This is a genomic window from Paracoccus sp. Z118 (genome assembly GCF_019061185.1).
GTDB lineage: Bacteria > Pseudomonadota > Alphaproteobacteria > Rhodobacterales > Rhodobacteraceae > Paracoccus.
On sequence record NZ_JAHQZU010000018.1, the window covers coordinates 1 to 47,159 of the forward strand.

Below are 47,159 nucleotides of genomic sequence, written 5' to 3' on the forward strand. Positions count from 1 at the left end.
AGCTGTCGTTTCCGGTCTCCAGGATGTGACAGCGGTGGGTGAGGCGATCGAGTAGCGCGGTGGTCATCTTGGCGTCGGCGAAGACCGAGGCCCATCACGACGCTGGTGCGCTCGTCGAGCTTGCTCAGGAGATGGAAGAGCAGCGCACCGCCAGAGGCGCTGAAGGGCAGGTACTCATTTTCCGGCATCCCTGTTGATCCTGTCGGACATTGTCGATTCAGCGCGGAACTCGCGCCGCCCTCCGCTCCCACAAAAGCGGAGCCCCGTCAGCGCACCCCTTCCAGATCGAAGGCGGCGGCGAATTCGGGGGGCATCGGGAATTCCTGCACCGCGCGGGCGCGGGCCTCGGGCGACATCTTCCGGGCGGTCTTCTGGACGATGACCAGCAGCGCCTGGGGTTCCTGGGTGGCCCCGAAATCGCCGAGATAGTGGCGGATGAAGGTGAAGCAGGCGACGTCCTCCAGCGCCTGCACCTGCGGGTCGCGCTTGATCCCCTCCTTGCGCAGCATCCGGCCGGCATGCTCCGCGTCAGCCTCGGGGTATCCGGCCTCGCGCATCAGCGCCATCACCCGGTCCGCGTGCCGGCGCCCCTGATCGCGGCGCCAGAGCAGATAGCCCTCGCGCCCCTCGGGATAGTCCTTCCGCGGCAGCAGCCAGCGCTCGATATGCTGGCCGCGGCAGGCGATGGCCAGCGCGTCCGGGGCATCGGGATGCAGGCGGCGCTGCTCCTCGGTCATGCGGCGGCCGTAGAGCAGTTCGACGGGCTGGCCGTCCTCCAGCCGCGGATCGGCGGCATTGGCGGCGTCGATGGCGGCGAAGACCCGTTCGCGTGGCGTCATGCGGTTTCCTCTGGCGCTGTGGCTTGGGCTTCGACGTGCCACGGCTCGGGGCGGAAAGCCAGCGCGAGAGGCGAAAACGAGGCGTTTCGCGGCCGAAGCGGGGTTCTGTCCGGCACCGCACCCTGTGCCGGCGAATTGCGCGGACCGAACGGGCGACCCGCGATCTGGTCATAGCGCAGCACTCGCCGCGAGACACCCGGCAGAACCGCCCGTAACCCCGCCGTGCCGGAAGCCGGTCAGCACGGCAACCGCCGCCACCGTCCCGCTGCGCGCATGACGCCATCGGCGGGGTTCTGCCGGTGGGCCGCTCACGGCCCCGCACGATCGCGCGGATCGGCGGCTTGCCGCTGTGCATGTCATTGCCGCGCGGCGGGCGTTGCCCTATCTGCCAAACTGCCCTTTGTCAGGACCAAGTCCGTGAAACGTCGCATCTTCGTAGGTTCTCTCGCCGCCGCGGTCGGAACGACCGCGCTCGTTCCCGCCCGGCTCCGGGCGCAGACGCCCGGCCCGCTTCCCGATCCCGCCACCCCGGTGCCCGAACCGGTGATCGCCCCGACCCCGTTCGGATTCGACGACGTGGTGACGCGGGCGGTCGAGCTGGCGCAGCGCGATCATGAACGGCTGACCTCGTCCCTGACGGCGCCGTTCGACGACCTCGGATACGACGCCTATCGCGGCATCCGCTTCCGCCGCGACGCCGACCCGTGGGGGCCGGTGCCGGGCTGGGGGCTGGACCTGTTGCCGCCGGGGATGCTGTATGAGGAGCCGGTCCGCGTCAACGTCATCCATAACGGCGTCGCCCAGCCGGTCCCGTTCGATCCGGGCGTCTTCAACTACGACGAAAACGCCTTCCCGCCGGACGCGCCGCAGATGCCGCCCGGCGACATGGGCTGGTCGGGCTTCCGCCTGCGCACCGCGCTGAACGCGCCCGACGTGCTGGACGAGCTGGCGGTCTTTCAGGGCGCGAGCTATTTCCGCGTGCTGGGCCGGGGCAGCCATTACGGCATCTCGGCCCGCGGGCTCGCGCTCGGCACCGGCAGCACGGCGGGAGAGGAGTTCCCCGTCTTCCGCGAGTTCTGGATCGAGACGCCCAACCTCGACGCAGGCAGCGTCACGATCCACGCGCTGCTCGACAGCCCCTCGGTCGCGGGCGCGTTCCAGTTCGTCATCACGCCGGGCCAGAACACGCGCGTGCGGAGCCGCGCCGCGCTGATCCCCCGGCGCGAGCTGACCGATGTCGGCATCGCGCCGCTGACCTCGATGTTCTGGTTCGGCCCCGGCGACGATTCCGGGCAGGACGATTATCGCCCCGCCGTCCATGACAGCGACGGCGTGCAGATGATCACCGGCGGCGGCGCGCGGCTGTGGCGGGCGCTCAGCAACCCGCCCTCGCTGCAGCTTTCCGCGTTCCTCGACAATGACCCGCAGGGCTTCGGCCTGATGCAGCGCGCCCGGCGGTTCGAGGATTTCCAGGACGCGGGCGCGGGCTATCACCTGCGGCCCTCGGCGTGGATCTCGCCGCATACCAACTGGGGCGCGGGATCGGTCACGCTGGTCGAGATCCCGGTGCAGAACGAATTCCACGACAACATCGTCTCGTTCTGGAAGCCGGCAGATCCGCTGGCCGTCGGCACCCGCACGGATTTCGGCTATGACCTGAGCTTCGGCTCCAACCCCGGCGACATCGGGCCGTTCGCCAAGGTGCGGCAGACCCGGTCGGGCGTTTCCATCAACACCCAGGGCGCGCGGACCTTCCTGGTCGATTTCGAGGACCACCTGTTCCGCGGCCGCCCCGCGCCGGAAGCGGTCGTGCGGGCCTCCGCCGGGCGGATCGAACACCCTTACGCGCTGCATGTGCCCGAGCAGGGGATCGTTCGCCTCGCCTTCGAGTTTCATCCCGACGGCGCCGATCTGTCAGACTTCTCGGCCCGGCTGGAAGGGGCCGAGGGGGCGCTGTCCGAGACGTGGATGTTCCGCTGGGTCAGGGACTGAGCGATGGACCATCAGGGGATGACAGCCAGCCCGCCCTTGCCGACGGGCGATCCTGCGACGGCGCCCGGCCATCGGGCCGCCGAGCCGCAGGACTGGCGCGCACATCCCTTTCCGCCCGAGGCGCCGCTGGCGATGCCGGTGCAGGATTTCCGCGCCGCCCCGCCGCCCGGACCGGCAGTCGAGCCGGCGCCCGCGCGGGTGATCCTGGCCCGCATCATCGCCTTCGGCGGCGGCGCGGCGATCACCGTGATCGGCGCGTGGCAGATGCTGCTTGTCCTCACCGGCAACCTGCAACTGCTGCAATACGCGCTGCTGGTCCTTTTCGCGATCACCTTCGGCTGGGTGGGGTTCAGCTTCTGCTCGGTCCTCTCCGGGCTTTGCGCCGCCACCCCGCGCACCCCGTCGGGCCGGGGCAGCGCCCGCGTCGCCATCGTGATGCCGGTCTATCACGAGGACCCGGCGGCGAGCCTGTCGCTGCTCGCCTCGCTCGCCGACGAGCTTGCGGCCGAGGGAATGGCGGACCGGGCCGAGATCTTCATCCTGTCCGACAGCCGCGAGCCGGATGCCTTCGTCGCCGAAACGCTGGCCGTCGCCGCGCTGCGCGAGACCTGCCCGATCCCGGTCTGGTATCGCCGCCGCACCGACAACGAGGGCCGCAAGGCCGGTAACGTGGCCGAGTTCGTGCGCCGCTGGGGCGGGTGCTATGACCAGATGGTGGTGCTTGACGCGGACTCGGTTGTCTCGGGCCGCGTCGTGGCCGAGATGAGCGCCCGGATGGCCGCCGACCCGGCGCTGGCGCTGATCCAGACGATCCCGGTCCTGACCGGCGCGCAGACGATCTATGCCCGCGTGATCCAGTTCGCGGGCCGGGTCTATGGCCCCGCGGTCGGCAAGGGCGTCGCCGCCTGGTCGGGCGACAACGGCAATTTCTGGGGCCACAACGCGATGATCCGCGTGCGGGCCTTCGCCGCGTGCTGCGGGCTGCCGGAACTGCCGGGCAGGCCCCCCTTCGGCGGCACCGTCATGTCGCACGACTTCGTGGAAGCCGCGCTGCTGCGGCGTGCCGGCTGGAAGGTCCGGCTCGACTGGGATCTGCGCGCCAGCTACGAGGGCGCGCCCCCGACCCTGCTGGACAACGCGGTGCGCGAGCGCCGCTGGGCGCAGGGCAACCTGCAACACCTGCGGGTGATCGGCGCGCGGGGCTTCACCTGGATCAGCCGGGCGCATTTCGTCATCGGCATCCTCGGCTTCGTGATGAGCCCGATCTGGCTGGGCATGATCATCGTCGGGCTGATCCTGACCGCCAACACGATCCTGTCCACGCCGCAATACTTCCCGCAGACCTACCAGATGTTCCCGACCTGGCCGACCTTCGATCCGGGGCGGATGATGTGGCTGTTCGCCGCCGCGATGGCGCTGCTGCTGCTGCCCAAGTTCTTCGCCGTCGTGCGGGGATGGAAACGCCCGCTCGCCGCCGCCGTCGGCGGACGCTCCAGCCTGCTGCTGAGCGCGCTGTTCGAGATCGTGATGTCGGCGCTGATCGCCCCGGTGGGGATGCTGATCCAGTCGCGCCAGATCCTCGAAATCCTCTGGGGACGCAATTCGGGCTGGGAAAGCCAGGTCCGCAAGGGCGCGATGCCGCCGTGGCGGGTGGTGCTGTCGCGGCACTGGGCGCATGTCGCCTGGGGCGCCGCGATCACGGCCGTCATCTGGTATCTTTCGCCCGGCCAGCTGATCTGGCTGTCGCCGATCCTGTTGGGGCTGATCCTGTCGCCCCTCGTCTCGCGGTGGAGCGCGTCGTCCGTGCTGGGCCGCTGGGCGCGGATGGCCGACCTGCTCGTCACCCCCGAAGAGCGGCGCCCGCCCGAAGTCATGACCGCCGCGCTCGCCCATGCCCGCCGCCTGCGCACCGCCGATGGCGGGGCCGAGCGGCTCGGTTGGGACGCAGAGGCCCGGCGCCGTCACGCGGCGCTGCTGCCCCCTGCCCGGCCCGCGCCCCCGGCCGCGCGGCTGCCGGTCATCACCGCCAGCGCCAAGCTGGACGTCGCCGCCAGCCAGGCCGAGGCGCTGGCCTTTCTCGACCGCGCCGAGCGGCAGGCGCTGTTCGCCGATCCCGGTCTGCTGACCCGCTGGGCCGGATTGCCGAGATGAACCGCATTCCCGCCCTCGACATGCTGCGCGGCTATGCGCTGGTCGCCATCATGCTCAACCACATGCCTGCGGGCGTGCTGCGGCAGTTCACGCTGACCAACTACACCATCTTCGACGCGGCAGAGCTGTTCGTGCTGCTGTCGGGTTTCCTCGTCGGGCTGGTCTGGCTCAAGACCCACGAAAGCGAGGGACTGGGCGCCGCGCAATGGCGCTTTGCCCGCCGCGCCGTGCAGGTCTGGCTGGCGCTGATCGCCGGGGCGGTGCTGATCGCCCTGCTGTCCGGGGCGCTGACGGCGCTGGACCTCAAGCACACGGCGGTCTGGACCGGCTATGGCGGCTGGCTGGCCGAAAATCCGCTCGGCTATCTGGGCGTCGTGGCGAGCCTCTGGATGCAGCCCAACCTCGTGGACGTGCTGGCGCTTTACGTGGTGCTGATGGCATCCGTCCCGCTGCTGGTCCCCTTGCTGGAGCGCCGCCCGCTGGTCTTCGCGCTGCTCTCGCTCGCCGTCTGGATGGCCGCCGTGCCGCTGAACGCGGCGCTTCCGAATGAACGGCACGGCGGCGGGCTGCTGTTCAACCCGTTCGGCTGGCAGGTGCTGTTCTATGCCGGGGTCGCGATGGGCCTGTTCCGCCGCAGCGCGATGCCGGTGCTGCGGCGCTGGTCCGGTGCGGTCACGGTCCTGGCCCTCGGCGTCGCCCTTTACGGAACCGCCATGGCGGTGCTGTGGCGCTTCGGACCCGAGGGCAAGCGCCTTGCCGACGTCCTGTGGCATGCGGTCGGGAAGGTGGACAAATGGTCGCTGGACGAGATGCGGCTTGCGGCCGTCCTCGCCTGGGCATGGCTGGTGGCCGTGCCGCTGGCCGCGCCGATGGCGTGGCTTTCGGGCACCGCGGCGGGCCGGGCGCTGGCGGTGGTCGGGCGCGGAGGACTCGTCACCTTCGTGGCCTGCGTCCTGCTGTCCATTCTCGGCGACGCGATGGCCACCAATCCGGCGGGCACGGATACCGCGTGGAAGGTGACGGTGGACCTGTTGGTGGTTGCCCTGCTGTGGCTGATCGGACTCGGCTGGCTGCATCGCGCGCGCATCGGCGCGGCGCTGGTGGCGAAGGTGCAGACGTCAGGCTGACGCCGCCCGGTTACGCTTACCGGCAGGACGCCAGCGCCGATCCGGCAGAGCGGATCAGCGCAGGATAGAACTCCGCCCCCGTGGCGAGGCCGGTTCCCAGCGGGTCCAGCACCGCCGTCCGCGCCTCCGCGCCGTCCAGCACGGTCGCCACCAGATCCGGGTCGAATTGCGGCTCGCTCAGCGCGCAATCGATCCCCAGCGCCGCGATCCGGTCCCGCAGTTCCGCGATGCGGGCCGGGCCGGAAGGCGCGGCGTCACTGATCGCGATCGCTCCCGCCGCCGGGAAATCGAAGCGGTTCTCGAAATACTGGTAGGCGTCGTGGAAGACGATGAAGCGCAGGCCCGGAACTGTGGCCAGCTCCGCCCGGACATCATCGGCGGCGGCGTCGATCTCCTCCGCGCCGGCTGAGGTATTCGCCGCATAGGCGGCCGCGTTCTCGGGGTCGAGCCGCGACAGTTCGGCGGCGATGGCGGCGAGCCATGCCTTGCCGTTCTCCGGGTCGAGCCAGGCGTGTGGGTCCGGTCCCTCATTCGCGTGATCGTGATCGTGGTCTGCGTGGTCGTGGCCGTGACCGTCATCACCGCCCCCGAACAGCGCCCTTTCCCGCACCGGCAGCGCCGTCGTGCCTGCCGCATGCAACAGCGGAACCCGGCTCGCCCCGGAGGCGAGCGACTCGAGCGGGCGGCCCAGCCACGGCGTCAGTTCGGCGCCGACCATGAACACCACATCGGCGCCCGACAGCGCCGCGGCCTCGGACGGCCTCATCGCATAGTGATGCGGCGAGGCGCCGGGCCGCATGAGCAGCACGGGCTCCCCCACCCCGGCCATCACGCGGGCGACGAGCCCATGGACCGGCGCGATGTCGGCAACCACCTGCGGCACCTCGGCAAAGGCAGGCGCGGCAAGAAGGGCGAAGGCGGCGGCGAGATGAAGGCGTGACACAGGCGCTCCGGCTATGTAATATCATCACATGAGCTACGTTATAACACATCGCCGGTCAACCGAGCCCTCGACGGAAATGCAGCGCCATGCATGACCACGCCGCCTGCATCGCCCGCGCCATGGCTCGGGCCGACGCCCGCTGCGGGGCCGAGGGGCTGCAACTGACCCCCGCCCGCCGCCGCGTGCTGGAGATTCTGCTGGAAGAGCACCGCGCGCTCGGCGCCTATGACATCCTCGACCGGCTGCGGGCCGAGGGGCTGGGCAGCCAGCCGCCCATCGTCTACCGGGCGCTCGACTTCCTGATGAAGCACGGCTTCGTCCACCGGATCGAGACGCTGAACGCCTTCGTCGCCTGCACCGAGCCGACGCCGGGCGACCGCGGCGATATCGCCCACATGCCCGCCTTCCTGATCTGCCGCACCTGCCGCCACGTGATCGAGACCGTGGCCGAACGCGGCCCCGGCAAGCTGGAAACCGCCGCCGACAGCGCGGGCTTCGCCATCGAACACGCCGTCCGCGAGGCCGAGGGCCTCTGCGCCGCCTGCCGGGCCGCCGCATGAGCGGGGGCGAGCCGCTGGTCACGCTGTCCGGCGTCAGCGTGGCGCTGGACGGGCTGCCGGTGCTGGACAGGATCGAACTGACGATCCACCGGGGCGAGATCGTGACCGTGGTCGGGCCGAACGGCTCGGGGAAATCGACGCTTGTGCGATCGATCGTCGGGTCCATCCCGACGACCGGGGGCAGCCTGCGCCGCGCCAGGGGGCTGCGGATCGGCTATGTCCCGCAGCGGCTGGCGATCGACCCGTCGATGCCGGTCACGGTCGAGCGGTTCATGAACCTGCCCCGCCGCCGCCCGGCGGGCGAGGTCGCGCGGGCGCTGGCCGAGGCGGGACTGCCGGGCGTCCAGCGCCAGCAGATCGCCGGGCTGTCCGGCGGGCAGTTGCAGCGGGTGCTGCTGGCGCGGGCGCTGCTCGATTCCCCGGACCTGCTGATCCTCGACGAGGCGACGGCGGGGCTGGACCAGCCGGCGGTTGCGGCCTTCTACGCGCGGATCGAAGCCGTGCGCGCCGCGCAGGGCTGCGCCGTGCTGATGGTCAGCCACGACCTGCAGATCGTGATGCGCGCCTCGGACCGCGTCGTCTGCCTCAACGGCCATGTCTGCTGCGAGGGCACGCCGGAAATCGTCTCCTCCTCGCCCGCCTATCACCGGCTGTTCGGGCGCGACACCGCCGAGACGCTGGCGCTTTACCGCCACCACCACACCCACAGCCACGACGGCCCCTGCGCCGATCACGCCCACGGCGAGGACGCAGCCTGATGCTGAACGACTTCATGATCCGCGCCGCGCTGGCCGGGATCGGGCTGGCGATCGCCTGCGCGCCGCTCGGCTGCTTCGTCGTCTGGCGGCGGATGGCCTATTTCGGGGACGCGACCGCCCATGCCGCGCTGCTGGGCGTGGCCCTGTCGCTGGCGCTGGCCGTGCCGCTGTTTCCTGCGGTGATCGTGGTCGCCCTGGCGATGGCGGCGGCGGTCGCCTCGCTGACCGGACGGGGCCATGCGTCCGACACGATCCTTGGGGTGCTGTCCCATGCGGCGCTCGCGGCGGGGCTGGTGGCGGTGTCGCTGGTGCCGGGGGTGCGGTCCGACCTCAACGCCTATCTGTTCGGCGACATCCTCGCCGTCACGCGCGGCGATCTGGTGACGATCTGGCTGGGCGCCGCCGCGGTGGTCGGGCTGCTGGCGTGGCGGTGGTCGGCGCTGCTGCTCTCCACCCTCTCGCCCGAGATGGCGGTCGCGGCCGGCATCCGCCCGCGCCTCGAACAATGGGCACTGAACATCGCCCTGGCGCTGGTCGTCGCGGCGGGCATCCGCATTGTCGGCGCGCTGCTCATCAGCGCCATGCTCATCATCCCCGCCGCCGCCGCCCGCCCCCTCAGCCGCACGCCCGAGGGGATGGCGGTCGCCACGGCGGCGCTCGGCATGGCGGGCGTCGTCGGCGGACTGGCCGCCGCCTGGACGCAGGACAGCCCCACCGGCCCGACGATCGTCTGCGCCGTGGCAGTGCTGTTCGTGCTGACGAACTTTGCCGCGAGCCTGAAGCCGCGCAGGAAGGGAACCAACATCCGTCTTTGAGCGTCTGGGTCTTTGAGTAACAAAGATCATGATGACATCCCGGACCGCACGGTTAGCGTTAACGCGATTGCAGGGACGGGTGTTAACAGAGGGGCGCAATGAGACGTACAGTCGTGGCGATTTCGGATTACTGCGACGGCGCTCCTCCTTCCCCAAGCCGCCATCACCTTCAGGATTTCCACCGGGCGTGGGGCCGCATCGACGTGGCACCGCCTGCCGGTGATGTGCAGGTGGATGTGCAGGTGGTCGGCGGCTATCTGGAACGGCTGCCGCTTGCGGCCGTCGCCGCCGGTCTGGCCGAACGCGCCGAGGTCTGGCAGTTCGCGGGAAGCGATGAGGCCGCCTTCGACAGCGCCGCCGCGCTTGGCGGGACTGCGCCCGACCTGCCCGCGCCCGCCGGTCTGACGCGGCGCGTCTTCCGCGCCGATGGTCACGCGGCGCCCTACGGATCGGCCGACGCGCTCGCCCATATCGCCCGGCACGGGGCGCCTGACATCCTCTGCGTCTGGGGCCTCGGCGTGACCGAGGAGCTGCTGGACGCCTGCGAGGACAGCATCCGCATCTACAACTCCATCGACGCGCCCGCGATCCGCATCCCGCCCGCGATCAGCCGCGACTTCGACATCTTCCTGACCGGCGCGGAATGGCAGTTGGCCGAGATCCGCGCCCGCCATCCCGGCGCGATCTGCGCGGTGCTGCCGATCGGGCCGGAATTCGCCTCGGACGTGACCTTCCATCCGACCGGCGCGGCCAAGGATTACGACGTCGTCTATGTCGCGGCGACGCAGGCCTACAAGCGCCACGACCTGCTGCTGGACGCGCTGGACCGCCTGCCGCGCAGCATCCGCGCGCTCTGCGTCGTGGGGTATGGCGAGATGACGGACAACCTGCGGGCCGAAGCCATCCGGCGCGGGCTGAACATCGACTGGGTCGGCCCGGTCAGCCATGACGAGGTGAACGCGCTCATCAACCGCGCGAAGGTCGGCGTGGTCTGCGGGGTGGACGACGGCGCCCCCGCGATCCTGACCGAATACATGCTGGCGGGCCTGCCGGTGCTGGCGAACGAGCGGCTGGTCTGCGGGCGGCAATATATCCGCCCGGACACCGGCCTGACCGCAGCCGAGGACCGCTTCCACCTCGCGCTCGCCCATCTGGTCGAGCGTCACGCGAGCTATGACCCCCGCGCCGTGGTCCAGGCGAACTGGACCTGGCCCCATTCCATCCGCCACCTCAGCGCATTGATTGAGATGGCACGCTCGCGGCGTGCCGGAAAGGTTTCAGCATGACCTTCGATCTTGGCCTCACCGACGCTTCCGCCGCCCTGCCCGCCGCTCAAGCACCGCTGATCTGCTTTTCCCACCTGCGCTGGGATTTCGTGCTGCAACGCCCGCAGCACCTGATCGGCCGCTTCGCCGAAACCCGCCGCGTGATCTTCTGGGAAGAAATGATCCCGGTCGATCACCACCTGCCCTTCCTCGAATTCCACGCCTTCGACGGCACTTCGGTGCAGGCCGTCCGCCCGCGCGTGCCGCGCCATTTCTCGCCCGAGGACACCGAGCGCGCGCTGGCCGGGCTGCTGGACCAGATGCTCCGCCTCACCGGCATCGCCGATCCGGTGCTGTGGTTCTACACCCCGCAGATGTGGCCGATCGCCCGGCACGTGAAGGCGAGCGCGGTGGTCTATGATTGCATGGACGAGTTGTCGAACTTCCGCTTCGCCCCGCCCGAACTGCGCCGGAACGAGGCCGATCTGATGGCCGCCGCCGATGTCGTCTTCACCGGCGGCCACAGCCTCTTCGAAGCCAAGCGCCTTCAGCACGACAACATCCACCCGTTCCCCTCCAGCGTCGATGCCCGACACTTCGCCGCCGCGCGGACGGGCCTGCCCGAGCCCGCCGATCAGACGAACATCCCGCATCCGCGCCTCGGCTATTACGGCGTGATCGACGAGCGGCTGGACCTGCAACTGATCCGCGACACGGCGGCCGCGCGGCCCGACTGGCAGATCGTCATGGTCGGCCCGGTCGCCAAGATCGCGGACGGCGACCTGCCCCGCGCCGCGAACATCCACTGGCTCGGCCAGAAGCAATATGCCGACCTGCCGGCCTATCTGTCGGGCTGGGACGCGGCGCTGATGCCGTTTGCCATCAACGAGGCGACGCGCTTCATCAGCCCCACCAAGACGCCCGAATATCTCGCCGGCGGGCGGCCTGTCGTCTCGACCCCGATCCACGACGTGGTCCGCCATTACGGCGAGGCGCAGGCGGTCCGCATCGCCCATGACACCCCCGCCTTCATCGCCGCCTGCGAGGACGCCTTGGCGATGAAGCGGCAGGGCGGTGCGTGGCGGGACGAGGCCGACCGGATGCTCGCGACGCTCAGCTGGGACACGACGTTCCGGCACATGAACCGCCTCGTGACCGAGGCGGCCGAGGCGAAGGCCACGCCGCGCGGCCCCGACCGCTTTCCCGCCCCCGGCATCCGCCGCGACTGTCCGCGCCCCTATGACGTGGTGATCGCCGGCGCGGGCTTTGCCGGATCGGTGCTGGCCGAGCGGCTGGCCGAGGGTTCGGGCCAGCGGGTGCTGGTCGTGGACAAGCGGGGCCACGTGGCGGGGAACGCCTACGACCATCTCGACGCCGCGGGGGTTCTGGTCCACCGCTACGGCCCGCATATCTTCCACACCAACAGCGACGACGTGGTCAGCTACCTGTCGCAGTTCACCGCATGGCGGCCCTATGAGCATCGCGTGCTGGCGCAAGTCGGCGACAAGCGCGTACCGATGCCGATCAACCGAACCACGGTCAACGCGCTCTACGGGCTGAACCTTGCGACCGACGCCGAGATGGCCGCCTTCCTCGCCGCGCAGGCCGAGCCGGTGGCGGACATCCGCAACAGCCGCGACGTGGTGGTGAACGCAGTCGGCACGAAGCTCTACGAGACGTTCTTCCAGGGCTACACCCGCAAGCAGTGGGGGCTGGACCCGTCGGAACTGGACAAGTCCGTGACCTCGCGCGTGCCGACGCGGACCAACGCCGACGACCGCTATTTCACCGACAGCTTCCAGGCGATGCCCCGCGACGGCTTCACCCGCATGTTCGAGCGGATGCTGGACCATCCGCTGATCGACCTCGCGCTGGGGACCGACTTCCACGACCTGCCCGAACGCGACCTCGCGCCGCTGACGATCTATACCGGCCCGATCGACGCCTTCTTCGGCCATCGCTTCGGTCACCTGCCTTATCGCAGCCTTCGCTTCCGGCACGAGACGCTGGACCAGCGCCGCCTGCAGGAGGTCGCGGTGGTGAACTACCCGGCCGAGGACGTGCCGTGGACGCGGGTGACGGAATACAAGCACCTGACCGGCCAGGTGCATCCGCAGACCTCCGTGACCTACGAATACCCCTCGGCCGAGGGCGATCCCTACTACCCGATCCCGCGCCCGGAAAATCAGGCGCTGTTCAAACGCTACGAGGCGCTGGCGCTGGAACGTCCAGGCGTGATCTTCGCCGGGCGGCTGGGAACCTACCGCTATTACAACATGGATCAGGTGGTCGGGCAGGCCCTGTCGATTCACCGCCGCCTCGCGCCGCGCCTGCCCGCCGGAGCGGTGCTGGCGGGGGAATAGCCATGACGCGGACGGTCGTGCTTGCGACGGACAGCCCCGCGCCGTCAGGTGTCGGGCGTCACATGCTGACGCTGGCCGCCGCCCTGCCGGATGGCTGGCGCGCCCGGCTGGCCTTTCCGCGCCACGTCGAGGGCCGGGCGCTGGCCGCCGAAGCAATGGCGCGCGGCCTCGAGGCGCTGACCGTCCCGGATGGCGACTGGCGCCCGGCCCTGTCGGACGCCGACCTGATCCACGTCCATGCCGGCATCGGCTGGGAGGGGCACGGGCTCGTCGCAATGGCCGGGGCGCCGGTGGTCCGCACCGAGCATCTGCCGTGGCTCATCACCTGTGCCCGCCAGCGCGCCGACTACGCCCGCATGGTGGCAAGGACGGACGCCGTCATCGCGGTCAGCCGCGCCTCGGCGGAAAGCTGGCGGCCGGTGCTCGCCACCATGCCCCGCCCGCGCCTGCCGCTGGCCTGCATCCCGAACGGCATCGCGGACCCGCTCGCCGCGCCCGCTCTTTCTCCTGTCAGAAATATCCTCCGGGGGTCCGGGGGTGGAAAACCCCCGGTCGCAGCGCCGCAAATCATCCTCTGCGTCGCACGGTTCACCCCGCAGAAGAACCACCGCACCCTGATCGCGGCGATGGCGCGGCTGAAGCACACCCATCCACAGGCCCGCCTGCAACTCGTCGGCACCGGCCCCGAGGAAGACCGCATCCGCGCCCGCGCCGCGCGGCACAGGCTGGCCGTCGAGTTCATGGGCATCCGCGACGACGTGCCAGCGCTGATGGCGGAGGCCGACCTGCTGGTCCTCCCCTCCGCGTTCGAGGGCCTGCCGCTCGTCGTGCTGGAAGCGATGGCGGCCCGGCTTCCGGTGATTGCCACGAATATCGGCGGCGTGACCGAGGCACTCGGGGACGACCATCCCTGGCTGGTGTCGCCGGGCGATGCGCGGGCGCTCGCCATAGCCCTCGGCCGCGCCCTTGACGCGCCCGATGCGCGTGCGAGCCTCGCCGCCACCCAGCGCGCCCGGTTCGAGGCGTTCCACACCGCAACCCGCATGGGCGAGGATACCGCCCGCATCTACGCCGCCGTGCTGCGCGGCCAGCAAAGGACGAACCTGAATGAGCAAGACCCGGCTTGGCTTCATCGGCGCGGGGGGCATCGCCCACCGGCATTTCGGCGTTCTGGAACAGATGCACGACGTCCAGATCGTCGCGATTGCCGACCCTGACGAGGGCCGGGCGCGCGAGGCCGCCCACCGCTTCGGCGCCCGCGCCTATCCGGGACACGGGCCGATGCTGGACGAGGTTGACCTCGACGCGGTGTATATCTGCGTCCCCCCTTTTGCGCATGGCGAGGCCGAACGCGCCTGCATCGCCCGGAACCTGCCCTTCTTCGTGGAAAAACCGCTGTCGCTGGACCTGAAGCTGGCCGAGGAGATCGCCGACGAAGTCGAGCGCGCCGGCCTCATCACCGCTGTCGGCTACCATTGGCGCTATCTCGACACCGTGGACGAGGCGCGCGCCCGCCTCGCCGACAATCCGGCGCAGCTGATGACCGGCTTCTGGCTGGACCAGACCCCGCCGCCGCAATGGTGGTGGCGCGAGGATTCCTCGGGCGGGCAGATCGTGGAACAGGCGACCCACGTCATCGATCTCGCCCGGTTCCTGTCGGGCGACGTGACCGAGGTGTTCGGCCTTGCCAGCCACCGCCCGCGGCAGGATTTCGAAGGGCTGACCGTCCCGACCGCGACCACCGCGACGCTGCGCTTCGCCTCGGGCACCATCGCCAGCCTTGCCGCGACGTGCCTTCTGCGCTGGAACCACCGCGTCGGGCTGCATGTCTTCGCCGACACGCTGGCGATGGAGATCACCGACCACGACATCATGATCGACGTGGGGCAAGGCCGCCCGGTGCGCCATGCCGAGGGCGATCCCGTCTGGCGCGAGGACCGCGACTTCATCGAGGCCGTGCAGGGCCGCGAGAACCGCATCCGCTGCCCCTATTCCGAGGCGTTGGAGACGCACCGCGTGGCACTGGCCGTGTCGAAATCGGCGGCTTCGGGCGAACTCGTGAAGATGGAGGTGCTGCGGGCCAACCCGCAGCCCTTTTTTCGTCAAGCCGCTGCGGCGGATTCCGGCCCTGCCGCATCAGCATAGGCATATCCGCAGCCTCGGGATCGAACGCCCCAACGAGCCGTATTTCTTCGGCTATGACGAGGGCCCGGCGGGCGACGGGCAGCTGCGGCTGGACCTGATGTTCACCGGCCTTTCGGCGGGAACCGAGCTGACCTTCATGAAGGGGACGAACCCCTATCTGCATTCCCGCTGGGACGACTGGCAGGGGGTGTTCATCCCCGGCGAGGCGTCCGCCCATTACCCGATCAACTTCATGGGCTACATGGAGGTCGGGCGCGTCATCGACAGCCGCGCCCACGGCTTCGGGCGCGGCGACGTGATCGCGACGACCTTTGGCCACAAGACCGGCCACACCGCGGACCCCGCGCGCGATCTGCTGCTGAAGATGCCCGACGGGATCGACCCCATGCTGGGCATCTTCGCCGCGCAGATGGGCCCGATCGCCGCCAACGGCATCCTGCACGCCGATGCCGACCAGTTCGGCGCTAACGTGCCGTATCTGGGCGCCGGCGTCGAAGGCCGCCCGGTTCTGGTCTGGGGCGGCGGCACCGTCGGCCTCTTCTGCGCGCTGTTCGCGCGGCAGGGCGGCGCGTCTGAAATCGTCGTCGTGGACCCCTCGCCCTTCCGGCAGGACCTCGCCCGGCGCATGGGCTTCGATGCGATGGGCGAGGACGAGGCGTGGCGGCACGCCAAGTCCGCCTGGCACCACAAGGTCGCGGGACGCGGGGCCGAGATCGTGTTCCAGACCCGCGCCCGGTCGGACAGCCTGAACCTCGCCCTGCGCGCGCTGCGGCCGCAGGGAACGGTGATCGACCTCGCCTTCTATCAGGGCGGCCTAGACGGCACCCGGCTGGGCGAGGAATTCCACCACAACGGCCTTGCGATCCGCTGCGCGCAGATCAACCGGATGCCGCGGCAGGTGGCGCATAGCTGGGACCAGCGGCGGCTGGCGCAGGAGACGCTGCACGTGCTCGCGGATCAGGGCGACCTGATCCGCCAGCACATGATCACCCATGTCGTGCCCTACGACGACGCGCCGGGCTTCCTGCGCCATCTCGTCACCGACCGCCCCGAGTTCCTGCAGATCGTGTTCGCCCATGAATGACCATCATCCGATGACCGAGGCCGAGGCGGCCGAGGTGACGCCCCCGCCCGCGGCCAGCGTCCCCCCGCGCGAGCGGACCGAGCGCGAGCACGAGGAAGCCCGCGCGATCGAGGCGCTGAGGGGTCCGATCCCGCAGCCGCACCCGGATGCCGGCAAGATCCGCATCCTGTGGGTGTTCGCCTGGCTGGTGGTGGGGGGCGAGGAGACCGAGGTGCGGCTGCTGGCCCGCACGCTGGACCGCTCGCGCTACAGGATCGACGTGATCCCCTGCTTCCGCCGCGAGGGGATGCCGGACCAGAGCCACGACCAGCTGCGAGAGCTTGGCGTGCATGTGGACACGGCCGCCTATGATCTCGGCTTCGAGGACACGGTGGACTATCTGCGCCGCAAGCTGAGCGGCGCGGACATCGTGATCTCGTCGCAGGACGTGGCCGACATCTATCCGGCGCTGGAGCGGCTGGCGATCCGCCCGCCGCTGATCGAGCATGGCGGGCTGGTGCGCGAGGCGCTGTCGGGGCCCAAGCACTTCACCTATCGCTATGTCGGGGTGTGCGATTCCATCCGCGAGGCGGCGGCGTCGAAGATGCCTGACCGGCGGCACCATGCGGTGGAAATCCCGTCGATGGTGGACCTGACGGAGTTCCATCCCGAGGCGCGGGGGCCGGTGCGGGCATCGCTGGGAATCGCGGACGATCAGGTGCTCATCGGCTGGGTCGGGCGGCTGGACCGCAAGAAGCGGATCGAGGACTTCATCCGCGCCGCCGCGCTGGTGGCGGAACGCGAACCGCAGGCGCGCTTCGTCGTGGTCGGCGGGCCGGACGCCTTCATGCCCGAATACCGGGACGAACTGCACCGGTTGGCAAGCGACCTCGGGCTGGACGGCCGCCTGCAATTCACCGGCGACCGCAGGGACGTGCCGGGCCTGCTGGCGGCGATGGACGTGTTCTGCTGGCTGTCGCGCGGCGAGGGGATGCCGCATGTGATCGCCGAGGCGGGCGCGGCTGCCCTGCCCGTCATCGCAACCCCGGACAACGGCGCGCTGCAACAGATATGCGACGGCGAGACGGGCATCTTCGTGCCGCATGAAGACCCGCAGGCGGTAGCCGAAGCGATGACCGGGCTGATCCGCGACCCGGCCCTGCGCCGCCGGCTGGGCGACGGCCTGCGCGCCCATGTGGTAGCCAGCTATTCGGCCGAGGTCGTCGTGCCACAATGGGAACGGCTGTTCGCCGAGGTGCTGGCCGAGCGTCCCGGCGCGCCGAAGCCCTCGACCTTCGACAGCTTCATCCTCGGCGGCTGGGAAAGCTCCACCCACCGGCTGCATCACGGGCGGCGGCTGGATGTGCTGGCCGCGACCGGGCACGATACCCATGCCGTGCAGGACTACCGCCAGCTTCAGTCGCTCGGCGTCCGCGCCTGCCGCGACGCCGCCCGCTGGCACCTGATCGAGCGTGAGCCGGGGCGCTACGACTTCTCCAGCCTCACGCCGATGATCGAGGCGGCGCGGGATACCGGAACGCAGGTCGTCTGGGACCTGCTGCATTACGGCTGGCCGGACGATCTGGACATCTGGTCGCCTGCTTTCGTGGACCGCTTCGTCCGCTTCGCGCGGGCGGTCGCGGAACACCACCGCGATCTGACCGGCGCGGTTCCGTTCTGGTGCCCCGTCAACGAGATCAGCTTCTTCGCCTGGGCCGGGGGCGATGCCCGCTATCTCAACCCCTTCGCCGCCGGTCGCGGCTATGAGCTGAAGGTGCAGCTTGCCCGCGCCTATCTCGACGCCGTAACGGAGTTGCGGGCCGTCGATCCGCGCGCCCGCTTCATCCTGGCCGAGCCGCTGATCGCCATCCACCACGCCCATTGGACCGGGCGGCCTGTGTGGGAGGCGCAGGGCTGGCACGACGCGCAGTTCCAGGCGTTCGAGCTGGTCAGCGGCCGGATGTGGCCGCAGATCGGGGGCGATTACTCGTTCCTCGATATCGTCGGGGTGAACTACTACTTCAACAACCAGTGGATCCACGGCGGCAAGCCGGTTGATGTGGACGACGTGATCTACCGCCCGCTGTCGGACCTGCTGGTCGAGGTCGGCGCGCGCTACGCCCGCCCGGTGATGCTGGCCGAGACGGGCATCGAAGGGCACCGCCGCGCCGCTTGGCTGGCCTATGTCGCGGACGAGGTCGCGCGGGCGCGCGCACGCGGCGTTCCGGTCGAGGGGATCTGCCTTTATCCGATCGCCAACCACCCCGGCTGGGACGACGACCGGCTGTGCCCCAACGGGCTGCTGGGGCACGCGCCCGGCCCGGACGGGCGTGCGGTTCACGCGCCGCTTGCCGATGAGTTGCGGCGGCAGGCCGCACGGTTCGCCTGAAGGGCGGGCCCGCGGATCGCCCCCGCTGACGCAAGTGAAACTCAGCCCAGCGAATAGCCCGTGCCACGCACGGTACGCACCGGGTTCTCGCCGCCATGCGCCATCAGCGCCTTGCGGAGCCGGCCGACATGCACGTCGATGGTGCGCGTGTCCACGTAGATGTCTCGGCCCCAGACGCGGTCCAGAAGCTGCTCGCGCGTCCAGACGCGGCCGGGCTTTTCCATCAGCGTGGACAGCAGCCGGAACTCGGTCGGGCCGAGATGCAGCGGTTGCCCATCGCGGAAGACGCGATGCTCGCCGGCGTCGAGGATGATGTCCTCGTAGGACAGGCGCTCGCCCATCGTCGCCGGGCGGGTGCGGCGAAGCTGGGTCCGCAGGCGGGCCATCAGCTCGACCACGGAATAGGGCTTCACCACATAGTCGTCGGCCCCGGTTTCCAGCCCGCGCACCCGGTCGCCCTCCTCGGAGCGGGCGGACAGCATGATGATCGGGATCGGCCGGGTTTCGGGGTCTGCCTTGACGCGGCGGCAGACCTCGATCCCCGACACGTTCGGCAGCATCCAGTCGAGCACGATCAGGTCGGGATTTTCCTCCTGGACCAGCAGCATGGCCTCGTCGCCGTTCTCGGCCATGACGACGTGGAAGCCTTCGGCCTCGAGGTTGTATTTCAGGACTTCGCGCTGCGCGCCTTCGTCCTCGACGACCAGCACGCAGGGCTGTTGCCGGGCAGCAGTCATGCCTTACTCCTCGTTCCGGGGCAGCCCCGCCGCGCTGACGCTGTCACGCTTGGGCCGGGCCTCCTCGGGCAGCGATCCCGACACCAGATAGATCACCTGCTCGGCGATGGTGGTGGCGTGGTCGCCCATCCGTTCGACGTTCTTGGCGATGAAATGCAGATGCATGCACGCGGTGATGTTGCGCGGGTCTTCCATCATGTGGGTCAGGAATTCGCGGAACAGCGCGTTGTACATCTGGTCCACTTCCAGATCGCGGGCGCGGACATCGGCTGCCAGATCGGCGTCGCGGTGGACATAGCTGTCCAGCGCGTCCTTGAGCATCTTTTCCACGGTTGCGGCCATCCGGCGCAGGGCCATGCCGGCACCCTCGATCACCGGCATATGAGCCAGGACATTGCTGCGCTTGGCCATGTTCTTGGCGTAGTCGCCCACCCGCTCAAGGCTGCCGGCGATCTTGATGACGGTCAGCACCAGCCGCAGGTCGGTCGCGGTGGGCGATCGCAGGGCGATCAGCCGGGCCGATTCCTCGTTGATCTGCGCTTCCAGCAGATCGATTGCGCGGTCGCGGCGGCGGACATCCTCGGCCAGCTCGTCGTCGCGGGTTTCCAGCGCAAGCGCCGCGTCGGCAAGCGCCTTCTCGACCAGGCCGCCCATCTTCACGACGAGCGCCTGCACCGTCTCCAGATCCCGGTCGAACGCGGAGGAAATATGGCGATCGCGGTTCATGTCGTCTCTCCCTGCCCGTGATGCGGCGCCGGCTTCAGCCGATCCTGCCGCTGATATAGCTTTCCGTCCGCGGATCGCGCGGCCGGGTGAAGATGTCGTCGGTGTCGGCGTATTCGACGAGGTTGCCGAGATGGAAGAACGCCGTCTTCTGGCTGACCCGCGCCGCCTGCTGCATCGAGTGGGTGACGATCACCACCGAATAATCCTGGCAAAGCTGGTCGATCAACTCCTCGACCTGCGCGGTGGCGATGGGGTCGAGCGCCGAGCAGGGCTCGTCCATCAGCAGCACCTCGGGCGAGGTGGCGACGGCGCGGGCGATGCACAGGCGCTGCTGCTGGCCGCCCGACAGGCCGGTGCCGGATTCGCCCAGCCGGTCCTTGACCTCGTTCCACAGCGCCGCGCCGCGCAGGGCCTTCTCGACGATCTCGTCGAGTTCCGCCTTGTTCCGCGACAGCCCGTGAATGCGCGGCCCGTAAGCCACGTTGTCATAGATCGACTTCGGGAACGGGTTCGGCTTCTGGAACACCATGCCCACGCGGGCGCGCAGCTGCACGGGGTCCACGCGGCGGTCATAGATGTCCTCGCCGTCCAGCAGCATCGCGCCCTCCACGCGGGCGATGTCGATGGTGTCGTTCATCCGGTTCAGGCAGCGCAGGAAGGTGGACTTGCCGCAGCCCGAGGGGCCGATGAAGGCCGTCACGGTCTTGTCCTGCAACTCGACGCTCACATCCTTGATGGCGTGCTTGTCGCCATAATAGACCTGCACGTCACGGCAGCTGAACTTGATGGGTTGTCCCTGGGTATCCACGCTTCGCTCCGACAGTCGCATGTCGTTCATGTCCTCAACTCCGGTTTACCAGCGCCGTTCGAAACGGCGGCGAAGGACGATGGCCAGCACGTTCATGGCGAACAGGAAGGCCAGCAGCACGATGATCGCCCCTGATGCGCGTTCGAAGAACGCAGAATCCGCGCGCTGGGTCCAGTTATATACCTGCACCGGCAGCGCCGAGGCAGCGTCGAAAAAGCCTTCCGGCGGGGCGGCGGGATAGGTGGTGACGAACGCCACCATCCCGATCAGCAGCAGCGGCGCGGTTTCCCCCAGCGCCTGCGCCAGCCCGATGATCGTGCCGGTCAGGATGCCGGGCATCGCCAGCGGCAGGACGTGGTGGAACACCGTCTGCATCTTCGAGGCCCCCACCCCCAGCGCCGCGTCGCGGATCGAGGGCGGCACCGCCTTCAGCGCCGCGCGGGTCGAGATGATGATCGTCGGCAGCGTCATCAGCGTCAGCACCAGCCCGCCGACGATCGGCGCCGAGCGCGGCAGCCCCATGAAGTTGATGAACGCCGCCAGCCCGAGGATGCCGAACACGATCGACGGCACCGCCGCGAGGTTCGAGATGTTGATCTCGATGAGGTCCGTCAGCCGGTTCTTCGGCGCGAACTCCTCCAGATAGATCGAGGTCGCGACCCCGATCGGCAGGGCCAGCACCAGCACGATCAGCATCATGTAGGCCGAGCCGAGGATCGCGACGCCCAGCCCCGCGGCCTCGGGCCGGTTGTCCGAAGCGTCGGGCCTGGTGATGAAGTCCCAGTTGAACCGGGTCGCCAGCGCCCCGCGGTCCCGCATGGCCTCGGCCAGATCGTATTGCGCGACCGAGGTGCGGTTGTCGATGGCGGCGGATTCGCGCGTCACGCGGCCCTTGAACATCCCGTCGATGCGCGAGGCGGCCAGCGCGGGCGTCTCGACCGTCTGCCCGACCAGTTCGGGGTTCGCCAGAACCCGGTTGCGCAGGTCGGCCCGCGCCTGGGCCGAGAAGAAGCTGGCGAGGTCCGCCTCGGTCAGCCCCTCGATCCGGATGTCGTTCTGCTCGACCCAGTTGGTCAGCGACTGTTCCAGCAGCGCGCCGTAGCTCATCGTCAGGGTGCCCGCCATCTCGGCCGGATCGCGGTTGCCCTTGGGGTCCACGACCGAAGCCTCGATGGTCACGGGGATGCTGATGAAGGTCTGGCGGAACGCGCCGCTGCCGTCGCGGATGATGGTGAACAGCAGGAACACCAGCGCTAGCAGCGCGACCAGGATCGCAAGGATGCCATAGACCTTGAACCGCGATTCGGCGGCGTTGCGACGCTTCGTGCGGGTGTCCGGCGTCAGCAGCGACTTCCGGGCCGGGGCGCCGACGCGCTTGGGCAGATCCGAGGGAACGTCGGTCATTCGTACTGCTCCCGATATTTGCGCACGACATAGAGCGCGAGGACGTTGAGGGCGAGCGTCATCACGAACAGCGTCAGCCCCAGCGCGAAGGCGACCAGCGTTTCAGGGCTGGAGAAGTCGTTGTCGCCGGTCAGCTGGCCCACGATCTTGACGGTGATGGTGGTCATCGCCTCGAACGGATCGAGGCTGAACCGCGCCATGGCGCCCGCGCCAAGCACCACGATCATCGTCTCGCCGATGGCGCGCGAGGCGGCCAGCAGCACCGCGCCGACGATCCCCGGCAGCGCGGCGGGCAGCACCACCTGGCGGATCGTCTCGGACGGGGTGGACCCCAAGGCGAGGCTGCCGTCGCGCAGCGATTGCGGCACGGCGTTGATGATGTCGTCCGACAGCGAGGACACGAACGGGATCAGCATGATCCCCATGACCAGCCCCGCCGTCATCACCGACGAGCCGGAATTGCCGAAGCCAAGCGGCGCCGCGAGCCAGTCGCGCAGCAGCGGCCCGACCGTCACCAGCGCGAAGAGGCCGTAAACGATGGTCGGGATGCCGGCCAGCACCTCGATCAGCGGCTTGGCGACGCTGCGGACGCGGGGCGTCGCGTATTCCGACATGTAGATCGCCGCGAACAGCCCGATCGGGACCGAGACCAGCAGCGCGATGAACGAGATATACAGCGTGCCCCACAGCAGCGGCAGCATCCCGAGTTCCGAGCCGCCGCCGAAGCTGGGCGTCCATTCGGTGCCGAAGAAGAAGGCCTGCCACGGGTAGAGCTGGAAGAAATGGATCGATTCGAACACCAGCGACAGGACGATCCCGACCGTGGTCGCGATGGCGATCAGCGAGCAGCCGATCAGCGCGACCTTGATCGCCCGCTCGACCATGGCGCGGGCCCGGTATTGCGGCGTCGTCCGCGCCAGCGCCAAAGCGAGCCCGACGGCGGCGACCAGCAGCGCAGCGCCCCCCGGCAGCCACGATGCGCCCGGCCCTGCCTCCCCCGCCAGCAGCGGCAGGGCCAGCATCAGGACGAGCAGCACAAGCAGCGCCGGAGCGGCCGTCGCGATGGCGGCGTTCCAGCCGTAATAGACGGGGCGCGAATGCAGCCGGCGGATGTCGCCGCCCACCGCCCCGCGCGCACGCGCGGCGCCGAGAAAGTAACCCAGCACCGCCAGCGCCAGGACAGTCATCATGATCCAGAAGGGCGACATCAGAACCTCATGGCCGGGCGGGCTGGGTCAGGGGCGGAAAGAACAGGCACAATAATGGCGGTTGGCAAGGATTTGGTGCGGAATGCAAGGGGATTGAAGGGACGGGCCGCCCGGCCCGCCCCCGTGACGTGGCGGCGATCAGTTCGCCGGCATGATGGTTTCGGCCTCGACGGCGGCCTGGGTCGCGGCCAGTTCCGGGTCGGGAACCAGGCCGTAGGCGGCCAGCGGGCCGCCCGGTCCGGCCAGCGCGTCCGCGACGAAGAACGCCGCGTATTCCTTGAGGCCGGGGACGTCCTCGAAATGCTGCGCCTTCACGTAGAAGAACAGCGGGCGCGACACCGGGTATTCGCCCGAAGCGACGCTCTCGACCGAGGGGGCGATGCCGTCGATGGTGGCGACCTTCAGCTTGTCGGTGTTGTTTTCGTAGAACGACAGCCCGAACACGCCCACCGCCTGCGGGCTGGAGCCGAGGCGGGCCAGCGTCTCGGTGTAGTCGCCGTCGATATCGACCGAGCGGCCGTCCGTGCGCAGCGTCATGCAGGCGGTCTCGCCCTCATCCTCGCCCAGCGCGGCGGTGAAGGCTTCGGCAGCGCCCGAGGTTTCGCAGCCGGCGGCCATGACCTTTTCCTCGAACACTTCGCGGGTGCCGTGCTTGGTGCCCGGAACGAAGACCAGGATTTCCTGCTCGGGCAAGTCGGGGTTCACCTGGTTCCAGGTGGTGTTCGGGTTGGCGACCGATTCGCCGTCCACGACGACGTTCTGCGCCAGCGCCAGGAACACGTCCTGCGGGGTCAGCGTGAAGTCGGGGCCGTTGATGTCCGACGCGAAGACGATGCCGTCATAGCCGAAGCGGACTTCCATGATGTCGGTGACGCCGTTCTCGGCGCAGGCCGCGGCCTCGTTCTCGCGGATGGGGCGCGAGGCGTTGGCGACGTCGATGGTGTTCCCGCCCACGCCCTGACAGAACTGCGACAGACCGCCGCCTGTGCCGCCGCCCTCGACGACCGGGGCCGGGAAGTCGGTGTTCTCGGCAAAGGCCTCGGCCACGATGGTGGCATAGGGCAGCACGGTCGAGGAACCGGCGACCTTGACAGCCTGGGCGCCGGCGGCGGTGGCCGACACGGCGGCCACGGCGAGGGCCGATGCGGTGATCTTCAGCTTGTTCATTCTCAGGCTCCTGATTGGGAGAGAAGGTTTCGGGCCGCGCTCCTGTTAGGTCAGGGACATGTCATTCATGTGACAGACAGATCACATTCTGACGGCGGCCGGAACGCCTTGTCCGCCAAGGGCGCCCGATCTCACCCGTCCGGCAGCAACCGGCCGAGCAGTTGCCTGGCAGCGCCCGCGACGACGCCGCCGCCGTCCTGCTCTCCCCAACACAAGGGCCGCGGCGAAGGCCCGCGGCTGTTCGCCGTGATATGCGGCGGCAGTTCCGATCGCCCAGGACCTCCAGCACGAAGGGCCGGCCGGCGGCCAGCGCCCCGTCTCACGGGGGGCCGATGGCGTCCGGTGGCCCGAGCCGGCCGGCTTGGCTCACCCAGAGGGCGGCACCGGCGCGGAACGGTAAAACCTGCAACAAAGGACACGTTGTAGTCATTGCAGTTTCGGGTCAGGTTTCCTCAGTCACTGACAGGGAGCCTGACATGTTCACCAAACGGATCGCCGGCCTTGCCGCCGCAACGCTGATCGCACTGAGCGGGGTCGCCTCGGCCCAGGAAATGACCTTCTTCCGCATCGGCACGGGCGGCACCGCCGGCACCTACTACCCGATCGGCGGCCTGCTGGCGAACGCCATCTCGGCCCCGCCCGGCTCGCGCGCCTGCGAGGAAGGCGGCGCCTGCGGCGTTCCGGGGCTGGTCGCCTCGGCCGTGGCCGCGAACGGCTCGGTCGCCAACGTCAACGCCATCATGGGCGGGGCGCTGGAATCGGGCTTCGCACAGGGCGACGTCGCCGCATGGGCCTATACCGGCACCGGCATCTGGGAAGGTCAGCCCGCGGCCGAGAAGCTGCGCGCCATCGCCAACCTCTATCCCGAATCGATCCACCTGATCGCCTCGGCCGATTCCGGCATCGAATCGGTCGCAGACCTCGCCGGCAAGCGCGTCTCGCTGGACGAGCCGGGCTCGGGCACGCTGGTCGATGCGCAGCTGATCCTCGCCGCCGCGGGGCTGTCGGAATCCGACATCACCCCCGAATATCTCAAGCCCGACCAGGCCGCCGACCGGATGCGCGACGGCGCGATGGACGCGTTCTTCTTCGTCGGCGGCTATCCGGCCGGCGCGATCGCCGAACTCGCCAGCCAGCAAGCGGTGAAGGTCGTCCCGATCGACGGCGAGATCGCCACGGCCGTGCTGGAAAACGAGTTCTTCGCCACCGACACCATCCCCGCCGGCACCTACGAGAATCAGGACACGGACGTTCAGACCATCGCCGTGGGCGCGCAGTGGGTGACCTCGGCAGACCAGCCGGAAGAGCTGATCTATGGCATCACCAAGGCGCTGTGGAACGACGCGACGCGCGTCCAACTGGATGCCGGCCACGCCAAGGGCAAGCAGATCGTGCCCGAGAACGCGACCGCCGGTCTTGGCCTGCCGCTGCATCCGGGCGCCGAGCGGTTCTACCGCGAAGCCGGTCTGCTGGAATAAGCGGCGACTCGACAACAAGGCCGCAGGCGCGCAAGTGCCTGCGGCGCGGCGCTCCCCGCAACGCGCAGGCGACAGGATGCAGACACGATGACCGATCCCAGACCGCAGCACTACGATGAGCCGGACCTGCTGACCCCCGACCAGCTGGCCGAACTCGAGGAAAAATACGATCCCGAGTTGCGGTTCCGCACCCTGGTGAAGCCGGTGGCGGTGCTGACCGGCGCGATCCTGTTCCTGCTGAGCTGCTATCACTACTACACCGCCGGCTTCGGCATCCCGCAGGCCACGGTGCATCGCGGGCTGCACATGGGGGTGACGGTATTTCTCGTCTTCATGTCGTTTTCCGCCTTCGGCCGGTCCGAGCCGGCGCGGGGCCCGCTTGCGCTGCTGGGACTTCCGCTCGCCGACTGGATCATGGCCATCGCCGGCGCGGTCGCTTCGCTTTACGTGCCGTGGATCTACAGCGAACTGGCGTTCCGGGTCGGCAACCCCACCACGCTCGACACCACCATGGGCACGATCCTGATCGTCGTGCTGCTGGAGGCCGTGCGCCGCTCGATGGGCTGGCCGCTGCCGGTGATCGCCATGTTGTTCATGGCCTATGCCTATTACGGCCAGCACATGCCCGGCATTCTCGTCCATCCGGGGGCAAGCTGGTCCAATATCGTCAACCACCTGTATCTGACGAGCCAGGGGATCTACGGCACCGCGCTGGGGGTCATCGCGACCTATGTGTTCCACTTCGTCCTGTTCGGGGTGATGGCGACGCGGATCGGGCTGGGGCAGCTTTTCATCGATGTCGCCTCAGCCGCAGCGGGCCGTTTCGCGGGCGGACCGGCGAAGGTGTCGGTGCTGTCCTCGGCGCTGCTCGGCTCGATCTCCGGCTCGTCGATCGCCAACACCGTGACCACCGGGGCGCTGACCATCCCGGCCATGATCCGCGTGGGCTATCCCCGCCACTTCGCCGCCGCGGTCGAGGCCGCCGCCTCCACCGGCGGGCAGATCACGCCGCCGGTCATGGGGGCGGTCGCCTTCCTGATGATCGAATATCTGGGCCTGCCGCTGACCACGATCCTGCTGGCGGCCATCGTTCCCGCCTTCATGCATTTCTTCGGCGTGCTGGTGCAGGTCCATCTCGAGGCCAAGCGCCTCGGCCTGCGCGGCCTGCATCCGTCCGAGCTGCCGAACGCCTGGAAGGTGCTGAGGGCTGGCTGGCTGACGGTCGTGCCGCTGATCGTGCTGGTCGGCGTGCTGCTGTCGGGCCGCACCCCGTTTGCCGCGGCCTTCTGGTCGATCACCGCCTGTGTCGTCGTGCTGCTGTGGCAGGAGCTTCGCGCCGGCGGCCCGGTCCAGGCGCTGAAGGGCACCGCCCACGGCATCTATGAGGGCTTCGTGCTGGGCGCCAAGCAGTCCCTCGCCGTCACCGCCGCCGCCGCTCTGGTCGGCGTGGTGATCGGCGTCGTGACGCTGACCGGCGTCGGTTTCAGGATCGCCTATCTCGTCACCAGCGTCGCGGCCGACTGGGCGCAGGATGTGACGGGCTGGCTCGCATTCCTGCCGTTCGAGATCATGGGCGTGGGCACGCTGACGCTGCTGTTCACGCTGATCCTGACTGCCATCGTCTGCGTGCTGATGGGCTGCGGCATCCCGACCACCGCGAACTACATCATCATGGTCGCGGTCGCCGCGCCGGTTCTGGGCCTGCTGAACGTGGAGCCGATCGTCGCCCATTTCTTCGTCTTCTATTACGGGGTGCTGGCCGACGTGACGCCCCCCGTGGCGATGGCGGCCTATGCGGGCGCCGGGATCGCCGGGGCCAACGCCTTCAAGGCGGGCAACACCGCCTTCCGCCTGTCGATGGGCAAGGCGCTGGTGCCGTTCGTCTTCGTCTTCCAGCCGGCGTTGCTGATCGTGACCACGGGCTTCACCTGGGCGAACTTCCTGCTCGCCTTCGGCGGGGCGGTGCTGGGCATCTGGGCGCTGTCCGCGGCGATCACCGGCTGGATGTTCGCGCGACTGTCTGGGGTCGAGCGTGGGGCGCTGGCCTTCGCCTCGCTGCTGCTGGTCGCCCCGAACTGGACCGCGACGATCATCGGGCTGGTTCTGCTGGTCCCGATCGCGCTGCGACAGCTTGCCGTGGCGCGGAGGACGCCGCAGCCGGCGTGAGCCGGCGCAGCATCGTGCCTCTGACTGAAACGGCCCGCCCTTTCCGGGGCGGGCCGTTTCGCCTGTGAGGGGAGGATCTCAGGCATCCTGACGCCGATGACGGCGCCTCGGTCACCAGGCGGGGATAACCGCGCCTTCGTATTCCGTCTCGATGAACGCCTTCACCTCGGCCGAGTGATAGGCATCGACCAGCGTCTTGACCCAAGGCTCGTTCTCGTCCCCGCGGCGGACCACGATCACGTTGGCATAGGGGCTGTCGGCCTTTTCCATTGCGATCGAATCGCCCTTGGGGCTGAGCCCGCCCGCCAGCGCGTAGTTGGTGTTGATGACCGCCGCGTCGGCGTCTTCCAGCGCGCGCGGCAGCTGGGCGGCGTCGAGTTCGCGGAACTTCAGGTTCTTCGGGTTCTCGGTGATGTCGAGCGGGGTCGGCACCAGCCCGGCCTCGGGGTTCACCGCGATCACGCCCTGATCGGCCAGCACCAGCAGCGCCCGGCCGCCGTTGGTCGGATCGTTCGGGATCGCGACGGTTCCGCCCTCGGGCAGGTCGTCCAGCGACTCGATGCGGCTGGAATAGACGCCCATCGGGGTGGTGATGGTCTTGCCGACGACCACCAGATCGAAGCCGCGGTCCTTGATCTGGTTGTCCAGATAGGGAACGTGCTGGAAGCTGTTGGCGTCCAGATCGCCGTCGGCCAGCGCGGCGTTCGGCACGACATAGTCCGAGAACTCGATGATATCGAGCGTCAGGCCGTTCGCCTCGGCGATGGGGGCGACCTGTTCCAGGATCTCGCCATGCTCGCCGGGGCTGACGCCGATCCTGATTTCCTCGGCCGCGGCCATGCCCGCGCTCAGCGCGAGGACGGAAACGAATGTTCTCAGCATTGCAGTCTTCCTTTCCAGTTGAACTAGAGACCCCGGTCCTTGGCGGCGCGGTGGTCGAGGCGGCGGGCGATGGCCTCGCCCAGCGACTGCACGCCCTGCACGAGGACGATCAGGATGACGACCACCGCCAGCATGACATCGGGCATGAAGCGCTGATAGCCGTAGCGGATGCCGAGATCGCCGAGGCCCTCGCCGCCCACCGCGCCGACCATCGCGGAATAGCCGATCAGGCTGACCATCGCGAGCGTCAGGCCAAGGGCGATGCCCGGCAGCGCCTCGGGCAGCAGCACCTTGCGGATGATCTGATGCGGGGTGGCGCCCATCGCGCGGGCGGCCTCGATCAGCCCGCCATCGACCTCGCGGATCGCGGTTTCCACGATCCGGGCGATGAACGGCGCGGCGGCCAGCGTCAGCGGCACGATCGCGGCGGTGGTGCCGATCGAGGTGCCGGCGATCAGCCGGGTGAAGGGGATAATCGCCACGACGAGGATGATGAACGGGATTGAGCGGGTGGCGTTCACGATCAGGCCCAGCACCGCGTTGACGGCGGGCGCCGACAGCAGCTCGCCCCGCTTCGAGGTGGCGAGGAACACGCCCAGCGGCAGGCCGATCACCGTGCCGAGCAGCCCCGAGACGGCGACCATGTAGAGGGTCTGCAGCGTCGCTTCCCAGAGCAGGGCGATGAGGTTAGCCGACATGGCCCAGCACCTCCGTCCGCAGGTTCTGCGCGTGCAGGAAGGCCTGCACCCGGTCCAGCGTCCCGGCCGGAAGCTCGACCGTCAGGTTGCCGAAGGGGCGGCCGTCGATCTCCTCGATGGTGCCGCTGAGGATGCTGGTCTCGACGCCGAGCTCCGAGCCGATGCGCGACAGCACCGGATCGGTCGCCCGCTCGCCCGCGAAGGTGATGCGCAGGATCGCGGGGCCAGTGCCGTCCGGCACGATCCGGCGGGCGATGAAGCCCGGCAGCGCCGTGCCGGTCACGCCCGACAGGAAGGATTTTGTGACCGCATGCTGCGGGTTGGCGAAGATGCCGTAGGTCTCGCCCGCCTCGACGATGCGCCCCGCCTCGATCACGGCGACGTGCTGGCAGATGTCGCGCACGACCGCCATTTCATGGGTGATGAGCAGGATGGTCAACCCAAGCTCGCGGTTGATGTCGCGCAGCAGCGCCAGAACGGCCTGCGTGGTTTCCGGGTCGAGCGCGCTCGTCGCCTCGTCCGACAGCAGCACTTTCGGCTCGGTCGCCAGCGCGCGGGCGATGCCGACGCGCTGCTTCTGCCCGCCCGAAAGCTGCGCCGGATAGCGGTCCGCGAGCGGCGTCAGCCCCACCAGGTCGATCAGCCGGTCCACGCGCGGGCCGATCCGGGAACGCGGCGTGCCCGCGATCTCCAGCGGCAGGGCGATGTTGGCGCGGACGGTGCGGTTGGCCAAGAGGTTGAAATGCTGGAAGATCATCCCGGCATCGCGGCGCAAGGCGCGCAGGTCGCGCCCCCGCGCGGCGGTCGCGTCGCGGCCCAGCACCTCGACCCGGCCCGAGGTCACACGCTCCAGCCCGTTGACCAGCCGCAGCAGCGTGGACTTGCCCGCGCCCGAGCGGCCGATCACGCCCGTGATCCCGCCCGCCGGCACATTCAGGCTCACACGGTCCAGCGCCTTCGCGCCGCCGGAAGAGTTGGGCCAGACCTTGACCACGTCGTCGAAGACGATGGCCGGTTGTTCTGGGGCTGTCTTGGGGCTTCCGTTGGTCATGCGGGCTGACCTACCGCCCCGCAGGCCCGCCTTCAATGGGAGCGGCCCGGCCTGCCGCTCAAAAGGACGCCCGTCGCAGCGAGGGCGGCGCAGGCGGACGGATGCGGAGGAAATCCGCCGGAAACCGGGCTTCTTTCCCTGCCATAGCCACTGAGCGGAAGCTATTTCCCTCTACTCCGCGCCAAAGCTCCCTCGTCGGAACGATCATCCCGCCGCCGCGACCCGCAGCGGCGCCCTTGCCGCCCCCCCCATCGCTTCCTATAACCGCCGCCATGCTTCACGCGGCCCGGATATTCCGAATTAGCCGCCCGGCGGCGTGAGGTTTCGCGCTGCCGGGACGACGCCTGCCCAGCATCTTCAAGGACTCCGCCCGATGAGCGCCACCGACACCCTGCCCGACTATCGCAACACCGTCTTCCTGCCCGAAACCACCTTTCCCATGCGCGCCGGCCTGCCGCAGCGCGAGCCGGACTGGCTGGCCCGGTGGGAGCGGCTCGGCATCTATGACCGCCTGCGGGCGAATGCCGAAGGCCGCAAGCCGTTCATCCTGCATGACGGCCCCCCCTATGCGAACGGCAACCTGCATATCGGCCACGCACTGAACAAGCTGCTCAAGGACTTCATCGTCCGCAGCCAGCAGATGATGGGGCGCGATGCGCGTTATGTCCCCGGCTGGGACTGCCACGGTCTGCCGATCGAGTGGAAGATCGAGGAGCAATACCGCCAGAAGGGCCTCGACAAGGACGCGGTGGACACGGTCGAGTTCCGGCAGGAATGCCGCCGCTTCGCCGAGCACTGGGTGGATGTGCAGCGCGAGGAGTTCAAGCGCCTCGGCGTCACCGGCAAGTGGGACGATCCCTACCTGACCATGGATTACCACGCCGAGGCGGTGATCGCGGCCGAGTTCATGAAGCTGGTGATGAACGGCAGCCTCTATCAGGGCAGCAAGCCGGTGATGTGGTCGCCGGTCGAAAAGACCGCCCTGGCCGAGGCTGAGGTGGAATATCACGACCACACCAGCCATCAGGTCTGGGTACGCTTCCCCGTCGCCTCGCAGCGCGACTTCGCGCCGCTGGATGGCTGCATGCGGACCGACCTGCTGGACGCGTCGGTGGTGATCTGGACCACGACGCCGTGGACCATCCCGCAGAACCGCGCGGTGGCCTTCGGACCGGACTTCGCCTACGGTCTCTACCGCGTTGACGAGCTTGGCGAAAACTCCACCGCGCGCGTGGGCGAAACGCTGGTGCTGGCGGACACGCTGGCGGCCGGGGTGCTGACCTCCGCCCGCGTGGAACGGCACGAGCGGCTGCGCGACGTGCCGGCGGGCGAACTGGCCGCGCTGGTGCTGGCCCATCCCTATCGCGGCATCGAAGGCGGCGCGGGCGAGTGGGACCAGGACATCCCCCTGTTGCCCGGCGATCACGTCACCGAGGACGCCGGCACCGGCTTCGTCCACACCGCCCCCAGCCACGGCGAGGACGACTATCAGCTTGGCCTGAAATACGGCCTCAAGATGACCTACAACGTCGAGCCGGACGGCAGCTACCGCGCCGACCTGCCGGTCTTCGGCGGGCAGGCGATTATCCAGCCCGACGGCAAGGAAGGCCCCGCCAATGTCAGCAACATCAGGGCGTTGCACGGCGCGGGTGCGTTGCTGGCCAAGGGCAAGCTGAAGCACAGCTATCCGCATAGCTGGCGGTCCAAGGCGCCGGTGATCTATCGCAACACGCCGCAATGGTTCGCCGCCATCGACAAGCCGCTGCATGACGGCATGGGCGCCTACGGCGACACGATCCGCCAGCGGGCGCTGACCTCGATCGACGAGCTGGTGACATGGACGCCGCCCTCGGGGCGCAACCGCATCTTCTCGATGGTGCAGAACCGCCCCGACTGGGTGCTGAGCCGTCAACGCGCCTGGGGCGTGCCGCTGACCTGCTTCGTGCGCAAGGGCGCGAAGCCCGACGATCCATCCTTCCTGCTGCGCGATCCGAAGGTCAACCAGCGCATCCTCGACGCGTTCGAGGAGCATGGCGCGGATGTGTGGTATCAGGACGGCTTCAAGGAGCGGATGCTGGACGGCATCGTCTATCCGGGCGACTACGATCAGGTCATGGACGTGCTGGACGTGTGGTTCGACAGCGGCTCGACCCACGCCTTCGTGCTGCGCGACCGTGCGGACGGCTCGCCCGACGGGATCGCCGACCTCTATCTGGAAGGCACCGACCAGCATCGCGGCTGGTTCCAGTCCTCGCTGCTGCAGGCCAGCGCAACGAAGGGCCGGGCGCCCTATCGCGGCGTGCTGACCCACGGCTTCACGCTGGACGAGAAGGGCATGAAGATGTCCAAGTCGCTCGGCAACACCATCGTTCCGGCCGAGGTCATCAAGCAATACGGGGCCGACATCCTGCGGCTCTGGGTGGCGCAGGTGGATTACTCCGCCGACAGCCGCATCGGGCCCGAGATCCTCAAGGGCACCGCCGACAGCTATCGTCGCCTGCGCAACACGCTGCGTTTCCTGCTGGGGGCGCTGGACGGTTTCACAGATGCCGAGCGGGTGGAGCCCGCCGAGATGCCCGAACTGGAACGCTGGGTGCTGCACCGGCTGGCCGAACTCGATGGCAGGGTCCGCGCCGGCTACGACGCCTACGACTTCCAGGGCGTATTCCAGGCGCTGTTCAACTTCGCCACGCTGGACCTCTCGGCCTTCTGGTTCGACATCCGCAAGGACGCGCTCTACTGCGACGCCCCGGACAGCCTGCGCCGCCGCGCGGTCCGCACGGTGATGGACGCGGTGTTCCACCGACTGACGCTGTGGCTCGCCCCGCTGCTGCCCTTCACGATGGAGGATGTGTGGCTCTCGCGCTTCTCCTCCGATGAGGACAGCGTGCATCTGCACGATTTCCCCGCGACGCCGCCCGCCTGGCGCAGCGACACGCTCGCCGCCAAGTGGGACGGCATCCGCCGCGCCCGCCGCGCGGTGACGGCGGCGCTGGAGGTCAAGCGCGCCGACAAGACCATCGGCGCCAGCCTCGAAGCCGCGCCGGTCGTTCATGTCGAGGATGCGGCGCTGCTGGCCACCCTGCGCTCGGTCGATTTCGCGGATGTCTGTATCGTGTCGTCGCTGGAACTGACCGCCGATCCCGCCCCGGCCGAGGCGTTCCGCCTGCCCGAGGTGCCCGGCGTCGGCGTGGTGTTCGAGACGGCGACGGGCGAGAAATGCCAGCGCTGCTGGAAGATCCTGCCCGATGTCGGCACCCACGACCATCCGGCGACCTGCGCCCGCTGCGACACGGTGCTGGACGCCGCCGAGTGACTGGACGAGCGACAAGCCGGGGCGGCAAGACCGCCGCCCCGCCCAGCCCCGAGGGGAAACCGCCATGCTCCACACGCTGCTGATCGTCCTGACGCTGGGTCACGCGGACGGCCCGCACCTGGCCATCACCGAAGCCGGCGACATGGCCGCCTGTGCGGCACGGGCCAAGGCCGTGTCTGCCGTGCTGACCGACGCCGGTTACCCCGTCGCCGCGCATCGCTGCCTCCAGACCGAACAGCGCTTCACCCCCTACAGCCACGGCCCGGACGCCCCCGCCCCGACCCACGCCTACCGCGTGACCCTGCCCGCCGAAGGCGGCGCGCTGATCGAACCGGTTGCGACCCTCTCGGGCTGCACCCCCTCGCCCGAGGCCGTCCCCCCGGTCTTCTGCGCCCTTTCGACCCAGACGCCGCTGCCCCGCCCCTGATCGGGCGGCTTCTTCTTCGCCCAAATATCCTGGGGTCCGGGGTGAAACCCCGGCTTGGGGCGCGGCGAAAAACCACTCCGACGACCGATCACGCCGCCCCTTGGGTCGAGGTGAGCACGGAACCCTCATGCCTCCGCGGGGTTCGCAAAGGGACCCCACCCCTTTCGTGACGCGCCGCCCAAAGCTGCGCGGCGCGCCGTTGCCGAAGGAGCATCCATGCCCCGCGCCCCGTCCGATCACGCCCCCGTCCATTCCCGCGCGGCCCATGTCATCTATTTGATACTGACGACCGTGTCGGGCTTGATCGGTGCGGCGACGGTCTGGTTCGGGGCGCAGATCACGTGGCTCGGGGGGACGTGGTACTACCTGCTGCTGGGTCTGGCCCTTTCGGTGGCGGCGGCCCTCGCCTGGCTTGGCCGGCACCGGGCCGCGCTCGGACTGTTCACCGCCGCATTCGTCGCAACGATCCTGTGGTCGCTCGTCGAGATCGCGGGCAAGGGCTGGATGCCCGCCTGGGGCTTCGACTTCGCCGCCCGCAGCGGGATCATCGCGCTGCTCTTCGCGCTGACGGTCATCGCCTTCGCCTTCCGCAGCACCCCGCCGCGCTCGACCCCGCGCCGGGCGGTGCTGGGTCTCTTCGGGGGCGGCGTCGTTGCGGCTCTGGCGCTGGTCGGCGTCTTCTGGGAGCGCACCACCGAGCCGGCAGGCGCGGCCCTCGCAGGCGCGCCGCCGGCCAGCCCGGCGGCATCCGGCGCGGACTGGACGGCGTTCGGCGGTACGACCCGTGGTCAGCGCTATTCGGCGCTGGACCGGATCACCACTACCAACGTAGCCGATCTTCAGGAAGCGTGGCGCTTCAACACCGGGGATTCGACCCCGCGCGAGGGGCGCATCTTCTATTCCGCCCAGAACACGCCGTTGAAGGTGGGCGACCTGCTCTATACCTGCTCGCCCAGCAGCCAGGTCTTTGCGCTGGACCCGGCGACGGGCGCCGAGGTCTGGAGCTTCGATCCGCAGAACTCGCCCGACGCGATGGAATCGACTTTCAGCGTCGCCTGCCGCGCCGTGGGCCATGCCGAGATCGGTCCCGCCGGCGCACAATGCGCGGCCCGCATCTACGTCACCACCGAGGATGGACGGCTGATCGCCCGCGACGCGCTCGACGGCTCGGACTGCGCGGCGTTCGGCACGGACGGCACCGTCGATCTGACCGAGGGCATGGGCGAGCGGCAGCCCGGATTCTTCTCGAACAACTCGGGTCCGACGGTCGCAGGCGGGGTGGTGATCGTGGGCCAGCAGGTCAGCGACAATCAGCGCCGCGATTCCCCTTCGGGCGTGGTCCGCGCCTATGATGCGGCGAGCGGAGAGCTTCGCTGGGCGTGGGACGTGCTGCGCCCGGATCCGCAGGCGCCGCTGGCCGAGGGCGAGATCTATCCGCGCGGCACGCCGAACGTCTGGAACGTCATCTCCGCCGACGAGGAGTTGGGGCTGGCCTTCCTCGGCACCGGCAACCCCGGCGCAGACCAGTGGGGCGGCGACCGCACGCCCGAGGAGGAGGAGGTCACAGCCGCTGTCGTCGCCGTCGATCTGGAGACCGGCGAGGAACGCTGGTCCTATGCGACCGTGCGCCTCGACCGCTGGGATTACGACATCGGCGCCCAGCCCATGCTGGTCGATGTCGAGATCGACGGCGCGCCGCGCCGGGCCGTGATGCAGGGCACCAAGACGGGGCGGCTGTTCCTGCTGGATGCCCTGACGGGCGAGCCGCTGCGCCCGGTCGAGGAAGTCCCGGTCCCGCAGGGCGGGCGGCCAAGCGACGATCTGTCGCCGGTCCAGCCCTTCCCGGCCCATTATCCCCTTTTCGCCGGAATGCCGGGCAGCGAGCCCGAGACGCTGGAACCCCGCGACACCTGGGGCATCACGCCGATCGACGCCGCCATGTGCCGCCTGACCTTCCATCAGGCCCGATACGAAGGAATGTTCACGCCCCTGGCCGAGCCGGGAACCCCGATGCTGATGATGCCGGGGATCATGGGCGGCATGAACTGGGGCGGGATGGGCTTCGATCCCGCGCAGCGGCTGCTGATCTCGAACTATTCGCGGATGCCGAACATTGTCACGCTGATCGCCCGCGAGAATGTCGAGGATGTCCCCGTCGGCGATGGCGGCGCGCGCCCCGATCAGGAGGTCGCGCCGCAGGCCGGCACGCCCTATGGCGTGGACCGCCCGACCTGGCTTTCGGTGCTGAACATCCCCTGCATCGCCCCGCCATGGGGGATCATGGCCGCGACCCATATCGACACGGGCGAGCTGGTCTGGTCGCAGCCGTTCGGCACCGGCTTCGACAGCGGCCCGCTGGGCATTCCTTCGCGGCTGAAGATCGTGATGGGCACGGCCAATCAGGGCGGGCCGCTGGTGACGGCGGGCGGGCTGACCTTCATCGGCGCCGCGCAGGACGATTACCTGCGCGCCTTCGAAACGGCGACCGGACGGTTGCTATGGCAGGCGCGGCTCGACGCCGGACCGCAGGCCGGTCCGATGACCTACGAGCATGAGGGCCGCCAGTATGTCGCCATCGTCAATGCGGGCCACGCCCGGCTGGAGACGAACATGGGCGACGCGCTGACCGTCTTTGCGCTGCCGGAGTGAGCGCGGGGCCGGTCACGCCCTGAGCCCGGCAAAGGTCATCGGATCGAGGCTGGTCTGCGCGAAGGTCTCGCCCTCGGTCAGCAGGCTCACCGCGTCATGCGAGTGCAGCGATTCCTGATGGCTGGCGATGACGCGGAAATCGCCGATCCGCGGCTCGTCCTCAAGCTGCTGGGCGAAGGCCCGCACCGCATCCTCGACGAAGATGGGGTTCGCGGCGTTGAGTTCGGCGAAGGCCTGCTCGTCCTCGCGCTTCACCATCACCTGCGTTTCGGTGGCGACGGCGCGGCGGCACAGGGCCACCATGTCCTCGAACCACAGCTTCTCCTCGCCCTGCATCACGACCGAGATGCGGGCGATCGAGCGTTGGGAATGGGGCGTAGCCAACTGGGCGCGGCTCTCGCGAGCATGTTCGGACAGTTCCAGCGAGCAGGGGCAGGTCGAGGAATAGACATAGTCGAAATGCATGACCTTGAGCCGCTGCCCGCCCTGATCGATCAGCTCCATCGCGATGTCGTAATACTGCCAGCCCTCCAGCCCCGAGCGCAGCGATAGCGCGCGCATCGGATAGCTCAGCCGCATCTGCAAGCGCGCGTCGAAACTGTCCAGATGGTCCTTGTAGTCGCTGACCGCCGCCGCCAGCACGCCCAGCGAGAACTGCTTTTCCGCATGTGCATAGAAGGACCGCATGATCCGGCTCATGTTGATGCCCTTGCGCTCGGCATCCAGGCTGACGGTGCCGGTGACGCTGGTTTCCAGCATGATCTCTCCCCCGTCTTTCCGGCGGTAGCGGATCGGCAGGCGGAAGTTGGAAATGCCGACATGCTGGATCAGCTTGCGGGCGCCGACGATCAGGCTGGCGGGGCCGTTCTGAAGGTCCGGCAGGCTGGCGCGGTATTGCTCGTCCACCGTGAAATCGGCGGGATAGCTGCGGCTGAGCGCCGGATAGACCGGGGTCAGGGGGCGGTTCTGGGTCATGTGATGCTCCTCCCGCGGATGCGCGCGGCTCTCGGCCTGAATCCGATGCCCTATATGGGAAGGCCGCGCGGGGAAGTGAAGCCGGGGAACGACCGCGCGGTCAGCCGAGCGACTGCATCAGGTCGGCCAGCAGGTCGGCCGGGTGCTCCAGCCCGATGGACAGGCGCAGCGTGCCGTCGGTGATGCCCGCCTGCGCCCGCGTTTCCGGCGACAGGCGCTGGTGCGTGGTGGTGGCCGGATGGGTCACGATGGTCTTGGCGTCGCCGAGATTGTTCGAGATGCTGATGAGCCGCAGCCGGTTCATGCAGTCGAACGCCGCCTGCTTGGAGGCGAGTTGCAACGCGATCATCGTCCCGCCGGAGCCCATCTGCCGCATCGCAAGCTCGTGCTGCGGATGCGCGGGCAGCCCCGGATAGATCACCCGCACCCCTGCCCCGTCCAGCGCCTGCGCGATCTGCGCCGCGCTGTCCGCCATCGCCCGCACCCGCAGGTCCAGCGTCGTCAGGCCGTTCAGCATGATCCAGGCGTTGAACGGGCTGATCGCCCCGCCGGTGTGCTTGAGATAGGGCTCGGCCACCTCGCGCACGAAATGGCGGGTGCCGCAGATCACCCCGCCGAGCGCCCGCCCGCCGCCGTCAATATGCTTGGTGGTGGAATAAACGACGACATCCGCGCCCTGCTCGACCGCGCGGGAAAAGACCGGCGTCGTGAAGACGTTGTCCACCACGACCAGCGCGCCCGCCGCATGGGCGATTTCGGAAATACCGGCGATGTCCATGACTTCGAGGACCGGATTCGACACGCTTTCGAAGAACACGGCCTTCGTGCCGGGCGTCACCGCCTCGCGCCAGGCGGCAAGATTGGTGCCGTCCAGCAGCACGACCTCGACCCCGAAGCGGGCGAGGATGTCCAGCACGTAAAGGCACGATCCGAACAGCTGCCGCGCCGCCACCACGCGGTCGCCGGGCTTCACCATCGCCATCAGCGCGCCGTTGACGGCGGCCATGCCCGAGGCGGTGGCAAACGCGTCCTCGGTCCCTTCCAGCGAGGCCATCCGGTCCTCGAACATCCGAGAGGTCGGGTTGCCGTAGCGGGCATAGATGAACTCGTCCGGCCCGATTTTCTGGAACCGCGCCTCGGCCTGCTCGGCGCTGTCGTAGGCGAAGCCTTGCGTCAGGAACAGCGCCTCGGCCATCTCACCATACTGGCTGCGGCGGATGCCTGCGTGGACGGCGCGGGTGCGAGGGTGCTGGCTGTCGCTCATGAACCCGCGTTAGCCCCCTGCGACAAAAAGCGCAACTTCGACTTGAACCGGCGCGTTCGCCGCCTAAGTCGGGGCCGGGACCGGGCCCCTCTGGCGATCCGAGCGGATCGTGATGTCGGTCACATTTGACCGTAACCCAGAGGCATACATGGATCTCACAGCATTGATCATGGGACAGCCCGTTTGGATGTGGCTGACCTTCCTTTCGGCCGTCATCGTTCTGCTGGTGCTGGACCTCGGCGTCCTGAACCGCGGCGACAACGAGATCGGCGTGCGCCGCTCGCTCGTGATGTCGGCCTTCTACATCACCATCGGCCTCCTGTTCGGCGGCTTCGTCTGGTCGCAGTTGGGCCAGACCGCCGCGCTGGAATACTGGACCGGCTTCATCGTCGAGAAGTCGCTGGCGATGGACAACGTCTTCGTCATGGCGACGATCTTCGGCTTCTTCGCCGTGCCGCGTCATTTGCAGCACCGGGTGCTGTTCTGGGGCATTCTTGGCGTGATCGTCCTGCGGGCGATCATGATCGGCTTCGGCGCGGTGCTGGTGCAGCGCTACGAATGGGTGCTGCTGATCTTCGCGGCCTTCCTGATCTTCACCGGCGTCAGGATGCTGATGGCCGGGAAGGAGGAGGCCGACCCGTCCGAGAACAAGATGCTGGTCTGGCTCACCAGGCACATGCGGGTGACGAAAGGATTCGTCGGCAACAGGTTCTTCGTGCGGCAGGAAGGCCCGGCCGGCAAGACGCTGCTCTACGCGACGCCGCTGTTCGTGGCCCTGGTCGCGATCGAGATCGCGGACCTGATCTTCGCCGTCGATTCGGTGCCCGCGATCTTCGCGATCACCACCGATCCTTACCTCGTCTATACCTCGAACATCTTCGCCATCCTCGGCCTGCGGGCGCTGTATTTCGCGCTCGCTGCCATCCTGCACCGCTTCGAGTACCTGAAGCCCGCGCTGGCGATCCTGCTGATCTTCATCGGCGGCAAGGTCGTCGTGGCCGAGATGCTGGGGATCGAGAAGGTGCCGCCCGCGATCTCGCTGGGCGTGACCTTCGTGATCCTGACGGTCGGCGTGATCGTATCGGTGGTCAAGACGCGGGGCGACAAGCCCGCCCACTGACGCAAAAAGCGAACGGATCAGGAACGCGGCCTTCCCTTGGCAGGCCGCGTTCTTTATGTTGGCTCGCATGAGCCATTTCGACGACTCCGATGCCTTCGAGGCCGCCGCCGCGCCCGCCCGCGTTCCCCTGTCCCAACGGGCGATGGCGGGCCGGGCCGCGCCCTATCTGGACGGGCTGAACCCGGCGCAACGGCAGGCTGTCGAGTCGCTGGACGGCCCGGTCCTGCTGCTCGCCGGCGCCGGCACCGGCAAGACCCGCGCCCTGACCACCCGCATCGTCCATCTGCTGACGCAGGGCCGCGCGACGCCGGGCCGCATCCTCGCCGTGACCTTCACGAACAAGGCCGCGCGCGAGATGAAGGACCGCGTGGCCCGCCTGCTGGGCGAGACGGTCGAGGGGATGCCTTGGCTGGGCACGTTCCACTCGGTCAGCGTCAAGATCCTGCGCCGCCATGCCGAACTGGTGGGCGAAGGCGGGCTGCACCTGAAGCCCAGCTTCACGATCCTTGACACCGACGACCAGATCCGGCTGCTCAAGCAACTGATCGCGGCCGGGAACATCGACGAGAAGCGCTGGCCCGCGCGGATGCTGGCCGGGCTGATCGACGACTGGAAGAACCGCGCGCTGACGCCCTCGCGCGTGCCCTCGGGCGAGACGCACGCCTATGACGGAAAGGGCGCGGCGCTTTACGCGCAGTATCAGCGCCGCCTGCTGGAACTGAACGCCACCGATTTCGGCGACCTGCTGCTGCATTGCGTGACGATCTTCCAGGCGCACCCGGACGTGCTGGCCCAGTGGCAGGATCGTTTCCGCTATATCCTCGTGGACGAATACCAGGACACCAACGTCGCCCAGTATCTGTGGCTGCGGCTGCTGGCCCAGATGCACCGCAACATCTGCTGCGTGGGCGACGACGACCAGTCGATCTATGGCTGGCGCGGGGCCGAGGTCGGCAACATCCTGCGGTTCGAGCAGGATTTCCCCGGCGCGCAGGTGATCCGGCTGGAACAGAACTACCGCTCCACGCCGCACATCCTCGCCGCCGCCTCCGGCCTGATCGCCGCGAACAAGGGCCGTCTCGGCAAGACCCTGTGGACCGAATCCGAGGGCGGCGAGAAGGTCCGCCTGATCGGCCACTGGGACAGCGAGGCCGAGGCCCGCTGGATCGGCGAAGAGATCGAGGCGTTCCACGGCGGCCACCGCCATTCCATCGGACGGCGCAGCCTGAACGACATCGCCATCCTCGTCCGCGCCTCGCACCAGATGCGGGCGTTCGAGGACCGCTTCATGACCATCGGCCTGCCCTATCGCGTGATCGGCGGCCCCCGCTTCTACGAGCGGCAGGAAATCCGCGACGCGATGGCCTATTTCCGGCTGGCCGTGTCGCCCACGGACGATCTGGCGTTCGAGCGGATCGTGAACCTTCCCAAGCGGGGTCTCGGCGACAAGGCCGTGCAGACGATCCAGCGCGAGGCCCGCTCGCGCGGCCTGCCGCTGCTGGAAGGCGCGGCGGCGACGGTCGCGGCCAATGCGCTCACCGGCAAGGGCGCGGCCAACCTGCGGACCTTCACCGAGCAGATGGGCCGCTGGCACGCCGATGTGCTGGACAGCCGCGTGAACCACGTCGAACTGGCCGAGCGCATCCTGGACGATTCCGGCTATACCGCCATGTGGCAGAACGACCGCGCGCCCGATGCACCGGGGCGGCTCGACAATCTCAAGGAACTGGTCAAGGCGCTGGAGGAGTTCGAGAACCTGCAGGGCTTCCTCGAACATGTCGCGCTGGTGATGGACGCCTCCGAGGGCGAGCAGGCCGAGGAGGTCAGCATCATGACCCTCCACGCCGCCAAGGGGCTGGAATACCCCATCGTGTTCCTGCCGGGATGGGAGGACGGTCTGTTCCCCAGCCAGCGCAGCATGGACGAGTCGGGCCTTAAGGGCCTCGAGGAGGAACGCCGCCTCGCCTATGTCGGCATCACCCGTGCCGAAGAGCTGGCGACCATCACCTTCGCCGGCAACCGGCGGATGTATGGGCAGTGGCAATCCTCCCTGCCCTCGCGCTTCATCGACGAACTGCCCGAGGATCACGTCGAGGTGCTGACCCCGCCCGGCCTCTACGGCGGCGGCTACGGCGCGGCGGCTCAGCCCTTCGCGCAGTCCACCATGCACGAAAAGGCGGCGCGGGCGGATGTCTACAACTCCCCCGGCTGGAAGCGGATGCAGGATCGCGCCGGCCAGCGCGCCGCCCCGGTCCACCGCACACCCATCGTGATCGACGCCGAACCCGCCGCCCGCTTTTCCGTGGGCGACCGGGTGTTCCACCAGAAATTCGGCACCGGCAGCATCATGGGCATCGCCGAGGACACGTTGACGGTCGAGTTCCCGGCAGGCTTCAAGACGGTGAAAGCCTCCTATATTCAACCAGCCGCCCCGACCAACGCGGACGACGTGCCGTTCTGAGAACGCTCCCCTGATCCTCGGGCGGCCGGAAATATCCCGCGGGGCTTCCGAGCGCCCGGAAAACGGTCCGGTGGACCGTTTTCAGCGAGGAAGGCCACGGTAGTGGCCGGGGGCGCGAAGCCCCCGCTGCAACGCAGCTACGAAAACCACGCTTGACCGCCCCGCCGGCCGCGCCTATCTGCCGCTTTGCGCGGATGGCCGGATGACCGCGGGCGGCCTGTCCGTCCGAGGAAAGTCCGGGCTCCATGCAGGCACGGTGCCGGGTAACGCCCGGCGGGGGCGACCCCAGGGAAAGCGCCACAGAGAAGAGACCGCCGCGCCTCGCGCGTGGCAAGGGTGAAACGGTGGGGTAAGAGCCCACCGCGGGACGGGCAACCGGACCGGCAAGGCAAGCCCCACCGGGAGCAATGCCGAATAGGGATCGCGCGCGGGGCAACCCGCAGGGCCGCCTGCGCCCCAGCAGATCCGGGTTGGCAGCTTGATCCCGCCGGCAACGGCGGGACCAGAGGAATGGTCATCCACGGGCCGCAAGGCCCCGGACAGAACCCGGCTTACAGGCCATCCGCGCAAACGATCCCGCCCGGTCCATCTCGGCGGAATTTCGCGTATAACAATTATAAGGCGATTTTCGACTCTGGACATTCACGGAACGGGCATAGGCTCGACCCATTACCCGTCGTCATTTCCATCCTGGGAGGTCCGTCCATGCAGCCTGCCGAACATCTTGCCTCGCCGAACACAAGTTTCAACGCATCCAATTCGTCTTTGGACGCATCACATGAATGCGATCTTACCGGCACCGCGCTCGCGCTGGCGCTGCTGCGGCATCACTCCGACTCCGTCTATCTGATGGACCCGGACGGGCGCCTCACGATGGTCAACCGCGCAGCCGCGGCCGAGCTGGGACTGGACGACGCCAGCCGCGTCCAAGGGCGGCACTGGACGCAGATATGGACCTGCCTCGACCACGAGACGCTGCGGGCCGGTCTGGTCGAGGCCGCGGAGGGCGAGGCCGTCCGCATGACACTCCACTGCCCCGGCCTCGAGGGCGAGGACCAGCACCGCGCCGTGACCCTCTGCCCGATCGAGGGGAATGACGGCCGCATCGCCAAGATCCTCTGCATCGCTCACGCCGCCGCCGGCTGACCCGATTCGCCTGTTTGGCGGTTGACTCTGCGTGAGGCCCGCGTAAAAGGCAGGCTTCACGGAATTTCCACGGGTGCCCGACGGCTGATGACGATCGCGCCCGAGCAGGAGCGACGAACATGGCGAAGCCGACCACCATCAAGATCCGCCTGAACTCCAGCGCGGGCACCGGCCACTTCTACGTGACCAAGAAGAACGCGCGCACGATGACCGAGAAGATGACGGTCAACAAATACGACCCCGTCGTGCGCAAGCACGTGGAATACAAGGAAGGCAAGATCAAGTAAGGTCTTCGCCTTCCTGATCGCGACAAGCTGGTCGAAAACTGTACGGCCGGATGGCCGTTCAAGGGGTGCTGCAGCGATGCAGCGCCCCCGTTTTTTTTACGTGATCCGTCCGACGCAAAATTCGCGGGAGCATGGCACAGCCAGCCGCGCCGGTTCCTCGCGATCTATGAAGACAAGGCCGCCGACAGCGAGCGGCAGGAAAGCCGCGCCAGTCCGCAGACCAGTCCACGGATCACCATTCAGCGGATCATCAGCCAACCGCCCGTGAGGCGATAGGAAACGGCTCGAACCTCGTGCCGCAACCTGTGCCGGAGAAAGTAAAAACTGGCGCACCTCGCAGGAGAAAGTTCGAACACTCTCTTCGAGGTGCTGGATGAATGGGAGCGCCATCTCGCGCAGCTAGACCCTAAGGGTCTGCGGTGCGGCGATGACCCATTTAAGCCGAAACTTTAACGCCTTAGGCACAGCCAACGCTGCGGCAAAGAAGTACCCGCCGCCGTTCTCCCTGCGCCTCACGCACGAAGAAAGGGCGCGGCTGGACGCTGAACGGGGCGGCAAGCCGCTGAGCGTGCATATCCGAGAGAAGCTGTTCGGCGACGCCGCCAGCCCGCGCAAGAAGAGCGGCAACAGCCCGGTCGGCGACCGTGAGGCGCTTGGGCGCGTCCTGGGTGCCTTGGGGCAGTCCCGGCTTTCCTCCAACCTGAACCAGCTCGCCAAGGCCGTGAATACGGGCTCCCTGCCCGTCACGCCGGAAACTGAGGCCGACCTCAAAGAAGCCTGTCGCGAAGTGTTGGCCCTGCGGGCTGAGCTGCTTCGCGCCCTCGGCAAGTCGCCGGAGGGCGGGCCATGATCCTCAAAGCCAAAGAGCGCGGCGGCGGGCAGCAACTTGCCCGCTATCTTCTGGCCATGCGCGACAACGATCACGTCGAGCTGCATGAGGTGCGCGGCTTTGCCAGCGAAACCCTGCAAGGCGCTTTCAGCGAGGCGGACGCCATCGCCCTCGGGACGCGCTGCGAGAAGCATCTGTTTTCGATGAGCCTGAACCCGCCCGAAGGGGCGGAGGCCAGCGTCGAGGTCTTCGAGCAAGCCATTGACGAAATTGAACAGAAGCTCGGACTGGAAAACCAGCCGCGCGCCATCGTCTTCCATGAAAAGGACGGGAGGCGGCACGCTCACGCCGTTTGGTCGCGGATCGACGCGGAGCGGATGCGCGCGATCAACCTGCCCCACTACAAGCTTAAGCTTCGGGACGTGTCCCGAAAGCTGTACATGGAGCATGGCTGGGACATGCCGCGCGGCCTTCAGGACCGCAGCCTGCGCGACCCGCTGACCTTCACGCGGGACGAATGGCAACAGGCAACGCGCGCGGGGCTCGATGCTCGCGAACTCAAGGCGGTGTTCCGGCAGTGCTGGGACCGGTCCGACAGCCAGGCGGCCTTTGACCTGGCGCTGCGGGAGCGCGGCTTCTGGCTGGCCCGAGGCGACCGTCGCGGCTTTGTCGCCGTCGATTACCGTGGCGAAGTCTATTCGCTGTCGCGGTACGCGGGCGTGAAGTCGAAAGAGATCGAGGCGCGGCTGGGCGACGCGCGAGCGCTTCGCTCAGTGCAGGACGTCAAAGCGGAAATCTCGGGCGGAATGACCGCGAAGCTGCAAGCCTTCATCAAAGACGTGGAGCGGGACGCTGCGCGCCGGTCGGCTGTGATGGACTTCCGCAAGGCGGACCTGTTGGCGCGCCAACGGGAAGAACGGAAGCGCCTTACTGACGCGCATGAGCGGCGCTGGCAGGCGGAGACCAAAGCACGATCCGAGCGTCTGCCGCGCGGATTCTCCGGCATCTGGCATTGGCTGACCGGGCGCTATGCCAAGGTGAAGGCGCAAAATGAGCGGGAAACGCTCGAAGCCTGGCGGCGTGACCGCTCCGAAAAGGACACGCTGATCTACCAGCAGCTCCAGGAGCGGCAGGTTCTCCGGCAGGACATCAAGGCGCAGCGCACAATTGCGCAGCATGAGCTGCTACGTCTGCGGGAAGATGTTGCGAAGTATCAGAAGCTGGATCGTGACGGTGATGACCTTCGCCCTGCGCGCGCCCGTGAGGATCATGAGACCAAGAGGCGAGAGCAAGGATCACACCGCAGGCGTGGCTTCGATCCCTCCTAGCGGCGGAGAACCGCTTGGTGGAAAACTTGAGCAAGCAATTCAGCAATGAGATAGAATCCCTTGAAAAGCCTCAGCAGCATATTTCCGGAGATAACTATGACGCCAGACGAATATTGGAAAAATTTCAACTTGGGAACCGAACTCGATATTGCAGGTAGGTTTATTTACAATGGCCTGCAATGCTTCCATGAAATGCAAACTTTCACATCAGAGGAAGACTCCTTTGAATTCCTGTATTCAATATCGGTCGGCATCGAGCGTCTCTTGAAAATAGCGGTGATCTTAGCCGAACATACACCGGGAGATGACCAGCAAGCATTCGAAGAGACGCTTATCACTCACAGCCACTCTGAACTAGTACGCAGGCTCAAGGTCACCCACAACCTCAAACTAGCGCCGGTGCATAACGAGTTTTTATCTATTCTCGCGCGTTTTTACAGATCACACCGGTACGGTCGATACAACCTTGCGTCGGTGACAGCGCCCGCTCAAGAACGCGAAGAACTCAATGCCTACCTTCAAAAGCACCTAGGCTCCAGACCCATTGATTTCAGGCTGTTGGCGTGATTCAGGCACGGCGAGGAGACCTGATATATGAGCAACCTGTTCTGGCTGACCGACG

The 47,159-nt window shown here is 68.4% G+C and carries 37 protein-coding genes, 1 other RNA gene and 1 pseudogene; 25 read left to right on the forward strand and 14 right to left on the reverse strand.

Annotated features, from left to right (window positions below; all coding sequences use genetic code 11):
* Positions 1-182, reverse strand: a pseudogene (locus KTN05_RS13280) (ATP-binding protein); the annotation flags it as partial.
* Positions 183-266: 84 nt separating this feature from the next.
* On the reverse strand, positions 267-839 hold the full coding sequence (locus KTN05_RS13285) for a DUF4202 domain-containing protein (protein WP_217329895.1): 573 nt from the start codon (positions 837-839) through the stop codon (positions 267-269).
* A gap of 417 nt (positions 840-1,256) precedes the next feature.
* Here KTN05_RS13285 and KTN05_RS13290 point away from each other — a divergent pair, with 417 nt between their 5' ends.
* The 3 genes from KTN05_RS13290 to opgC are packed head-to-tail and all read left to right on the forward strand — an operon-like array spanning position 1,257 to position 6,109.
* Positions 1,257-2,831 carry a glucan biosynthesis protein G gene (locus tag KTN05_RS13290; protein ID WP_217329896.1) on the forward strand — a complete coding sequence of 525 codons (1,575 nt, stop codon included), beginning with the start codon at positions 1,257-1,259 and terminating at the stop codon, positions 2,829-2,831.
* A 3-nt stretch (positions 2,832-2,834) separates the two neighbouring features.
* Entirely contained in the window at positions 2,835-4,982 is a 2,148-nt protein-coding gene (gene mdoH / locus KTN05_RS13295; RefSeq protein WP_217329897.1) for a glucans biosynthesis glucosyltransferase MdoH, read from the forward strand.
* On the forward strand, positions 4,979-6,109 hold the full coding sequence (gene opgC, locus KTN05_RS13300) for an OpgC domain-containing protein (RefSeq protein WP_217329898.1): 1,131 nt from the start codon (positions 4,979-4,981) through the stop codon (positions 6,107-6,109). Before mdoH ends, opgC begins: the two co-directional genes overlap by 4 nt.
* A gap of 16 nt (positions 6,110-6,125) precedes the next feature.
* Here opgC and KTN05_RS13305 read toward each other — a convergent pair whose 3' ends face one another.
* Positions 6,126-7,052 (reverse strand): metal ABC transporter solute-binding protein, Zn/Mn family, encoded by a 927-nt coding sequence (locus KTN05_RS13305; protein ID WP_217329899.1) that lies wholly within the window; start codon positions 7,050-7,052, stop codon positions 6,126-6,128.
* Positions 7,053-7,138: 86 nt separating this feature from the next.
* Between KTN05_RS13305 and KTN05_RS13310 the strand changes: the two genes are divergently transcribed.
* The 9 genes from KTN05_RS13310 to KTN05_RS13350 all read left to right on the forward strand — a co-directional run bounded on the left by KTN05_RS13310 (position 7,139) and on the right by KTN05_RS13350 (position 18,410).
* Complete coding sequence (locus KTN05_RS13310) at positions 7,139-7,612, forward strand: transcriptional repressor (protein ID WP_217329900.1); 474 nt, start codon at positions 7,139-7,141, stop codon at positions 7,610-7,612.
* Complete coding sequence (locus KTN05_RS13315; RefSeq protein WP_217329901.1) at positions 7,609-8,370, forward strand: metal ABC transporter ATP-binding protein; 762 nt, start codon at positions 7,609-7,611, stop codon at positions 8,368-8,370. The genes KTN05_RS13310 and KTN05_RS13315 overlap by 4 nt, the downstream gene beginning before the upstream one ends.
* A complete protein-coding gene (locus tag KTN05_RS13320; RefSeq protein WP_217329902.1) occupies positions 8,370-9,185 on the forward strand; it encodes a metal ABC transporter permease in 816 nt (271 codons plus the stop codon). Before KTN05_RS13315 ends, KTN05_RS13320 begins: the two co-directional genes overlap by 1 nt.
* A 98-nt stretch (positions 9,186-9,283) precedes the next feature.
* Complete coding sequence (locus KTN05_RS13325) at positions 9,284-10,471, forward strand: glycosyltransferase (RefSeq protein WP_217329903.1); 1,188 nt, start codon at positions 9,284-9,286, stop codon at positions 10,469-10,471.
* Positions 10,468-12,813: a UDP-galactopyranose mutase gene (glf, locus tag KTN05_RS13330; RefSeq protein ID WP_217329904.1), complete on the forward strand. Its 2,346-nt coding sequence runs from the start codon at positions 10,468-10,470 to the stop codon at positions 12,811-12,813. The genes KTN05_RS13325 and glf overlap by 4 nt, the downstream gene beginning before the upstream one ends.
* 2 nt (positions 12,814-12,815) lie before the next feature.
* Positions 12,816-14,030 (forward strand): glycosyltransferase family 4 protein, encoded by a 1,215-nt coding sequence (locus tag KTN05_RS13335; protein ID WP_217329905.1) that lies wholly within the window; start codon positions 12,816-12,818, stop codon positions 14,028-14,030.
* Entirely contained in the window at positions 13,921-14,958 is a 1,038-nt protein-coding gene (locus tag KTN05_RS13340) for a Gfo/Idh/MocA family protein (protein WP_217329906.1), read from the forward strand. The genes KTN05_RS13335 and KTN05_RS13340 overlap by 110 nt, the downstream gene beginning before the upstream one ends.
* Before the next feature lie 97 nt (positions 14,959-15,055).
* Entirely contained in the window at positions 15,056-16,042 is a 987-nt protein-coding gene (locus tag KTN05_RS13345) for a zinc-binding alcohol dehydrogenase (RefSeq protein ID WP_217329907.1), read from the forward strand.
* Positions 16,035-18,410: a glycosyltransferase family 4 protein gene (locus KTN05_RS13350; protein WP_217329908.1), complete on the forward strand. Its 2,376-nt coding sequence runs from the start codon at positions 16,035-16,037 to the stop codon at positions 18,408-18,410. The genes KTN05_RS13345 and KTN05_RS13350 overlap by 8 nt, the downstream gene beginning before the upstream one ends.
* A 41-nt stretch (positions 18,411-18,451) precedes the next feature.
* Here KTN05_RS13350 and phoB read toward each other — a convergent pair whose 3' ends face one another.
* The 6 genes from phoB to KTN05_RS13380 form a co-directional block, all read right to left on the reverse strand.
* Positions 18,452-19,147, reverse strand: a complete 696-nt coding sequence (gene phoB / locus KTN05_RS13355) for a phosphate regulon transcriptional regulator PhoB (protein ID WP_217329909.1) — start codon at positions 19,145-19,147, stop codon at positions 18,452-18,454.
* Positions 19,148-19,150: 3 nt separating this feature from the next.
* A complete protein-coding gene (gene phoU / locus KTN05_RS13360) occupies positions 19,151-19,873 on the reverse strand; it encodes a phosphate signaling complex protein PhoU (RefSeq protein ID WP_217329910.1) in 723 nt (240 codons plus the stop codon).
* 34 nt (positions 19,874-19,907) lie between these two features.
* Entirely contained in the window at positions 19,908-20,711 is an 804-nt protein-coding gene (gene pstB / locus KTN05_RS13365) for a phosphate ABC transporter ATP-binding protein PstB (RefSeq protein WP_217329911.1), read from the reverse strand.
* 15 nt (positions 20,712-20,726) lie between these two features.
* A complete protein-coding gene (gene pstA / locus KTN05_RS13370; RefSeq protein ID WP_217329912.1) occupies positions 20,727-22,085 on the reverse strand; it encodes a phosphate ABC transporter permease PstA in 1,359 nt (452 codons plus the stop codon).
* Positions 22,082-23,293: a phosphate ABC transporter permease subunit PstC gene (gene pstC / locus KTN05_RS13375; protein WP_217329913.1), complete on the reverse strand. Its 1,212-nt coding sequence runs from the start codon at positions 23,291-23,293 to the stop codon at positions 22,082-22,084. Before pstC ends, pstA begins: the two co-directional genes overlap by 4 nt.
* Before the next feature lie 138 nt (positions 23,294-23,431).
* Positions 23,432-24,460 (reverse strand): substrate-binding domain-containing protein, encoded by a 1,029-nt coding sequence (locus tag KTN05_RS13380; RefSeq protein WP_217329914.1) that lies wholly within the window; start codon positions 24,458-24,460, stop codon positions 23,432-23,434.
* Between the two features lie 476 nt (positions 24,461-24,936).
* Here KTN05_RS13380 and KTN05_RS13385 point away from each other — a divergent pair, with 476 nt between their 5' ends.
* Together KTN05_RS13385 and KTN05_RS13390 are read left to right on the forward strand one after the other, a co-directional pair.
* Positions 24,937-25,938, forward strand: coding sequence for a TAXI family TRAP transporter solute-binding subunit (locus KTN05_RS13385; protein WP_217329915.1), 1,002 nt, complete (start codon positions 24,937-24,939; stop codon positions 25,936-25,938).
* An 87-nt stretch (positions 25,939-26,025) separates the two neighbouring features.
* The gene (locus KTN05_RS13390) at positions 26,026-28,104 is read left to right on the forward strand and encodes a TRAP transporter permease (RefSeq protein ID WP_217329916.1); all 2,079 of its coding nucleotides are present in this window, start codon (positions 26,026-26,028) and stop codon (positions 28,102-28,104) included.
* Positions 28,105-28,215: 111 nt separating this feature from the next.
* Here KTN05_RS13390 and KTN05_RS13395 read toward each other — a convergent pair whose 3' ends face one another.
* Genes KTN05_RS13395 through KTN05_RS13405 form a run of 3 tightly spaced genes read right to left on the reverse strand, consistent with a single transcriptional unit; the run spans position 28,216 to position 30,735 of the window.
* Complete coding sequence (locus KTN05_RS13395) at positions 28,216-28,986, reverse strand: MetQ/NlpA family ABC transporter substrate-binding protein (RefSeq protein ID WP_217329917.1); 771 nt, start codon at positions 28,984-28,986, stop codon at positions 28,216-28,218.
* A 23-nt stretch (positions 28,987-29,009) separates the two neighbouring features.
* On the reverse strand, positions 29,010-29,684 hold the full coding sequence (locus tag KTN05_RS13400) for a methionine ABC transporter permease (protein ID WP_217329918.1): 675 nt from the start codon (positions 29,682-29,684) through the stop codon (positions 29,010-29,012).
* Positions 29,674-30,735, reverse strand: a complete 1,062-nt coding sequence (locus KTN05_RS13405) for a methionine ABC transporter ATP-binding protein (protein WP_217329919.1) — start codon at positions 30,733-30,735, stop codon at positions 29,674-29,676. Before KTN05_RS13405 ends, KTN05_RS13400 begins: the two co-directional genes overlap by 11 nt.
* A 373-nt stretch (positions 30,736-31,108) precedes the next feature.
* On the opposite strand from KTN05_RS13405, the gene ileS reads away from it, so the two are divergent.
* The 3 genes from ileS (at position 31,109) to KTN05_RS13420 (ending at position 37,127) form a co-directional block, all read left to right on the forward strand.
* Entirely contained in the window at positions 31,109-34,051 is a 2,943-nt protein-coding gene (gene ileS / locus KTN05_RS13410) for an isoleucine--tRNA ligase (RefSeq protein ID WP_217329920.1), read from the forward strand.
* A gap of 64 nt (positions 34,052-34,115) precedes the next feature.
* Complete coding sequence (locus KTN05_RS13415) at positions 34,116-34,478, forward strand: hypothetical protein (protein ID WP_217329921.1); 363 nt, start codon at positions 34,116-34,118, stop codon at positions 34,476-34,478.
* 216 nt (positions 34,479-34,694) lie between these two features.
* Complete coding sequence (locus KTN05_RS13420; protein WP_217329922.1) at positions 34,695-37,127, forward strand: PQQ-binding-like beta-propeller repeat protein; 2,433 nt, start codon at positions 34,695-34,697, stop codon at positions 37,125-37,127.
* Positions 37,128-37,139: 12 nt separating this feature from the next.
* Here KTN05_RS13420 and folE2 read toward each other — a convergent pair whose 3' ends face one another.
* The gene (gene folE2 / locus KTN05_RS13425) at positions 37,140-38,102 is read right to left on the reverse strand and encodes a GTP cyclohydrolase FolE2 (protein WP_217329923.1); all 963 of its coding nucleotides are present in this window, start codon (positions 38,100-38,102) and stop codon (positions 37,140-37,142) included.
* 100 nt (positions 38,103-38,202) lie between these two features.
* A complete protein-coding gene (gene metZ, locus KTN05_RS13430; RefSeq protein WP_217329924.1) occupies positions 38,203-39,366 on the reverse strand; it encodes an O-succinylhomoserine sulfhydrylase in 1,164 nt (387 codons plus the stop codon).
* Between the two features lie 169 nt (positions 39,367-39,535).
* Here metZ and KTN05_RS13435 point away from each other — a divergent pair, with 169 nt between their 5' ends.
* The 8 genes from KTN05_RS13435 to KTN05_RS13470 all read left to right on the forward strand — a co-directional run bounded on the left by KTN05_RS13435 (position 39,536) and on the right by KTN05_RS13470 (position 47,104).
* A complete protein-coding gene (locus KTN05_RS13435) occupies positions 39,536-40,486 on the forward strand; it encodes a TerC family protein (RefSeq protein WP_254368204.1) in 951 nt (316 codons plus the stop codon).
* A gap of 67 nt (positions 40,487-40,553) precedes the next feature.
* Entirely contained in the window at positions 40,554-42,947 is a 2,394-nt protein-coding gene (locus tag KTN05_RS13440) for an ATP-dependent helicase (RefSeq protein ID WP_217329926.1), read from the forward strand.
* Between the two features lie 190 nt (positions 42,948-43,137).
* Positions 43,138-43,517: RNase P RNA component class A (rnpB, locus tag KTN05_RS13445), an RNA gene on the forward strand.
* A 195-nt stretch (positions 43,518-43,712) separates the two neighbouring features.
* Positions 43,713-44,093 carry a PAS domain-containing protein gene (locus tag KTN05_RS13450; RefSeq protein ID WP_217329927.1) on the forward strand — a complete coding sequence of 127 codons (381 nt, stop codon included), beginning with the start codon at positions 43,713-43,715 and terminating at the stop codon, positions 44,091-44,093.
* Positions 44,094-44,212: 119 nt separating this feature from the next.
* Positions 44,213-44,380 (forward strand): 50S ribosomal protein L33, encoded by a 168-nt coding sequence (rpmG, locus tag KTN05_RS13455; RefSeq protein ID WP_101752137.1) that lies wholly within the window; start codon positions 44,213-44,215, stop codon positions 44,378-44,380.
* Between the two features lie 427 nt (positions 44,381-44,807).
* Positions 44,808-45,230: a MobC family plasmid mobilization relaxosome protein gene (locus KTN05_RS13460; RefSeq protein ID WP_217329928.1), complete on the forward strand. Its 423-nt coding sequence runs from the start codon at positions 44,808-44,810 to the stop codon at positions 45,228-45,230.
* Complete coding sequence (locus KTN05_RS13465) at positions 45,227-46,537, forward strand: relaxase/mobilization nuclease domain-containing protein (RefSeq protein WP_217329929.1); 1,311 nt, start codon at positions 45,227-45,229, stop codon at positions 46,535-46,537. Before KTN05_RS13460 ends, KTN05_RS13465 begins: the two co-directional genes overlap by 4 nt.
* A 96-nt stretch (positions 46,538-46,633) precedes the next feature.
* Positions 46,634-47,104, forward strand: a complete 471-nt coding sequence (locus tag KTN05_RS13470; protein ID WP_217329930.1) for a hypothetical protein — start codon at positions 46,634-46,636, stop codon at positions 47,102-47,104.
* Positions 47,105-47,159: the final 55 nt, after the last annotated feature.

What these genes read in the sequence shown, in the direction of transcription:
- glf (WP_217329904.1), top strand. Translation starts at nt 10,468, where the DNA reads ATGACCTTCGATCTTGGCCTCACCGACGCTTCCGCCGCCCTGCCCGCC.
- pstA (WP_217329912.1), bottom strand. Translation starts at nt 22,085, where the DNA reads ATGACCGACGTTCCCTCGGATCTGCCCAAGCGCGTCGGCGCCCCGGCC.
- KTN05_RS13345 (WP_217329907.1), top strand. Translation starts at nt 15,056, where the DNA reads ATGTTCACCGGCCTTTCGGCGGGAACCGAGCTGACCTTCATGAAGGGG.
- KTN05_RS13415 (WP_217329921.1), top strand. Translation starts at nt 34,116, where the DNA reads ATGCTCCACACGCTGCTGATCGTCCTGACGCTGGGTCACGCGGACGGC.
- KTN05_RS13390 (WP_217329916.1), top strand. Translation starts at nt 26,026, where the DNA reads ATGACCGATCCCAGACCGCAGCACTACGATGAGCCGGACCTGCTGACC.
- KTN05_RS13395 (WP_217329917.1), bottom strand. Translation starts at nt 28,986, where the DNA reads ATGCTGAGAACATTCGTTTCCGTCCTCGCGCTGAGCGCGGGCATGGCC.
- KTN05_RS13465 (WP_217329929.1), top strand. Translation starts at nt 45,227, where the DNA reads ATGATCCTCAAAGCCAAAGAGCGCGGCGGCGGGCAGCAACTTGCCCGC.
- phoU (WP_217329910.1), bottom strand. Translation starts at nt 19,873, where the DNA reads ATGAACCGCGATCGCCATATTTCCTCCGCGTTCGACCGGGATCTGGAG.
- KTN05_RS13400 (WP_217329918.1), bottom strand. Translation starts at nt 29,684, where the DNA reads ATGTCGGCTAACCTCATCGCCCTGCTCTGGGAAGCGACGCTGCAGACC.
- rpmG (WP_101752137.1), top strand. Translation starts at nt 44,213, where the DNA reads ATGGCGAAGCCGACCACCATCAAGATCCGCCTGAACTCCAGCGCGGGC.
- ileS (WP_217329920.1), top strand. Translation starts at nt 31,109, where the DNA reads ATGAGCGCCACCGACACCCTGCCCGACTATCGCAACACCGTCTTCCTG.
- metZ (WP_217329924.1), bottom strand. Translation starts at nt 39,366, where the DNA reads ATGAGCGACAGCCAGCACCCTCGCACCCGCGCCGTCCACGCAGGCATC.
- KTN05_RS13435 (WP_254368204.1), top strand. Translation starts at nt 39,536, where the DNA reads ATGGGACAGCCCGTTTGGATGTGGCTGACCTTCCTTTCGGCCGTCATC.
- KTN05_RS13470 (WP_217329930.1), top strand. Translation starts at nt 46,634, where the DNA reads ATGACGCCAGACGAATATTGGAAAAATTTCAACTTGGGAACCGAACTC.
- KTN05_RS13405 (WP_217329919.1), bottom strand. Translation starts at nt 30,735, where the DNA reads ATGACCAACGGAAGCCCCAAGACAGCCCCAGAACAACCGGCCATCGTC.
- mdoH (WP_217329897.1), top strand. Translation starts at nt 2,835, where the DNA reads ATGGACCATCAGGGGATGACAGCCAGCCCGCCCTTGCCGACGGGCGAT.
- opgC (WP_217329898.1), top strand. Translation starts at nt 4,979, where the DNA reads ATGAACCGCATTCCCGCCCTCGACATGCTGCGCGGCTATGCGCTGGTC.
- KTN05_RS13350 (WP_217329908.1), top strand. Translation starts at nt 16,035, where the DNA reads ATGAATGACCATCATCCGATGACCGAGGCCGAGGCGGCCGAGGTGACG.
- KTN05_RS13325 (WP_217329903.1), top strand. Translation starts at nt 9,284, where the DNA reads ATGAGACGTACAGTCGTGGCGATTTCGGATTACTGCGACGGCGCTCCT.
- KTN05_RS13320 (WP_217329902.1), top strand. Translation starts at nt 8,370, where the DNA reads ATGCTGAACGACTTCATGATCCGCGCCGCGCTGGCCGGGATCGGGCTG.
- phoB (WP_217329909.1), bottom strand. Translation starts at nt 19,147, where the DNA reads ATGACTGCTGCCCGGCAACAGCCCTGCGTGCTGGTCGTCGAGGACGAA.
- KTN05_RS13285 (WP_217329895.1), bottom strand. Translation starts at nt 839, where the DNA reads ATGACGCCACGCGAACGGGTCTTCGCCGCCATCGACGCCGCCAATGCC.
- KTN05_RS13420 (WP_217329922.1), top strand. Translation starts at nt 34,695, where the DNA reads ATGCCCCGCGCCCCGTCCGATCACGCCCCCGTCCATTCCCGCGCGGCC.
- KTN05_RS13380 (WP_217329914.1), bottom strand. Translation starts at nt 24,460, where the DNA reads ATGAACAAGCTGAAGATCACCGCATCGGCCCTCGCCGTGGCCGCCGTG.
- pstC (WP_217329913.1), bottom strand. Translation starts at nt 23,293, where the DNA reads ATGTCGCCCTTCTGGATCATGATGACTGTCCTGGCGCTGGCGGTGCTG.
- folE2 (WP_217329923.1), bottom strand. Translation starts at nt 38,102, where the DNA reads ATGACCCAGAACCGCCCCCTGACCCCGGTCTATCCGGCGCTCAGCCGC.
- KTN05_RS13440 (WP_217329926.1), top strand. Translation starts at nt 40,554, where the DNA reads ATGAGCCATTTCGACGACTCCGATGCCTTCGAGGCCGCCGCCGCGCCC.
- KTN05_RS13460 (WP_217329928.1), top strand. Translation starts at nt 44,808, where the DNA reads ATGACCCATTTAAGCCGAAACTTTAACGCCTTAGGCACAGCCAACGCT.
- KTN05_RS13315 (WP_217329901.1), top strand. Translation starts at nt 7,609, where the DNA reads ATGAGCGGGGGCGAGCCGCTGGTCACGCTGTCCGGCGTCAGCGTGGCG.
- KTN05_RS13310 (WP_217329900.1), top strand. Translation starts at nt 7,139, where the DNA reads ATGCATGACCACGCCGCCTGCATCGCCCGCGCCATGGCTCGGGCCGAC.
- KTN05_RS13385 (WP_217329915.1), top strand. Translation starts at nt 24,937, where the DNA reads ATGTTCACCAAACGGATCGCCGGCCTTGCCGCCGCAACGCTGATCGCA.
- KTN05_RS13335 (WP_217329905.1), top strand. Translation starts at nt 12,816, where the DNA reads ATGACGCGGACGGTCGTGCTTGCGACGGACAGCCCCGCGCCGTCAGGT.
- KTN05_RS13340 (WP_217329906.1), top strand. Translation starts at nt 13,921, where the DNA reads ATGAGCAAGACCCGGCTTGGCTTCATCGGCGCGGGGGGCATCGCCCAC.
- pstB (WP_217329911.1), bottom strand. Translation starts at nt 20,711, where the DNA reads ATGAACGACATGCGACTGTCGGAGCGAAGCGTGGATACCCAGGGACAA.